Here is a 55,852-nt window from a genome sequence, read left to right as displayed (position 1 = left end):
CGACGCGACACACATCCTGACCGCGCCGGTCGCCGAGGTCGGCCACCAGGCGCTGGTGGAGGCGATGACCGGAGAGACCGCAAGCGGAGAGAGCGCGACCGGGAAGACCGCCACCACGACGGCCGCCCTTGCCCGCGGCGACCGGAGCACCGTGCAAAGGGCGGCCGGCGAGCTGCTGAGGATCGAGGGTCTCACCCTGCCCGGCGCCTGCCGCGATCTGTCACTGTCGGTGCGCGCCGGCGAGGTGGTCGGGCTGGCGGGGGCGACGGCCAGCGGCCATGTGCGGGTCGGGGAGGCCGTGGCCGGACTGCACCGCGCCGAGGAGGGCCGGATCGCGGTCGGCGGCCGTGCCGTCCGCACGGGCAGCGTGCCGTCGGCGCTGGCCGCCGGGGTCGGTCTGGTCCCGGAGGACCGGCACCTCCAGGGCCTGGTCCACCGCCGCAGCGTGGCGGAGAACGCCACGCTCACCGTGACCGGCCAACTCGGCCCGTTCGGCACGGTGCTGCCCGCCCGGACCAGGGTCTTCGCCCAGCGCATGATCCGGGACCTCGACATCAAGACGCCGGGCGCGGCCACCCCGGTGTCCGCGCTGTCCGGCGGCAACCAGCAAAAGGTCGTCGTCGCCCGGGCGCTGGCCACCGATCCCCGGGTGCTGGTCGCCATCCGGCCCACCAACGGGGTGGACGTCAGGTCCAAGGAGTTCCTGCTGCGCCGTATCCGCGAGGTCGCGGACGGCGGGAAGGCCGCGCTGGTCGTCTCCGACGAGCTGGACGACCTCAGGGTGTGCGACCGGGTCGTCGTCATGTTCCACGGGCGCGTGGTCGCCGAGTTCGACCGGGGCTGGCGGGACGAGCAGGTGGTCGCCGCCGTCGAGGGCGTGGCCGGCCGCCGGTCCGAGGGGTCCGCCGCCCGCCCGGAATGTGGGCCCGCCGACGTATCCGACACCGCAGAGCACGGAAGGTAGTCATGTCCGCCACCACAGATGTCACCGATCCCGCGGCGAACGTGGCACGGAAGGACGCCGAGGGCACCCGGCGCGGGCTCGATCTCGGCCGTTTCCGTGAGCTGTCCCTGATCCCGGCCATCCTGGTGCTGGGGCTGATCGGGTTCATCGTCTCGCCGGCCTTCCTGACCGGCGACAATCTGATCGGTGTGGCCCAGCAGTCCACGGAGCTGAGTCTGCTGGTCCTCGCCACCGCGCTGATCCTGATCTGCGGGCGGATGGACCTGTCCCTGGAGTCCACGATCGGTGTGGCGCCCGTCGTCGCCGTGTGGCTGGTCCTGCCCACCGACGGGGCGCGGTTCACCGGCCTCGGGCTGCTGCCGGAGTGGACGGCCGTGCCGCTCTGTCTGCTGGTGGGTGTGGTGATCGGGGCCGTCAACGGGTTCCTGATCCTGAAGCTGCGCCTCAACGGCTTCATCGTGACCCTCGGCATGCTCACCATGCTCCGTGGCCTCCAGGTCGCCCTGTCCGAGGGCCAGTCGATCGTCGAACTTCCCTCCTCCTTCACCTACTTGGGCAAGGCGTCCTGGTGGGGCGTGCCCGCGGCGATCTGGATCTGCGTGGTGCTGTTCGCGCTCGGCAGCGCGGCCCTGGCGTGGCTGCGGCACGGCCGGGCGCTGTACGCGATCGGCGGGAACGCGGAGGCGGCCCGTACCGCGGGCATCCGGGTGGACCGGATCGTGTGGGTGGTGCTGATCCTCGGCAGCCTGCTGGCCGCGTTCGCCGGGATCCTCTACAGCGGCCACTACGGGTCGATCTCCGCGACCCAGGGCAGCGGCTGGATCTTCCAGGTGTTCGCGGCGACCGTCATCGGCGGCGTCAGCCTCAACGGCGGCAAGGGATCCGTCTTCGGCGCGCTGACCGGTGTGCTGACGCTCCAGCTGGTCGTCAACGTGATGACGCTGGCCGGTGTGCCGCCGTTGTGGAACCAGTTCCTGAACGGCGCGATCATCATCGTCGCGCTGATCATCTCCCGGTTCGCCTCGGGCGAGAAGCAGGAGTAGGGGCACGGTCATGGCCGCCCCCTGTCGCGTCCCGCTCGGTCCGGGTGAACCGCCCCTCGGACAGCCGGCCGTCCGCGAGGCCGCGCACCGCCGTCCCGAAACGAGGACGTCCAGGAAGGACGTCCAGGAAGGTCAGCCCGTCGGTGCGGGCGCGGTGGGAGACACCCGAGCCGGCCGCGCCGAACAGTGCAACACCCGTCACAGGCGTCACGCGCGTCCCAGAGGTCACACAGCCTGGTCCCGGCGCAGCGGAACCCGCGCAGACGGGTGGGCAACGGCCGCTTCGCAGGCGACGACGTCGTGGACGGTCGGCTTGCGGATCAGCAGGAGCGCCGCGTCGTCGTGCAGCCGCCCGCCCACATGGGCCAGCAGTTCGTCGTGGAGCGCGTCGAGGGTGCGGGCCGGCTCGTCGCAGACATGGCGGGCCAGTCCCTCGACGAGCGGGTAGAACGCCCGGCCCCGGTCGCGGGCCTCGGTGACGCCGTCCGTGTAGAGCAGCAGCTGGTCCGCGTCGGTGAAGGGCAGCACCTGGAGGCTGGCGGTCTGGTCGTGGAGTGCGCGCAGTCCGAGGGGCGGGGCCGGGTGGGTGGGCTCCACCGCGACGACGTCCCCGTCGGCGCGGACGAGCAGCGGCGGGGCGTGCCCGCAGTTCACCACCTCCAGCTGGCCGGCCCGCGGGTACCCGGCGACCACGGCGGTGACGAAGTCGTCGCCGCCGAGGTTGCGGGCCAGGCTCCGCTCGATCCGGTCGACGACGGCGAGGAGGTCGGGCTCGTCGTAGGCGGCCTCGCGGAAGACACCGAGCACCAGCGCGGCGGTCCCCACGGCGGGCAGCCCCTTGCCGCGGACGTCGCCGACGATCAGGCGCACACCGTACGGGGTGGGGATCAGGGCGTAGAGGTCGCCGCCGATCCGGGCCTCCGCGGCGGCGGCGCTGTAGCGCACCGCTGCCTGGAACGGGCCGACGGTCGCCGGTACGGGCAGGAGCAGCGCGTGCTGGGCGGCCTCGGCGACCGAGCGGACGGCCGCCAGGACCCGCTCCCGGCGTCCGCGCAGCGCGCCGGCCAGGGCACTCGCCAGGGTGACGGCCACCAGGGCGGCGAGGACGGCGGCCAGCTCCCGGCCGGGCACACGGTCGCCGATGCCGAGGGCGGCGCAGAGCCCCGCGGCGAGGAGGCCGACGCAGAGGACGCCGCGCGGGCTGTTGGTGGTGGCGGCCAGTGCGGGACCGGCCGCGAGCAGGGGCAGCCAGATCATGCCGGCTCCGCCGACGAGGTCGAGGAGCACGACCACGAGAACGATCAGCACGGGGAGCAGGGAGCCTGCCACCCTGCACTTGAACAGCCGCATCGGCCAGGGGTCGCCACCATGATCTCGTGCCTGAGTCATGCCTCGTCCGCAGTCCTCGTCTGTGCGTCGGGGGGACACCTCGTCTGCGCACCGGGGCGGCACCTGAAATGTCCGTTTCATTTAGGAAACGGGTTCGACCCGGGGTACCACAAGAAGCCGATTTTCAGATAGTGAGCGACAAGCTCCTGGTCACCCGGTCCGCGGTCGGCAGCAGCCGGGACCTGATCTCCTCGATCCGGGAGAGCCGGTCGGCCGGCAGGGAGACGCCGAGCGAGCCGAGGACGTGCCCGCTGTAGACGGGCACCGCGATGCAGACCGTGCCGAGGGAGTACTCCTCCAGGTCCGTGATGGCCGGGGCCACCGGCGAGGAGTCCAGCCGGCGCAGCAGCTCGGGGGCGCTGGTGATGGTCCGCGGCGTGAGGTCGGCGAGGTGGTGGCGGGAGAGGTAGTCCCTGCGGGCCTCTTCGTCCAGCTCCCGCAGCACGGACTTGCCCAGCGCGGTGGCGTGCCCCGCGTCCTCGAAGCCCACCCAGAGATCGACGCGGGGCGCCCGGGGGCCGTCGACGATCTCGGCGACCCGGATCTCGCCGTCCTCGTAGAAGGTGAGGTAGGCGGCGGTCGCCAGCTCGTCGCGCAGCGCGGCGAGGGTGGGCCGGACCCGGCTGAGCAGCGCCTGGCTGCGGCCCGCGGTGTGCAGGGTCTGCAACCGGTCGCCCAGCACGAACCCGCCGTCGTCCAGTTTCCGCAGGTAGCCGTCGTGCACCAGGGTGCGCAGCAGGTGGTAGGCGGTGGCCAGGGGCAGCTCCGTCTCACGCGCCAGCTGTTTCGCCGGCGCGCCGTTCTCGTGCGCGCTCACCGCCTCGAGCAGACGGAACGCCCGCTGCACGGAGGTGATCAGCGTCGGGCCGTCACCCGTACTCACACGACCAGCGTGCGCCCGGCACCCCCTCAGGGCAAGGTGGACCCGCCCCACGGACGGCGATCGATCGGTGCACGGGTCCCGGCGACTGTCGGATTCCGACCATCACGGGTCACCATTCGATCTCGCCTTCCTCGCCGCCGTGCCCCATGACCTGAGGGTGGAAGGGGGAGCGTGAGCCGAAAAATCCCGGACACCACCTGACCGCCCAGAACGACGCCCGGCGCACCGCGACACCAGAAAGAACCGACCGGAAGTGATGCCAGCCATGACCGAATCGCCCGAACCGACCCTGGTGGTCACCGGCGCCACCGGACACCTCGGTGGACGCGTCGCCCGCCGGCTCGCCGAGCGGGGCGTGCCGCAGCGGCTGCTGGTGCGCAGCCCCGAACGGGCACCGAAGCTGCCCGGCGCCGTGGCGGTCCGCGGTGACTTCGGCGACCGGGACGCGCTCCTGCGCGGCCTGAGCGGCGCGCAGACCGTGCTCATGGTGTCCGCCTCCGAGAGCGCCGACCGGCTCGCACAGCACCGGTCGTTCGTGGACGCCGCCGCCGAGGCCGGCGTACGGCACCTGGTGTACGTGTCCTTCTACGGCGCGGCGCCCGACGCCACGTTCACGCTCGCCCGGGACCACTTCCACACCGAGGAGCACATCCGGGCCCGCGGGCTGACGTACACCTTCCTGCGCGACAACCTCTACGCGGACTTCGTCCCGGAGTTCGTCGGCGAGGACAGTGTCATCCGCGGTCCGGCCGGTGACGGGCGGGCGGCTTTCGTGGCCCAGGACGACATCGCCGACGCCGCCGTCACGGTCCTGACCCGGCCGGGCGAGCACGCCGGTGCCGTCCACGACCTGACCGGGCCCGAGTCCCTGACGCTGGAGGAGGCCGCGGCGGTCCTGTCCGAGGTGCTCGGCCGTGCGGTCGTCTACCGGCCCGAGACGATCGAGGAGGCGTACGCCTCCCGGGCCTCCTACGGGGCCCCGCCGTGGCAGCTCGACGCCTGGGTGTCGACGTACACGGCCGTCGCGGCGGGCGAGCTGGAACGCGTCAGTGACGCCGTGCCCCGTCTCACGGGCCGCCCCGCCACTCCCCTCGCCGACGTCATCCGCGCCACCTTGGGCTGACGCCGCGCCCCGATCGCCCCCAAGAACACGGACCGCACGAACTCGGTCCGCATGAACACGCCGAATTCGGTTCCCCTCGAAACGATCACCGGATAGGCTCCCCGGCGCGCGTCAGGGCGCCAGAGGCACAGCGGGGGACGAAAGAACATGGTCGACGAGGTCGGCGGGCCCGAGAAGGGCATGAGCACGGGGGCCCAGGTGGCCGCGGCGGTGGTGATGGTGGCCGGCGTGGCGGGCCTCATGTGGGCACTGGCGGGAGCGCTCCCGCAGAACTCCGCCGACGACCGACCGGCCACCTGCTCGGCCTCGGGCACCGAGCGCCCGGCGGCGCGGCACCTCTCCGGCGCACAGATGTGCACGGCACTGAACCGTGCGGACCTGCCGTCGCTCCTCGGCACACCGCAGGAGCACGCCGAGACCGCCAACGGCCGCGAGACGTCCTTCGAGCTGCCCGGCGGCACCAAGGTCTCCCTGCCCGAGGCGACCGTCACCCTCGACACGTACTCCGTGCGGATCTCGGCGGACCACGACGCGTCACCGATCAGCGGGAAGGCCGACCTGATGGGCGGCACCGCGCAGCCGAGGACGGTCCTGGGCCACCCGGCGGTCCTCTACTCGGACCGGACCATCGCGCTCACCTTCAGCCTCGGTGGCGGCGAGGCCGAAGCCGGCCCCGGGGGCATCGCCCGCACCCTGCTGGTCACCCGGGACACGAAGGAGGGCCTCAGCTCGTACGAGATCTCCATCTGGCGCCAGGACGACGTGACACCCGACGACGCGGCGCTGCTCCGCGTCGCCGAGAAGGTGCTGCCGACCCTGCCGGGCTGGACCACCGCCTGACGGCCCACCCACGGGGCCGCCGGAGTGTTCCCGGCGGCCCGGTGGGCTGTCAGGCGCGGCCCGGTTCAGCAGATCCGGGGCAGCTGCTCCCCGATCGGCAGGTCGACCACGCGCGTACCTCCCAGCCCGGTCCGGGCGACCACCATGCCGGGATGCGTGTCGACGGTCTCGCCGATGACGACGGAGTCCCTGCCCAGCGGATGGGCGCGCATCGCGTCGAGGACCGCGTCGGCGTGTTCGCGCGGCACGAAGGCCACCAGCTTGCCCTCGTTGGCGACGTACATGGGGTCCAGGCCGAGGATGGCGCAGGCGTTGGCCACGGCCGGCGGAACCGGGACGGCACGCTCCTGGATGACGACACCGGTGCCGGAGGCCTGCGCGATCTCGTTGAGCGCGGCCGCCAGACCGCCCCGGGTGGGATCGCGCAGCACATGCAGGTCCGGGGTGACGGCGAGCATGGCCTCGACCAGGCCGCCGAGCGCCGCGCAGTCGCTCTCGATCTCGACGCCGAACTCCAGGCCCTCCCGCACGCTCATGATCGCCACGCCGTGGACGCCGACGGCGCCGCTGACGATCACGACGTCCCCGGGGACGACCCGCTCGGGGCGCAGGTCCACCCCGGTCGGGACGAGACCGATACCGGCCGTGTTGATGAAGATCCCGTCGCCGTGGCCGGACTCCACCACCTTGGTGTCGCCGGTGGCCACCTCCACCCCAGCGGTGCGCGCGGCCGCGCCCAGCGCGTGGGCCACCCTGGTGACCACGTCCAGCTCGACGCCCTCCTCCAGGATGAACCCGCAGGAGAGGTAGGCGGCGCGGGCGCCGCGCATGGCGAGGTCGTTGACGGTGCCGTTGACCGCGAGGTCGCCGATGCTGCCACCGGGGAAGAACAGCGGCCGCACCACGAAGGAGTCGGTGGAGAACGCCAGCCGGGCACCGCCCAGGGTGACGGCGGCGGCGTCGCCCATCTGCGCGAGCGCCTCGCCGCCGTAGGCCGGGGCGAAGATCTGCTGGACCAGTTCGGCGGAGAGCGCGCCGCCGCCGCCGTGGCCCATGACGACCCGGGGCCGGTCGCGCAGCGGCGCGGGGCAGGTCCACCCCTCGGGGTCGATCGCCGTCACGGGGAGATCGGTGAGGTCAGACAACGGGGCTCGCCTCCCGGCCGGCGGCGGTCGTGGGGGTGGTCATGTCGAGGCGCCGGTACAGGTAGTAGGCGGCGCAGGCGCCCTCGCTGGAGACCATGGTGGCCCCGAGCGGGGTGCGCGGGGTGCACAGGGTGCCGAAGGCCTCGCACTCGTGCGGCTTGAGCAGCCCCTGGAGGACCTCGCCGCTGCGGCACTCGGCCGGTTCCCTGGTCCGGATGCCGTCGACCTGGAAGCGGTGCTCGGCGTCGTGGTCACGGTACTTCGGCGACAGCCGCCAGCCGCTTCCGGGGATCACACCGATGCCGCGCCAGGCCCGGTCGGTGACCTCGAAGACGTCCTCCAGCATGGCCCGGGCGGCCGGGTTGCCCTCCGGGCGGACGGCCCGGGCGTAGGCGTTGTCGACGGTGTGCTCGCCGCGTTCGAGCTGGCGGACGGTCCGGCGGACGCCTTCGAGGATGTCCAGCGGCTCGAAGCCGGTCACGACGATCGGCACCCGGAACCGCTCGGCCAGGTCCGGGTACTCCCCCAGGCCCATGACGCTGCACACGTGCCCGGCCGCGAGGAAGCCCTGCACCCGGCAGTCCGGCGAGGCCATGATCGCCTCGATGGCCGGGGGTACCTTGACGTGGGAGACCAGCATGCTGAAGTTGCGGATGCCGTGCCTGCGGGCCTGATGGACCGTCATGGCGTTGGGGGGCGCGGTGGTCTCGAAACCGATGCCGAAGAACACCACCTCGCGGTCGGGGTTCTGCCGCGCGATGCGCAGCGCGTCGAGCGGCGAGTACACGACGCGTACGTCACCGCCCTCGCCGCGCACCTGGAACAGGTCCCGGCCGGTGCCCGGCACCCGGAGCATGTCGCCGAAGGAGCAGAAGATCACCTCGGGGCGGGAGGCGATCTCCAGGGCCTTGTCGATGACCTCCAGCGGGGTCACGCACACCGGGCAGCCCGGCCCGTGGATCAACTCGATCTGGTCCGGCAGGAGTTGGTCGATGCCGTGCCGGATGATGCTGTGCGTCTGCCCGCCGCAGACCTCCATCAGCGCCCAGGGCCGGGTCACCGTGGCGTGGATGTCGTCGAGGAGCCGGCGCGCCAGCTCCGGGTCCTGGAACTCGTCGATGTACTTCACCGCTCGTGCACCTCTTCCGGGCCGGCCACGCCGGCCTCCGCCGCCGCCATCTCCCAGGCGTCGCCGAACTCCTCCTGGAGCATGCCGAGTTCGGCGAAGAGTTCGAGCGTCTGCTTCGCCGACTCCTCGTCCAGGCGCTGGAGGGCGAATCCGACGTGGACGATGGCGTACTCGCCCACCTGGAGGTCGGGCAGGTACTCCAGGCACACCTCCTTTACCACTCCGCCGAAGTCGACGGTGGCCATCCGGGTGCCGTCACGTTCCTCGATGTCCAGCACTCTGCCGGGTACCGCCAGGCACATGGTCCTCTCCTCGCTGTGGGGTCGGGTGTTGCTCAGTCCGTGGTCCGCGCCCGGGCGGCCACCATCAGCTGGCCCAGCGCCAGGCCGCCGTCGCCCGGCGGCACGAGGTGGTGCCGCAGGACCGTGAAGCCGTCCTCGCACAGGGCAGCGGCACAGGCCGAGGAGAGCAGCGTGTTGGCGAACACCCCGCCCGTGAGGGCGACCGTGTCCAGCCCGTGCCGCTCCCGCGCCCGTACGCAGATCCGGTGCACCAGACCGGTCACGGCCCGGTGGAAGCGGGCCGCGACCCGCTCCGGACCGACGCCCGCCCGCAGGTCGCCGACGATCGCCGCGAGGACGGGCGCGGGATCGGCGCGTACCGTGCCGCGCTCCGGGTGCAGCGCGAAGGCGTACCCGCCGGTGTCCTCGGCGGGCGCCCGCAGCGCGGCGCTCTCCAGCTCGACGGCCGCCTGCGCCTCGTAGTCCGACCGGTGACAGACACCGGCGAGCGAGGACACGGCGTCGAAGAGCCGGCCCATGCTGGAGGTGGGCACGCAGTTCAGGTTCCGCTCCAACTGCCGTTCCAGGACCCTGAGTTCGTCGGCGGGGCAGACGGCCGTACAGGCGAGGTCCGGCGACCGGGCGAGGCCGGCCGAGCGGAGGTGGGAGAGCGCCATGCGGTACGGCCTGCGCACCGCGGCGTCGCCGCCGGGCAGCGGCACATAGGCCAGGTGGCCGAACCGGGTGAAGCCGTCGTAGTCCGCGAGCAGGAACTCCCCGCCCCACACGGCGCCGTCGTCGCCGTGACCGGTGCCGTCGAAGGCGACCCCGATCACCGGCCGGGTGCCGTCCAGCCCGTGCTCGGCCATCGCGGCGGCGACATGGGCGTGATGGTGCTGGACACGTACGACGGGCCGGCCGGCCGCGTTGCGGCCGGCCCACCGGGCGGAGCGGTAGCCGGGGTGCCGGTCGGCCGCCAGGCTCTCCGGCCGTACGCCCGTGAGGGACTCCAGTTGTCCCACCGCGTGCTCGAAGGCACGCTGGGTGCCGAGGTCGTCCATGTCGCCGATGTGCGCCGACAGCCAGGCCCGGCGGTCCGCGCCGAGGCAGAAGGCGTTCTTGAGGTCCCCGCCGACGGCGAGCGCCGGGCGTACGGGCAGGGGCAGGGTGAGCGGCAGGGGCGCGTAGCCGCGGGAGCGGCGGAGCACCAGCGGCTCGCCGTCGCAGACGCGCACCACGGAGTCGTCGCAGGGGACATGGATCGCGCGGTCGTGCATGAGCCAGGCGTCGGCCAGGTGCGCGAGCCGCTCCAGCGCCTCGCCGTCGTCGGTGACGATCGGTTCACCGGAGGCGTTCCCGCTGGTCATGACGAGCAGCCGGGGCCCGTCGGGGTCTCCGGGCAGGCCGAGCAGGAGGTGGTGCAGGGGGGTGTACGGCAGCATCACGCCGAGGTCGGGGCTGCAGGGGGCGACGGCCTCCGGGTACGAGGCGTCGGGCCGCCGCCGGAGCAGCACGATGGGCCTGGCCGCGCTGTCGAGGAGGCTCCGCTCCTCGGGGCCCAGCCGGACGAGGTGGCGGATGTCGTCGGCGCTCCTGGCCATGACGGCGAACGGTTTGTCACCCCGCGCCTTGCGGCGGCGCAGCAGCTCGACGGCCGCGCCGTTCATGGCGTCGCAGGCCAGGTGGTAGCCGCCCAGCCCCTTCACGGCGAGGATCGCGCCGCGCGCGAGCAGGGCGCGGGCCTCGGCGACCGGGTCCTCACTCCCCGCGCCGCCGCCTCCCTGGACGAGCAGCCGCAGCCGGGGCCCGCAGTGCGGGCAGGCGACGGGCTGCGCGTGGAAGCGGCGGTCGGCCGGATCGGCGTACTCGTGGGCGCAGTCGGCGCACATCGGGAACCCGGCCATGGTGGTGTGGGCCCGGTCGTAGGGCACGCCGGTGACGATGGTGAAGCGCGGGCCGCAGTGGGTGCAGTTCACGAAGGGGTGGCGGTGCCGCCGGTCCGCCGGGTCGGCGAGTTCGGCGAGGCAGTCGGCGCAGGTGGCCGTGTCCGGGGAGACCAGGGTGGCGGCCGGGCCGCCGGTGCGGGAGGCGAGGATGGTGAAGGCCTCGCCGCCGGTGGCGGGCACCTCCTGGTGGTGCACGGACTCCACCCGGGCCAGCGGCGGTGCCTGGACGGCGATCCGGTCGCAGAACCGGGCCACCGCCGTGGCGGCGCCCTCGACCTCGGCGACGACGCCCTCCGGCGTGTTGGTCACATGGCCGACCAGGGCGAGTTCGGTGGCGAGGCCGTACAGGTACGGCCGGAAGCCCACGCCCTGCACCACGCCCCGGACGACGATCCGCCGGCGCAGGGTCGGGTCGCCGGTGACGACGGCCGGCGGGAGCGGCGCAGCGCTCACGGGCGGGGGGCCAGCGGGCCGTGGTCGGCCGCGCCCGCGTGGGTGTGCGGGTGGGGGTCCGTGTGCGTGTGGTGGGCCTCGGGCCGGCGGGCCATGACCGGGGTGTGCGGGGGCGCGCCCGCCGCGGCGGCCATCGCCCGGTCGAGCAGCAGGCCGATGCCCTGGCCGTGGCGGGCCGAGGTCAGCACCACCTCGACGCCCGGGTTGACCCGCTCCACGTTCGCGCGGAACGCGGCCTCGTCGAACGCGACGGCCTCGGCGATGTCGGTCTTGGTGACCACGACCAGCTGGGCGAGCCCGAAGGCGGTGGGGTACTTCAGCGGCTTGTCCTCACCCTCCGTCACGGAGGCGAGGACGACCCGGAGCGTCTCCCCCAGGTCGTAGGAGGCCGGGCAGACCAGGTTCCCGACGTTCTCCACGAACAGCACCCGGGTGTCGTCGGGCAGCCAGCCCAGCAGATGCCCGGCGAGCATGCCGGCCTCCAGATGGCACAGCCCGTCGGTGAGCACCTGCTTGACCGGGACGCCCGAACGCGCCAGGCGGGTGGCGTCGTTCTCGGTGGCGAGGTCGGCGGTCAGCGCGGCCGTGGGGACGGACCGCTCGCGGGCCAGCAGCAGTTCGCGTTCCAGCAGCGCGGTCTTGCCGCTGCCGGGGCTGGAGAGCAGGTTGACGACCGTGGTGCCACGCGCCGTGAGCTGGGCGCGCAGGGTCCGGGCGCTCGCGTCGTTCTTGGCGAGCACGGCCTGCTGGAGGTCGACGGCACGGCACATGGTTCAGCACTCCTCGGAGATCGGTTCGCGGGCCGGCGTCCGCGCGGGACCGCCGTCCTCCCACTGCACGCCGGCGATCCGCAGGTCCCGGCCCGCGAGCAGTTCCACGCTCGTCCCGCCGCAGGCGGGGCAGATCAGGCTCGGTGGCATGCCGACGGCCCAGTCGTGTGCGCAGGGCGTGCAGCGGGCCCGCCCCGGGACCGCCTCGGTGACCAGTTCGGCACCTTCCAGCAGGGTTCCGGCGCAGGCCAGTTCGAAGCAGAAGGCGAGCGAGTCGGGTACGACCCCGGCCAGTTCGCCCACCTGGAGCCGTACCGAGCGCACCGCCGTGACATCGCCCGCCTCGGCGGCGGCCGTCTCCACCTGGTCGATCACGGCGAGCGCCACGGACATCTCGTGCATCGGTGGTCTCCAGTCCTCCCGGGGCCGGGCTTCATTAGAGGCGAGGCGGCGGGGCCGCCCGGCCAGGCACGCCGTCGCCGGGCGGACGGGTACGCCGTTCGCCGCACGGGCGCAGGGAACGGCGTACCCGGCGGGGCGCCCGGTTCACATGGACCGGATGCGCAGGTAGCGCCTGATGTCGGGGAACAACTCGACGACCACGGCGGCCACCACGAGGGCGGCGCCGCCGGCGGCGATGACTTTCTTCATTGCGTTCTCCTCAGGTGGGTGTCTCCGCGGTGGAGATCTGCGCCACGGACGGCTCGTCGCCCCGTAGCAGCTCTTCGATCAGCCGGACGGCCCGCGGTACGGCGTCGGAGACCGGCGCGCTGAGCCCGATGCCCTCCTCGACGCAGGCCGGTTCGCAGCCGACGATCAGGACGCGCCGGGGCGGTGTCCCGTCGGTGCCGGCGCAGAGGGTGTCCAGCAGCGCGAGGACGGTGTCGGGGGTCATCCGGTGACCGTCGATCGCCGGGACGCCGACACTCCCGTGGCCGGGGCCGTCGTACTCGATGGTGTACAGCGTGCCGGGGTTCTCGCCGCGGGCCGTGGCGTCGACGAGGACGAGGGTGTCGTAGCCGTCCAGGAGCTGGTAGGCGAGGTGGACGCCGCGCACGCCGATGTCCACCACCTCGACGTGTTCCGGCAGCCGGCGTTCGGCCAGCCGGCGCGCGGTCTCCACGCCGAAGCCGTCGTCGCCGAGGAAGATGTTGCCGATGCCGGCCACCAAGGTCCGCTTCATGACGGGTCCTCCGGGTCCAACGGGTCCGCCGGGTCCGCCGGGTCCGCCAGGGGGACGACCTCGTCCGGCTGGAAGTACAGGTAGCGGCCCTGTTCGCGGCGGATGTCGGCGCCCGGGTCGCCGTCGACGGTCACCGCCAGGTGCACCGCGCCGTCAACGTCGTGCAGCACCGCCTCGACCGTGGCGGTGCGGCCCTGGAGGAACAGGTCCTGGGCGTCGGTGTGCCGGAGGCCGGGGCGCAGTTCGACGCGGCTGCCCCGGCCCACGGACCGGCCGTCCACGACGACCCGGTCCCGCTCCGGGTCGAATCCCTCGTCGCTCGCCGGGTCCCACCAGGGGGTGTCGGGGCGCTGGACCCCGTGCTCGTCGGGGAAGCCGGCGTCGCCGGTGATCTCCCGCAGGCCCCGCACCGCCCCGTGCAGGCGTTCCAGCACCTCGGCCGGCATCGAGTCCGCCAGGTCGATCACGGCGGCCGCGCGGGCGTCGGTGCCCCGGGCCTCGCGTTTCTCCTCGTCGGTGAGGGCGGCGGTGCGCAGCGCCAGGATCTCGTCGATCTCGGTGGCGTCGTACAGCGCTCCCGGGCTCTCCGGGGCGATGGCCGGGTGGTCCTCCAGGATGATCGGGGAGGACAGCACGAGGTCCGCGCGGCCGGGTTCGCCGGCGAGGACGGGCCAGGTGTGCAGGTTGCGGCAGGCGGCGACCGCGCCCTTCGCCCACTCGGGGGGATCGGTCATGGACAGGAAGGCCCCGGCGTCCAGGGCCATGAGGAGGTGGGTGGCCACCAGGGAGTGCGGCAGGGCCGCGTCCCGGTCGGCGGCGCGGCCGGCCGGGGGTGCCCAGGGGGTGGTGTTCTCGACGACGGCGGTGAGTCGCGACACCCGGTAGGGGCCGTCGAGTTCGCTCGCGGACAGCCGCAGCGTCCCGGTGATCTCCGCGCATCGCCGGACCAGCCGGCCCACGGTCCGGCCGGCCTCGTCCAGGACCGGCTCGGTGTCCTCCTGGGCGGGGCGCCGGAAGGGGAAGGTGACGCCGTCGCCGAGCAGCTCGGCCACCGGCGCGACCACCTCGACGCGCTCCTCGCCGCCCTCGTCCCAGGGCACCAGCACCCGGTCGTCGAGGCGGAGTTCGGGTACGGTCTCGAAGCCGCCGTCGGGGCGGGCCCGCTGCACGGTGCGCCGCCGGGCGTGCAGGAAGCGGACCTCGACCGAGAGGGTCGCGCCGTCCTTCGGTTCCATCAGGCACTCGGTGTGCTGGAAGTCGTGCTCCTCGCAGTCGGCGCCCCAGGCGGGCGGCACGAGCACGCCGAACTGCCAGCGCAGACGGTTCTTGGCCGCCGAGGCGCGGTACGGGTAGAGCACATAGCCCTCGAAGAGCACGGCGTCGGCCACCTGCCGGGCGAGGGCGAACCGCTCCTCCGTCCGCGGGGCGAAGGCGGTCACGGTCACGGATCGGTCCTTACGGTCACGGATCGGTCCTTACGGTCGTGGCGGTGAGCGCGCCGAACGGGTCGTTGGCGGGCAGGTCGTCGGCGCTGTCGAGCAGCGCTTCGACGGTCGCCTGCCAGGAGGGCAGCGCGTGGCGGGAGCGGTGGGCGAGGAGGGCGTCCATGGTGGCGCGCGGCAGCCGGATCCAGCCGCAGCCGGGGAAGTGCTGATCCACCATCTCCCGCCAGACGGCGACCGGCATCCGGAAGGCGGCCTCCCGGTCCCACGGGACCGGCTCGACCTGGAAGCCTCCGGCGCCGGTGAACGCCGTACCGGAGAACAGCATCAGCAGCGGGACCTCGCCGTCGGTGAGGGCGTCGAGGTAGCGGGACGCGGCGACGTCCATGTCGTAGGTACAGGGGACGACGAGGTCGGCCTCGGTCTCCCCGGTGAAGCTCGAGACCATCAGCGAGACTTGGGCGAACTGCACCGGCTGGAGGGTGCTGCCCCAGCGGGAGCGCTCGCCGAAGAGGTCCGCGAGTCCGTCGGCCTCGGCGGAGGCGTAGCCACGGCGGGCGGGTTCGATGCGGATCTGGCAGCGCAGCGCGAGGGCGTGCACGGGGGTGTCGCCGGACGCGGTGACGCGCAGCCGGAAGACGAGGGTGGGTCCGGCCGCGTACCGGTCGGCGCGGACACCGGTGCAGGCGAAGGAGAACTCGGTCACGGCCGCACCGCCTCCGCCACCGGCCGGGCGCGGTGCCGGACGTCCGCGAAGAAGGCGTCCAGGGCGGCCCTGGCCTCGGCGCCGCCGTCGAAGCCCTGCCACAGCAGGCGCATCCGGCCGACGAGTTGGTAGCAGAGGTCGATCGGGACGAGATGGCATTCGACCCGGCCGTCGGTGCGGCGCAGCAGCAGTGCCTCCACGTCGGGTTCCAGCAGGTCCGCGAGGCGGGTGCCGCCGAGGACCTCGTTCCAGGTGGCCGGGTCGAGTTCGCTCTCGGTGGCGCCGGCCGGGCTCGGGTAGAGGGCGACCAGCCGGTCGAGGGCCGCGTTACGGAAGAAGAAGGCGACGCCGACCGGGATCTGCAGGGCCTCCCAGGCCCGGTCGTCGAGGCGGTGGCCGGGGTCGGTGAGAAAGCGGGCCGGGACCGCGCGGAAGCGGCCCGCGGCGGCGCCCGGCGCCTCCATCAGCAGCGCGCAGGAGACGCAGGCGCAGGCCAGGCTGCGCCGCTCGGTGTCGACCAGGTGGCGGTGGTCCTCGGGCACCACCGCCGCGCACAGCTCGCACCGTTCGGGCTGCGGCGGACGCTCGGTGAGGAACCTCCGCAGGCCGACGGTGGACGCGCTCACCGGGTCCCCGTCGGCGCCGGGGCGGATCCGATCTGGAGCAGCGCGGGCGCCTTCTCCATCACGACGTCCCTGACCTCCGGCGCGAAGCAGGCGAGGGCCGCCCGCGCGGCCTCCTGGGCGCCCTCGCCGGAGCCGCAGCCGCAGCCGCCGCTCGCCCGGGTGCGCAGGCGCAGGGTGGCGCTCTCCTCGTCGAAGGTCACGACCTCCAGATCGTGCTCCCGCAGGCCCGCGACGGCCCGGACGATCCGGGTGTCGCGGTCCTCGGGGTGCAGGTCGTGCAGGACGAGCAGGCTCGCCACCAGGTCGTCGCCGAGCAGGGCCGCCGCCGGGTCGCCGGGGGCGGCGGACAGCAGCTGGAGGATGCGGGCCAGGCCGGAACCGTAGAAGTCCATGAGGGACCTGACGAGTTCCTCGGCCGCGGCCGCGGCGGCGGGTTCGCTGCTCGCGGCCAGCCGGTCCAGGACCTCCTCGATACGGCGCCCGGCCTGCTCGGCGTTCACCGGTCGCGCCGCCGTGGCGGGCGCGCTCATCCGCCGAGTCCGCTCAGGCCGGTGGGCACGTGCATGGTCTTCACGGTCTTGCCGCCGCCGACGTACATGTGGACGCCGCAGGGCAGACAGGGGTCGAAGCTGCGGACGGCGCGCATGATGTCGATGCCCTTGAAGTTCTCCGGGGTGTTCTCCTCGAAGATCGGCGTGTTCTGCACGGCGTCCTCGTAGGGCCCCGGGGTGCCGTAGGAGTCGCGGACGCTGGCGTTCCAGGGGGTCGGCGGGTACGGGTGGTAGTTGGCGATCTTTCCGTCGCGGATCACCATGTGGTGGGAGAGGACGCCGCGGACCGCCTCGGTGAAGCCGACGCCGATGCTCTCGTCGGGGACCTCGAACTTCTCCCAGGTCTGGGTGCGTCCGGCGCGGACCTCCTCCAGACCCTTCTCCGCGCAGTGCAGGGCGACGGCGGCGGCGTACGCCTGGAAGTAGGTGCGCGCGCGGTTGCGCTCCAGGGCGTTGGACCACTGCGGGATCTTCCACTCGAAGGTGGTCTCCGGCTTGGTCATGGTGCGGGGCAGGTTGATGACCACGCTGTGGCCGGTGGCCTTGACGTAGCCGATGTCGACGAGCCCGGACAGGGCGGTGGACCACAGCCGGGCGATGGGGCCGCCGCCGGTGTCCAGGGCGAGGTGGTCCTTGCCGTCGAACCAGCGGGGCGACATGACCCAGCTGTACTTGTCGTCGAAGTTCCGCTTCTGCGGGGCGGGGATGGTGTGCTGGTTCCACGGGTGGCGCGGGTCCACCGGGTTGCCGAGCGGGTCGTGGGTGACGAACTGCTCCTGGCCCTGCCAGTCCTCGTAGTAGGAGCTGCCCAGCAGGATGCGGATGCCGAGGTTGATCTCGGTGAGGTCGTTGGTGACCAGCTTGCCGTCGACGATGACACCGGGCGTGACGAACATCCGCCGGCCCCAGTCCGTCATGTTGGCGTACGTGAAGTCGCAGTACTCGGGATCGTTGAGCGCGCCCCAGCAGCCGAGCAGGACACGGCGGCGGCCGACCTCCTCGTAGCCGGGCAGGGCCTCGTAGAAGAAGTCGAAGAGGTCGTCGTGCAGGGGCACGACACGCTTCATGAACTCGACGTACCGCATCAGCCGGCTGAGGTAGTCGGTGAAGAGCTGTACGGAGGCGATGGTGCCGACGCCGCCCGGGTAGAGCGTGGAGGGGTGCACGTGGCGGCCCTCCATCAGGCAGAACATCTCGCGTGTGTACCGGCTGACCTGGAGGGCCTCGCGGTAGAACTCGCCCTCCAGGGGGTTCAGCGAGCGCATGATGTCGGCGATCGTGCGGTAGCCGTGCTCGGCGGCGTGCGGGGCCTCGGTGCGCTCGGCGAGTTCGAGGACACCGGGGTTGGTCTCCCTGACCATCTTCTCGCAGTAGTCGACCCCGACCAGGTTCTCCTGGAAGATGTTGTGGTCGAACATGTACTCCGCGGACTCGCCGAGGTTGATGATCCACTCACCCAGGTGCGGGGGCTTCACGCCGTACGCCATGTTCTGCGTGTACACCGAGCAGGTGGCGTGGTTGTCGCCGCAGATCCCGCAGATACGGCTGGTGATGAAGTGGGCGTCGCGGGGGTCCTTGCCGCGCATGAAGACGCTGTAGCCACGGAAGACGGACGACGTGCTGTAGCACTCCGCGACCCGCTTCTGCTTGAAGTCGATCTTCGTGTGGATGCCCAGGGAGCCCACGATCCGGGTGATCGGGTCCCAGGACATCTCCACCAGGCCGCTGCCGTCGCCGGCCGCCTTCGTCCTTGCCATCGTCTTTGCCGTGCCCTTCGTTGCGCGGGGGTGAGGGGTGTGGGGGGTGCACGAAGCAGAAGCGGGTCACTCGCGGTGGGCGGTCACCAGGGGGGCCGGTAGCCGGTGGTGATCTTCTCGCCGGTACGGCGCCACTTGGGCTCCTTGTCCACGGTCTTCGCCGTGATGTTCCGCAGCCTGCGGACGACGGCGCCGTACGCGCCGCTGGCCGTGCTGGAGAGCCGGGCGCCGGGGGGTTCGTCCATGAACGGCATGAACTTGTCCGGGAAGCCGGGCATGGTGCAGGCGATGCAGATGCCGCCGACGTTCGGGCAGCCGCCGATGCCGTTCATCCAGCCGCGCTTGGGCACGTTGCACTTGACGACCGGGCCCCAGCAGCCGACCTTCACCAGGCACTTCGGCGAGTCGTACGTCGCCGCGAACTCGCCCTGCTCGTAGTAGCCGGCGCGGTCGCAGCCCTCGTGGACGGTCGCCCCGAACAGCCAGGTCGGGCGCAGTTTGTCGTCCAGCGGGATCATCGGGGCGGCGCCGGTGGCCTGGTAGAGCAGGTAGGTGAGCGTCTCGGAGAAGTTGTCCGGCTGGATCGGACAGCCCGGGACGCACACGATCGGGATGCCCGCCTGGGACTTCCAGTCCCAGCCGAGGTAGTCCGGCACACCCATCGCCCCGGTCGGGTTCCCCGCCATCGCGTGGATACCGCCGTACGTGGCACAGGTGCCGATGGCGACGACGGCGAGGGCCTTGGGCGCGAGCCGGTCGATCCACTCGCTGGTGGTGATCGGCTGGCCGGTCTCCGGGTTGTCGCCGAAACCGCACCAGTAGCCCTCCGGCTTGATCGCCTCGTTGGGGATGGACCCCTCGACGACCAGCACGAACGGGTCGATCTCGCCCCGCTCGCCCTTGAAGAACCACTCGATGAACGTGTCCGCGCCGCCGACCGGACCGCACTCGAAGTCGATCAGCGGCCAGTGCACGGCGATCTTCGGCAGGCCGGGCAACGCACCGAGGACGATCTCCTCGATGCTCGGCTGCATGGCCGCCGTCAGCGCGACCGAGTCGCCGTCGCAGCTCAGCCCCGCGTTGATCCAGAGAATATGGATCGTGGGTGTCTCGTCGGCGGGCGCGCCTGTGGCGTCCGCAGCGCCCACCGTCTTCGCCGTCGCCTCAGTCATGGGGACCGCCTCCTGGGGAGGTATGGGATGAAGGCCTGCATTTCGACCCTCGACGTTCTTGGTATCAGTCGTTCCGGCGTGACGAGACGCCATGGGGGGCCGTTCCGGTGAATCCGACGGCAGAGGACTCCGACCTGGTTTGCGCCGCGGCGTCGGGGGCAGGGCGGGTCCGCTCCGTGGCGAGCCCGGCCTCGGCGGCGTTCCCGGCGCGCGCGAGATGCGGTGGAGTCTCCCGGGGACGCCTCTTGGTGACGAAGGCGTGACGGAGGGTGTGGTACGGGGCGTCCGGGTCGTCGAAGGTGTGGCGCATGCGGGTCAGTTCCCGGGTGCGGAAGGCGGCCCGTGGGGTCTCGGTCTCGCGGCGCTCCAGGTCCGTCTTCTTCGCGGTGATCCGGGCCGCCGTCGCCGGCAGCGCCGCCAGGCGGGCCGCCAGGGCGGCGGCCTCCTTCGCGAACGCGCCGGGAGCGCGGTCCAGGACCCGGTCGACGAGTCCGAGGCGCAGGGCGCTCGCCGCGCTCACCGGCAGCGCCTCCGCCATGAGCCGCTCGGCCACCGCGGGGCCCACCCGGCGGGGCAGGGTGTGGGTCCAGTACTCGGAGCCGTACAGCCCCATCAGCCGGTAGTGGGGGTTCAGCACGGCTCCCGAGCGGCACCACACCTCGTCGGCGGCCAGGGCGAGCATCACCCCGCCCGCGGCGGCGTTGCCCGCGACCGCGGCGACCACCAGCCGGTCCGTCGTGGTCAGCACCGCCTCGACCAGGTCGTCGATGGCATTGATGTTCGCCCAGGACTCGGCGGCGGGGTCGGCGGCCGCCTCGATGACGTTGAGGTGGATGCCGTTGGAGAAGAAGTCCCGCTCGCCGCCCAGCACCAGTACCGACGTGGGACGCGCACAGGCCTCCCGGTAGGCGGCCAGCAGACGCCGGCACTGGTCCGTGCTCATGGCGCCCCCTGGGAAGGACCAGGCGAGGAAGCCCACCGCCCCGTCCTCCCGGTAGCGGATGTCCGTCCAGGTGGGGCCGCCCGCGTCGGGCAGCACGGGCGGGGCGTGCTCGGGCAGCGGCGGCAGCCGGTCGCCGAGGGCGAGCACGGCGGGCAGCTTGAAGGTGGGCGGGCCCCCCGGCAGCCGGCGGGCCCGCAGCTCGGGGATCCACACCGCGCCGTCCCCGGTGGCCCGGCAGACCGCCCCGGCCCGGGTGGCCAGCAGCTCGCCCGGGCGGCCGCGCAGCACGCCCTCGGGGTGGCCGCCGTGCAGGTACCACTCCCCGCCGAGCAGCTCGTCGAGCACCCCGGGCTGCGAGTCCGCCGCCCGCAGCTTGCGCAGGACGGCCGGCGTGGGGTCCGCTGCCCAGTCGATCCGCCGGACGCCCTGGTCGAGGTACGGCCGTACGCGCACCCCCGTGTCCTGTCGCCGCGGCACATAGGTCCCGCCGGCGAAGCGTTCCACGGCGAGCAGGACGGCCGCGAGCGCGGCGTCGGCGATCTCGCCCCGGTACAGGTCGCTCTTGGCCACCGGGGGAACCCGGCACGGCAGGGTGGCCCACACGTCACCGGCGTCCATCTCGGCGTCGGCCTGAAGGACGGTGACGCCCCATTCCTCGGCACCCTCGTGGATCGCCCAGTCCAGGGAGGACGGCCCCCGGTCGCCCTCGGGCCCGGGGTGGACGATCAGACAGGGGTACGCCGACCACACCTCCTCGGGGATCGCCGTCCTCAGCATCGGCGCGACGACCAGCCGCGGGGCGTGCCGTCGTACGGCCCGCGCCAACGAGCCGTCCGGCAGGGCGAGTTCCACCGTCACCGCGTGGCCGCGGTCGCGCAGCTCGGCGTGCACACGCTGGGTGAGGCTGTTGAACGCGCTGGCGACGAGCAGGATGCGCAACGGTGCCTCCGGGCGGACGAAGGGCGCGCCGGGACTCCCCGGCCGCTGTGATCCTCGGCCGTGCCGCCCCGCCGTCCCCGGAGACAGACGGTGGGGTCATCCGAAAGCGGGCGTCGCTCCGCCGTCCGGCCTCACCGCCGGCGTCGGCGGCGGTCCGTGCTCACCGCGGCGACCGCAGCCCGCTGATCACCCGCTCCCAGCGGGAACGCGTGGCACCGAAATGGGTCTCGTGGGTCCAGATGTGGGTGCAGGACGGGCACTGGAGGTGGAGCAGGCTGCCGGTGTTGGAGAGCAGGTAGCGCCAGTGCGCGGAGCAGCTGCGCCCCTCGGCGCACGGGTCGCAGCCCTGCCGGTCGTCACACTTCGGGCAGGCCACCCAGGCGCGGCGGCCGACGTCGGCCTGCGGGTCAAGGGGCAGCATGGCTGTCCCCTCGCCCAGGGAGCACACCGGCCGCGACCAGCTCGTCGTACACGCGCTGCTGGTCCGCGTCGAGGCCGGAGTAGAGCAGCGCGTACGCCTCTTCCTCGCCGCGGAGGGCCTCGCCGGGGTCCCAGTCGGGGCCGAGGGCGTCCAGGACGTGGGCCCGCCGGAGCATTTCGTGCGCGCTCAGGTCCACGTCGAAGGCGACCGGGGCGGGTGCGCCGGGCCGGTCCGGTTCGCCGGGAAAGGTGGGGCCATGGGAGGACATGCGGTCGAACGTAGGTAAGCCTTCCTCGCCCGGGCAAGAGCAGGTGGGGGAAGTCACAGCGGCCCGGACGGCCGCCCTACCGCACCGGCGCCACCCCCGCCATCGGCCCGGGTTCCCAACCGGCTTACGTCTTACGGGAGATGCCGTCAGACCCAGGGATGATCTCCGGCCCCCACAGGGAACGCACAGCGCACGTACCTCCTCTTGCACGGCGAAACACCCCCCACCTGAAAGGGACACGCCGTGCGCACACGTACGCGGATACGTACGAGCCCCGCGGGACAGATGATCCTCGCCCTCACCGCGGCGGGTTCCGTGCTCGCCGCCCCGCTCTCCCCCGCCCACGCGGCGGAGTCGGCCGCGGTCGCCGACCTCCGCGCCGACGTCGACCGTGACGGACGCGTCGATGTCACCGGCGACAGCGACTCCGCCGGCGAGGACACCTGGTCCGTCGCCCGTGGAGCGGTCCACCTGCCCAACATCGACGACGACGCGAAGCGCTGCCGGGTCACCGGCACCGGCGGCCGGCAGCCGACCGACGCCCAGCTGGCCGCCTGCAACGACGCCTCCGACAAGAACGTCAACGGGACGGCGGACGCCGCCGACCTCGCCCGGGTCCGCTCCGTGCCGATGCCCGACGTGGCGTCCGGTGCGCAGGGCGGCGTGCGGGTGACCTCGGGGGCCGCCTACACCCGGGTCTTCCTCAAGCGCTCCGGCGCCTGGGTCCTCGTCACCTCCGGCACCCGGCTGACCGCGGCCGAGCTGCGCTCCGGCGCGGAGTTCGGGGTCGAGGCCACCGACATCGTCCGGGACAGCTCCCGGTGGGACGGCCGTGCGGTGATCCGGCTGACCGTGACCTCGGACGGCACGAGCACGTCCGACTCGGTCACCCTGCGCGTCGCGCCCCTCCTCACCCAGCACCAGGTGCAGAACACCCAGCAGGTCATGGTCACCAAGCTGCCGGGCAACCTCCCCGAGGACCGGCCGTACCGGCAGTTCGTCAAGAACCTGGAGCGCCACACGCGCGCCGCCGGAATCACCAAGCCGCTGGTGACCTTCGACAAGTACGGCGACATCTGGGCGCAGGACTTCGTCGAGCCGGCCTATGTCGGCATGGCCGGTCCGAACGGGCGGCAGCAGGTGATGCGCGTGATGCTGCGCTCGGCCCAGCCCGACCGGGAGGCGGGCCGGGAGCTGTTCGAGAAGATGCGCGGCCGGGACGTCGGCGTGGTGCAGGTCTCCGGTGTCCACGACGGGGAGGAGTGGACGCTCAACTCCATGGGGAACCTGGAGACCATCCCGCCGTACGCGCACGGCGGGCGTTCCTTCCCGGCCGGCCGGATCATCATGGGGTACCGCAAGGACACGGGTTCCCGGCCGGCGCGGGCGATGCGGGCGATGCTGAAGGCGCAGGGCCTTCAGGACCCGCTGCTGCTGGACACCTCCTGGCTGGGCGTCGGGCACGTCGACGAGTTCGTGCAGTTCCTGCCCGCCGACACCCCGCGCGGCTGGCGGATCGGCGTCGCCGACCCCGAGGCCGGGCTCCAGCTGCTGCGGGACGCGCAGCGCGACGGCCACGGCCGTACCAAGATGTTCTCGGTGCCGCGGAAGCACGGCGCGCCGGTGCCCAAGGAGACCATCGACCAGGCCCTCGCCTCCCGGCACCTGGTGGCCGACAACACCATGGCGGCCCGCCGGATCGCGGCCAACCTCGACATCCTCAAGCGCGAGACCGGCGTCACCGACGACGAGATCGTGCGCGTGCCCGCCCTCTACACCCGGGAGTCGTCGATGGCGACGGCCGACGGCCGGGATCTCCCGGTGCCGCGGCTGACGCGGATGGGCGCCGGCGGTCCGCTCGCGGACACGCTCGGGAAGTACGGACAGCAGAAGTGGCTCGCCGGGGACGGCGCCACCGCCGCCGCCCCGGCCACTCCGACCAGCGCCTATGTCCCCGGCGCGGTCAACGGCATCCTGCTGGGCCGCGACCGCTACCTCGCGCCGCGCCAGTGGGGTCCGGTCATCGGCGGCAAGGACGTCTTCACACAGGCGGTCACCGCGGTGTACACGCGGGCCGGGCTGAAGGTGTCGTACATCGACGACTGGTACACGTACCACCTCGGCATGGGTGAGGTGCACTGCGGTACCAACACGCTGCGGGACGTCTCCGGCGCGTGGTGGAAGGAGCCGACCCGGTAGGGAGTGTCCTGGTGCGGACGTCCCCGCGCGGGGCGTCCGCACCGGTGTCCGCGGGCGGTGGTTCAGGCTGCGGAGTAGCCGAGCTGGCGTCTCATGTACGGGGTCATGAGGGTCTTCGCCTTGGCCAGGACGGAGGTGCGGCCGCCGAGGACGGCGGTGTCGCCGCCCGGCACGGGCAGCACGGTCAGTCCGTCGGCCGGGCCGAAGGGCACGATGATCGGGGTGCGCTCGATCGGCCGGTAGAGGCGTGGCTCCCTGCGGTGCCTGCCCGGACTCCGCAGATGGGCGCGGATGTTGTGGGCGGCGAGGTCGGCCTGGGCGAGCGCGGCGGGGGTGATCTTGAGTTCGGTGGCGTCGTTGACGTCGCCGACCGCGTACACGTCCGGCCGGCCGTCGACCCTGAGCGTGCGGTCGACCTTGACCTGTCCGGCCGCGTTCAGCCAGCCGCCGTGGCCGGCCAGCCGCAACCAGAGCGTGTTGGGGGTGGTGCCCGTCGCCCAGAAGGAGAGGTCCGCGTGGACGAGGCCGCCGTGTGCGTCGCGATAGGTGCCGAAGTCGTTGCCGGGGGACATGAAGGCGTCGAGGCGGACCTCCACGTCATGGGACTCCAGCCAGGTCCGCGCCCGGCGCCCGGCCCGCTCGCTGCCCGTGGAGTCGAGCAGCGCCGGCCCGGCGTGGGCGAGGGTGACCCGGGCGTCCGGCCGGGCCAGGCGTATCTCGGCGCTGAGTTCGACGCCGGAGGGCCCGCCGCCGACGACGAGGACGTGCTCGGCGGCGGCGACCTTGCGCTGGTGGGAGGCGAGCGACTTCATCGCCTCCTCGGTGGTGGTACCGGTGAAGCGGGCCGGTTCGGGGTAGTCGGCGCCGGTGGCGATGACCACGACGTCGTACGGCAGCCGCTCCCCCGACGCCAGCACCACCTCGCGCCGCTCGGTGTCGATCCGGACCGCCTTGCCCACGACGACACGGCCGCTGCGCAGCAGCCGGTCGTACGGGATGAAGGGGGTCGCCGACCACTCGGGACGCACACCGGCGCGCAGGGAGGCGATGCGGTGGAAGAAGACGTCCTTGCGGTCCACCAGCGTGACCCGTGCCGTCGCGTCCAGCCGCCTGGCCAGCCGGACGCCCCCGTAACCGCCGCCGATCACCACTACGTCGCCGTCGTGCACGAGCGTCTCCTGTGCCTGGTGGGGGGAAGGCGAGCGGCACGGCGCGTGGGCGTCCTCGGCCACTCGGATGGCGACGAGCGTAGCGGTTGAAACTTAAAGCGCGCAGGGGGTCATGTGCGGGTTCTGTGAAGTGCCGCCGACGGCGGCCGGGCGCCGGAGGTCCGGACGGGGAGACACGGACCTCGTCTTCGCGCCCGCCTGCAACTGGCACCTGCCGCCCGGGACCCGGGCCCGGTTCGCGGACGACCCGGAGCCGCCCACCCGCACGGCGGTCGTTCTGCGCGGCAAGGATCTGCCCCGGCAGACCTGGGAGCGGCTGATCACCGATCCGGCCACGGACGTACGGGAGTTCGTCGCACAGAGCGCCCACCTCCCGTCGGAACTGCGGGCGCGGCTCGTCCGTGATTCCGGCGGCGTCGGTCCGTGCCGAGCCGGCCCGGCGGTGGACGGACGCGCCCGAGGAGATCCGGCGCGCCCTGCTGACGGACCCGCAGGCCACGGTGCGGGCGGCCGCCTGCTCGACGTACTTCGGCCGGCTGCCACACCCGGTGCCGCTCGCCGATCTGCACGCCGCGCTGCTCGCCGACCCGGTGACGCGGGCGGGCATGGTGGCCCATCTGCGGCTGGACGACGACACCGCCCGCGCGCTCGCCGCGGATCCGGAGCCGGACGTACGCGGGGCCCTGGCGGCCCACCCCGAACTGGCCCCGGAACTGCGGGACCTGCTCGCCCGGGACCCCGAACCGCGGGTACGGGTCGAGGTGTTCGCCCGTCGGGACACCCCCGAGGAGACCCGGGCGGCGATCCACGCACAGGTGTGCGCCGGGTCGGAGCCGGCCCGCGCCGACCTCGCCGCCTCGCGCGCGGACGACATGGCGCTCGCCTACTGCTTCGCCTACCTGGACCTCTCGCAGCGGATCGTCCCCTGGGTCACCGACGCCCCGCTCGGCCAGCTCGACTCGCCCTGCACGGCCTTCCGCCGGTCGGCGGCGCTCGACGCCCTGCCGCCGGAGGCGGTCGCCCGGCTGCTGGACGACGAGGACGCGGAGGTCCGCGCGATCACGGCCCTGCGGACGCCCGGTCCGGACCCGGTGACGGCCGAACGCGTCGAGCGCCGCCATGTCGAGAACCGCAAGCGCCCGGGCCGCCCGTCCGACCATGTCGTGTACCCCCGCGAGACCCTCCGCCGTTCGGCGAGGTCGCGGACCCCCGGATCCGCGACCGCGCCGCACGGGATCCGGAACTCCCCGCCGCGCCGGCCGCCCGGCCGGCGGCCGACGAGAGCCCCCGGGTGCGCCGGGCGGTGGCCGGCCACCCGAACCTCCCGGGTCCCGCCCTGCGCACGCTCCTCGCCCATCCCGACGAGCGGGTGGCCCACACCGCCGCGACCTCCCCGGCGCTCCCGCCAGCGACGATGGAACAGCTCCTGGGCCTCGCGGGCCTGTGAACCGCCGGTCGGCCGACAGCTCCACCGTGCCGCCGCCCGGCTAGGCCGCCGTATCGGCGGTGACCGGTGCCGCGTCGCGCTCGGCCCCGCCATGCTGGGCATCGTCGCGCCTCGTCTCGTCGCGCCTGGCTTCGAGCAGTTCCCGGCGCTTGGCGCCTCCCGATACCCGGTGCAGGCGGTAGGAACCGGGCTTGCGTGCCTCGCCGGCCAGGTGCTTGACGATGCCCTGGCACACGAACTCCTTGAGCCTGGCGCCGGCGCGGCCGTCGATGTGGAACCACACCGCGACGTCGTACCTGTGAGCGAACTGGAAGATGCCGGCGCCTCGGCCCAGGCTGATGCACTGCCCGGCGAACGTCTGGTTGAGGGTCGAGGGCCGCTCACCCTCGATCCGGCTGAGCACCGTGTCGGCGGCCCGCGCGCCCAGCGGCATCGCGGCCTGGCAGCTCATCCGCAGCGGCAGGTCCGACGGTGCCGCCGAGTCACCGGCCGCGACGACGCGCATGTCGTCCACGCTGGTCAGCGTCTCGTCCGTCCGGAGGCGGCCCAGGGCGTCGGTGCTCAGCCCGCTGCGTGCGGCCAGGTCCGGCACGCCGAATCCGGCGGTCCAGATGGTCACCCGGCTCGGCAGCAGCCGGCCGTCGCTGAGCCGCACGGCGTCGCGCGTGACGGCCGTGACCGTCGTGCCGGGGCCTTCGACCACGGTCACCCCCAGCGCGGCCAGCCGCGCGGCGACCGAGCGTCGTCCCCGGGGATGCAGGTACGGGCCGAGCACCCCGCCGCAGACCAGGGTCACGGTACGGCCCGCCTCCGCCAGCTCGGCGGCGGTCTCGATGCCGGCCGGACCCGCGCCGACCACCGTCACCGCGGCCGACGCGGGCGCGGCGTCGAGGATCGGCCGCAGCCGCTGAGCCTCCTCGAAGGTGGCGATCGGGTAGGCGAACTCGGCCGCTCCGGGCACGCTCGGGTCGGGGCTGCCGCTGCCCACCGCGTAGATCAGGTAGTCGTAGGCGACCGTGTCGCCCGAGGCCAGGGTGACCCGGCGGCCGGGCGCGTCGATCCGTGTCACGGTGTCGACCACCAGCCGCACCCGCTCGCCCAGGACGTCCCGGTAGTCGGTGACCGCGTCGTCGGTCCCGCCCACCAGCTGGTGCAGGCGGATCCGCTCGACGAAGGTCGGGCGCGGGTTGATCAGCGTCACGGTCACGTCGCCCCGCCGCGTCAGGCGGTTGGCCGCCATGACGCCGGCGTATCCGCCACCGATCACGATCACCTCGGTGTTCTCGGTGTTCTCGGTGTGCCCGGTGTGCCCGGTCATGTCGGTGTGCTCGGTCATGATGTCTCCTCGGTTTCAGGGGGTCGGTCATGAGACATCGCGCGACCGGTCGTTGTGACATGGCGTGATGCAGATCACTTCACCGTGGGAAGCGCCTGTTCGGCCCAGATGGTCTTGCCGGTGCGGGTGTGGCGGCTGCCCCAGCGCTGGGTGAGCTGGGCCACGAGCAGGAGGCCCCGGCCGCCCTCGTCGAAGGTGCGGGCGCGCCGCATGTGGGGGGCGGTGCTGCTGCTGTCCGAGACCTCGCAGATGAGCGTGGCGTCACGGATCAGCCGCAGCTGGATGGGGGATCCGCCGTAGCGGATGGCGTTGGTGACCAGTTCGCTCACGACGAGTTCGGTGACGAAGGAGACGTCCTCCAGCCGCCAGGCGGCCAGCTGCTCCCGGGCCAGGGTGCGGGCGCGCGAGACGCACGTGGGATCGGCGGGGACGTCCCAGGTGACGACCTGTCCGGCGTCCAGCGCGTGGGTGCGGGCCAGCAGCAGGGCGACGTCGTCGACGGGGCGCTCCGGCAGCAGGCTGTTCAGGACCTTCTCGCAGGTCTCCTCCAGCGGACGGCCGGCGCCGAGAAGGGCCTGGCGGAGCAGGTCGAGTCCGTCGTCGAGGTCGCGGTCGGGGGCCTGCACCAGGCCGTCGGTGTAGAGAGCGAGCACACTGCCCTCGGGCAGGTCGAACTCCGTGGTCTCGAAGGGCAGTCCGCCGACGCCCAGCGGCGGCCCGGTGGGCACGTCGAGGAACTCGGGCGCCCCGTCCGGGGTGACGAGCGCCGGCGGCGGATGGCCGGCCCGGGCGGCTCCGAAGCGGCGCGAGACGGGGTCGTACACCGCGTACAGGCAGGTGGCGCCGATCTCGCCGGGGCTCTCCGCGCCCTGCGCGTCGTCGGACTCCGTGTCCAGACGCAGCACGATGTCGTCGAGCCGGGTGAGCAGCTCGTCCGGGGCGAGGTCCACGTCGGCGAGCGTCCGGACGGCCGTGCGCAGCCGGCCCATGGTGGCGGACGCCCGCACCCCGTGGCCGACGACGTCGCCGACCACCAGCGCCACCCGGGCTCCGGACAGCGGGATGACGTCGAACCAGTCGCCGCCGATCCCGGCGCGGGAACTCGCCGGCCGGTAGCGGGAGGCGACCTCGACGGCCGCCTGCCGGGGGGTGTGGTCGCGCAGGAGGCTGCGCTGGAGTCCGAGCGCGATGGCGCGTTCGCGGGTGTAGCGGCGGGCGTTGTCGACGCACAGCGCGGCGCGGGCCGCCAGTTCTTCGGCCAGCAGCAGGTCGTCGGCGTCGAAGGGTTCCGGGGTGCGGTGGCGGGCGAGGATGGACAGGCCGAGGGTGACACCCCGGGCGCGCAGCGGGACCGCCATCATGGAGTGCATGCCGTGGGACTCGATGCGCCGGGCGCGGACCGCCGAGCCCGCGGCCCACCGCTGCCGGACGATGTCCTCGCCCGCGTGCAGCAGTGCCCGCCCGGTGGACAGCGCGCGGCCCGGCGGCGAGTCCTCGTCGTAGGTGTGCCGGGTGCCGACCGGGATCACGGCTTCGGGGCAGCCGTCCAGCACGGACCGCTGGGCGGCGCGGCGGAAGACCGGCAGCCCGGATCCGGCGGGGACAGGCGGCTCCTCGTCGGTCAGGACCGACTCCAGCAGGTCCACGATGACGAAGTCGGCGAAGTAGTCCGTGCACACCTCGGCCAGTTCCTCGGCGGTGCGGGCCACGTCCAGGGTGGAGCCGATCCGGAAACCGGACTCGTTGATCATGCTCAGCCGGCGACGGGCGAGGAACTGCTCGGTGCTGTCCATCGCGGCCAGGCACATGCCCCGTACCGCGCCGGTGTCGTCGCGCAGCGGGCTGAGGGAGATCAGCCAGGCGTGCTCCCGGGGCTCGCCGGGCGCGTGCAGCCAGGCCTCGTACGGCACGGTGTCGCCCGTGCGCAGGACGCGGTCCACCGCGTCGCCGAGCCCCTCGAAGCCCTTGAGGCGGCGCGAGCCGTCGGCGGACTCCCCCACGCGGCGACCGACGAGGTCCCGCTCCAGCCGGCCCATGACGCCTTCCATGGCGGCGTTCGTGGAGACCGCGAGCCCGTCCTGGTCGAAGAGCGCCACCGGGACGGGGAACTGCTCCAGGGCCCAGCGCCGCAGCTGCGCGGCGAGTTCCGGCACCGTCGCGGTGAGGAACCACTCGACCTGCCCGGCCGCGTCCCGCAGAGGATGCGCGTCCAGTTGCAGCTCGACCCGGTGACCGTCGCGGTGGCGCACGCGCACCCGGCCGCGCCAGTGGCCCGGCTCGGCCAGGCGGGGGCGGGCGGACGCGGGGAGGGGGTCGGCCAGCAGGTTGGCGGCCGGGCGACCGAGCACTTCACCGGCCTCGTGTCCGAGCAGACGGTGCGCGTCGGCACTCCAGGCGAGGATCCAGCCCCGGGCGTCCACCGCTGCCGAGGCGACACCGTGCTCGCCCATCGTGCCTTCTCTCCGTACGGCCGGGGTCGCCGTCAGGGGGCGGACCGGTCGTCTGCGCGGCACTGCTTCCAGATTTCATTGTGCGCCACCACCCGGACACCCGGCCGCCGCGCGGAGGTCACCCCTCGACGTCGTCCGGCGCCGCGAGCGTGCTCTCGAACCAGGTGGGTTCGTCGGACAGGGCCTGCTTGATACGGAACAGCTGCCGTTCCCGCATCGGCGGCAGGGCGTCCACGGCGAACCAGCCGACCTCGACGGACTCGTCGTCGTTGACCCGCGCCTCGCCGCCGACGGCCCGGCAGCGCAGCGTGACGTCCATGAACTGGCACTGGTCGCCGTTGGGGTACTCGATGCGCCTCCCGGAGCGGATCATGGCGATGCGCTCGGGGACGCAGCGCACGCCCGTCTCCTCGTAGACCTCGCGCACGGCGCAGTCCGCGGGCTGCTCGCCCGGGTCGGGGATGCCCGAGATCACGCACCACTCGTGGTTGTCCGCGCGCTTGCCCAGCAGCACCCGTCCCGCGTCGTCGACGACGACGGCGCTCACGCCGGGGAGCCAGAGCAGCTGATGGCCTGCGGAGGCCCGGATCTCGGTGATGAACTCAGGAGTAGGCATGGTCCGACCCTAACCGGGCCGCTCCTCCTCCCCCGAAGGCGCGCAAGGGGGCGTACGACGTCGCGCGGTGGCGTACGACGGACCGGAACCGGAGCCCCGGCTGCCCCCTTCCCCGCTGTCCTTCCCCGCTGTCCCTTGGCCGCTGCCCCTCAGCCGGTCTCGCCCCGCCGGGCGCGGACCCCGGCGCCGATCGCCCAGCCCAGGCCGCCCGCGGCGACGAGCACCAGGGCGATCTCCGGGAGGATGCCGAGCCGGGTCGCGGGGGTCTCCGAGGAGCGCAGGGGCACCTTCTGCACCAGGGAGTCCGCGACGAACATGCCCGTCTTCTGGGTGATCCGCCCGTCCGGCATGATGATCGCGCTGACGCCGCTGGTCACGGGCACGGTGACGGTACGGCTGTGCTCGACGGCGCGGACCCGGGACATGGCGAGCTGCTGGTAGGTCATCTCGCTGCGGTCGAAGGTGGCATTGTTGCTGGGCACGGAGATCAGCTGGGCGCCGTCGGTGACCTCGGAGCGCACGGCCCAGTCGAAGGCGGCCTCGTAGCAGGTGACCAGGCCGACCTTGGCGCCGTCCATGGTGAACACGCCGGGCTTCGTACCGCGGCTGAAGTCCTGGCGGACCATCGACGTCCACTCGCTGTTGATCGCCCCGATCAGCGAGCGCAGCGGCAGGTACTCGCCGAACGGCTGGATCTGCCGCTTGTCGTACGTCTGGGTGGGGCCCTTCGCCGGGTCCCACAGGATCTGCTCGTTGTAGAGCTTGCCGTCCCGCTCGACGACCCCGCCGACCGAGATGGGGACGCCGATCGCCTTGGCCGCCTTGTCGATGACGTCGGCCGCGTCGGCGTAGGCGAAGGGGTCGATGTCGGAGGAGTTCTCCGGCCACAGCACGAAGTCGGGCTGCTCCACCTTCCCCGCCTTGACCTCGGCGGCCAGCCGCTCGGTCTCGCGCGCGTGGTAGTCGAGGACGGCCCGGCGCTGGGAGTTGAAGTCCAGGCCGAGGCGGGGGACGTTGCCCTGGATGACGGCGACCGTCGCGGTGCCGTCCTCCGCCTTGTCGCTGACCAGCGTGCGCGAGGCGAGGGCGGCCGTGAACGGGACGGCCAGGCTCAGCAGCGCCAGGTTGGCGGCCAGCCACCGCACCTCGCCGGTGCGCCGCCGCTCCCGGCCGAGGCGGATCAGTTCACCGAGGCCGAAGCCGCTGAGGACGACCGCGAAGCCCAGGACCGGGGTACCGCCCAGCGCGGCGAGCGGCAGGAAGACGCCGTCCGCCTGGCCGAACGCGATCTTGCCCCAGGGGAAGCCGCTGAACGGGGCACGCGCGCGTGCCGCCTCGCCCGCGATCCAGACCGCGGCCGCCCACACCGGCCAGCCCGGCAGCTTCGACACCGCGGCGACGCCCACGCCGACCAGGGCGACGAAGACCGCCTCGATCGCCACCAGGGCGAGCCAGGGTCCGGGGCCGACCTCCACGCCCGTCCACACCAGCAGCGGCAGCAGGAAACCGAGCCCGAAGAGATAGCCGAGGCCGAGGGCCGCCTTCCAGCCGCGGCCGCGCAGCACCCAGCCGAAGCCCGCGAAGGCCGGTAGGGCCAGCCACCACAGGGTGCGGGGCGGGAAACTGACGTAGAGCAGCACTCCGGAGAGCGCCGCTGCGGCGGACGGGAGGAGGCGGCGCAGGAGCCGGGCGCCGCGCGACACCGGCGCGGCCTCGGGCTCCAGCCGGTCCGGCCGGCCCACGGAAGTTGCGGTGACGGTCACTCCGGGAGTGTACGGCCGGTCACCTTTTGGCCGACAGCACGGTCCGTACGGTGGCCGGTCCCCACGGGACGCCCGCTTCCCGGGCAACCCGGCGCAACTCATCCACAAACCGCCCATCAGCCGTTACGGTGTGCCTGAACCTCTCTCGCACACGTGTCCGGGGTTCGCAGTTCAGGTCGGGGGACGACCGGTTCGGGGGGACGGTGGGTTCCACGGGTTCCACAGGGATGGCGTCGGCGGTCGACGCGGACGCCGACGGGGAGAGACGAAACGTTTCCGACGCGGCGGGCGTCCTGGTGCTCGGCGCCTGTGCCGGCTGGTCGCTGGTCACCGCGACCGCGCACGGCGGACGCCCCGAGGGCATGCTGCTCGCGGTGCTGGCCGTGGCCGCCGGGTACGCCACGGGACGGATCCTCGGGGTCTTGGTGCCCGTGGCCGCGCCGGCCGCCGCCGCGCTGACCGGGGTGGCCCTGACCGTGGCCGTGCCCCGGCTCGCCCCGGGGCCCGAGGTCGCCGCGCCGCTCGGGCAGGCGGGCGCTACGGCGGCGGTGCTGACGCTGTCGGCGGGTGCCGCGTGCTGCGCCGCCTGGGCCACACCCGTCCCCGCGCTGCGGGTCGCGCTGAGGCTGCTGGCCGTGGCGGTCGTGGTCACCGCGGCCGTCCGGGGCGCGACCGCGGCGGTCGTCCTGTGCTCCGCCGTCCTGCTGTGCTCGCTGGCCGCCGGACACACCCGGCGCCGGGGGCCGGTCCTCGCGGGGCTGGCCCTGGCGGCGGGTTCGGCGGTGGGCCTGACCTGGGCGGCCGCCGGGAACGCGTTGCCCGCCGCGCTCACCGGGGCCATGGAGGACGAGCTGACGCAGCGCCGGATCGGCCTGTGGCGCGACGCGCTGGACCTGGCGTACCGGGACGCCGGTGTCGGCGTGGGCCCCGGCCGCTTCGGGGAGCTGAGCGCGACGGCGGCGCAGTCCACGCTGTCCGACGGCAAGCCGCACTCGGCACCGCTCCAGCTGGCGGCGGAGCAGGGGGTCGTCGGGGTGCTGCTGCTCGCGGCGGCCTTCTGCTGGGTGCTGTTCGCGCTGTGGCGGGCGCCGCGTCCCACCCCCGTCGTCCTCACCGCCGGGGCCACGCTCACGGCGCTCGCGGCGCTCGCCTCGGTCGGCAACGCGCTGAGCTTCACCACGGTGTCGGTCGGCGCGGGCCTCCTGGCGGGCCTGGCGACGGCCCGCCCGCTCACCGTCGAGACGACGACACCACCCGAGCTGTCACCGGTCCGCGCACACGGCACACCCCACGGCGACCGGCCGGCGACCTAGATCCGGCGGACAGGCCTCGGATCAGCGCGCGGCCCCGGGTGTCCCGGTCCGCAGTCGGGCCTTGATCGCGCTGACGGCCGCCTCGGCGTCGTCCACGGTGATCGTGAACGTATGGCCGTCCCAGAGGCGCAGGACCACGCCCTCGCCACGGCGTACGACGACGGCGGTGCCCTGCTCCGGGCGCCAGCGGTAGCCCCAGCCGCCCCAGTGGCGCGGGTTGACGTGCGGCTCGAACTCGGCCCCGGCGACATGGGACAGGGGGATGCGGCGGCGCGGCAGGCCGATGTGGCCGCAGCGCACCTCGACGCACTCCTTGTCGAGCCTCAGGTCGACGTGGACGAAGGCGAGGGTGCCGAAGAGGACCAGGAGTCCGGCGGCGATACAGCCGACGACGGACATCACGAGCGGAGCGGTGCCGGACGTCCAGGCGGAGTCGACGGCCAGCTCGATACCGAGTGCCATACAGGCGGCGCCGACCAGCGCGAGCGCCCACTGGAACCGGTTGGTGGCGCGTCCGGTCCAGACATCGGGGTGCGGGGTGTCCGGGTCGTCGCCGTGGGGGTCGTCCCTCATGCTTATGAGACTACTCAGGTTTCGCTGCGCGGGTACCGCGTTGCGCAGGGTTACTGCGCCGGGTGGGGGGCGGACGGAGCGAACCCGTCAGCCGGGCGGCGCACGGGCCCTCGGCGGGAGCCCGAGGTGTCGGTGAGGTGACCCTCGGTCACTGGACGGGGCTGACCGCCTGGAGCAGCCGGCCCTCCGCGTACGCCAGCGCGGGCGCCGGGAGACCGGACTCGCGGCCGTTGAGCAGAACCGTCACTCCACCGACGGCGGGCGCCTCGGGCTCGGGGTGGGAACCGATGCGGCGCAGCGCCTGCGCGGCCACAGCACCGGCCGAGCCGTGCAGGACCAGCGGCGGCCGGCCGGGGTGGCGGAGGGCGGCGCGGATGCGGTCGGCGACGAGTTCGTAATGGGTGCAGCCCAGGACGACGGTCGTCACCTCGTCCGGGGTGAGGGCGGCGGCCGCGGCGACGGCGGTCGCGATCGCCTGCTCGTCCGCGTGCTCCACGGCCTCGGCCAGTCCCCAGCAGGGCACCTCGGTGACGTCGACGCCGCCGGCGAAGTCGTCGATGAGGCCGCGCTGGTAGGGGCTGCCGGTGGTGGCGGGGGTGGCCCAGATGGCGAAGGGGCCGCCGCCGGCCGCGGCCGGCTTGATCGCGGGGACGGTGCCGATCACCGGAACGTCCGGCTCGAGGCGGGCGCGCAGCGCGGGCAGCGCGTGCACGGTCGCCGTGTTGCAGCCGACGATGAGGGCGTCGGGGCCGTGCGCGGCGGCGGCCTCGGCGACGGCCAGCGCGCGCCCGGTGAGGTCCTCGGGGGTGCGCGGACCCCAGGGCATGCCCTCGGGGTCCAGGGAGAGCACGAGATCGGCGTCGGGTCGCAGCCGCCGTACCGCGACGGTGGCCGCCAGCAGCCCGATTCCTGAGTCCATGAGCGCGATCTTCACCCGGCCACCATAGACGATGTGCCCTTGCCGCCCTGCCGGGTGGGGCAGACTGCGCGGGTGAGCGCCCTCGCGTGGATCGCCGCCGTGTCCCTCGCCGCCTGGCTGTGGCTGTTGCTCTGTCAGGGCTTCTTCTGGCGAACCGACGTCAGACTGCCGCCCCGCCGGGAGCCCGAGGAGTGGCCGTCGGTCTGTGTCGTCGTCCCCGCGCGCGACGAGGCCGAGGTGCTGCCCGCGAGCCTGCCGTCGCTGCTCGCGCAGGACTATCCGGGGCGGGCGGAGGTCTTCCTCGTCGACGACGGCAGCTCGGACGGCACCGGGGAGCTGGCCCGCGCTCTCGCGCGGCGCAGCGGCGGGCTGCCGCTGACCGTGGACTCGCCGGGCGAGCCGCCCGCGGGCTGGACCGGGAAACTGTGGGCGGTGCGCCACGGCATCGCGCTGGCACGCGCGCGTGAGCCCGAGTTCCTGCTGCTGACCGACGCCGACATCGCGCACGCGCCGGACAGTCTGCGCACGCTCGTGGCGGCGGCGCGCACCGGGGGCTTCGACGTCGTCTCCCAGATGGCGCGGCTGCGGGTCGAGAGCCGGTGGGAGCGGCTGGTCGTACCGGCCTTCGTCTACTTCTTCGCGCAGCTGTACCCGTTCCGCCGGATCGGGCGGCGCGGGGCGCGTACGGCGGCCGCGGCGGGCGGCTGCGTCCTGCTGCGCGCCGAGGCCGCGCGGCGGGCGCGGATCCCGGACGCGATCCGGTACGCCGTCATCGACGACGTGGCGCTCGCCCGCGCGGTGAAGGGGACCGGCGGGCACATCTGGCTGGGGCTGGCCGACCGGGTGGACAGTGTGCGCCCCTATCCCCGGCTGCACGACCTGTGGCGGATGGTCTCGCGCAGCGCCTACGCGCAGCTGCGGCACAACCCGCTGCTGCTGGCCGGCACGGTGCTCGGCCTCGGCCTGGTGTACCTGGTCCCGCCGCTCGCCCTCCTGGCCGGACTCGCCTCGGGCGCTACGGCACCGGCGCTGCTCGGCGGTCTGGCGTGGCTGGTGATGACCGGGACGTACGCACCGATGCTCCGTTACTACCGGCAGCCGCTGTGGCTCGCCCCGCTGCTGCCGTTCACCGCGTTCCTCTATCTCCTGATGACGGTCGACTCCGCGGTGCAGCACTACCGGGGGCGGGGTGCGGCCTGGAAGGGCCGCACCTACGCACGTCCGGACGCCCTCACCGACGAGAGCTGACCCGGGCTACTTGCGGCCGGGCGTCCAGTTCATCCCCCAGCCGTAGGCGTAGTCCACGGTCCGCTGGGGACTGACCCCGCGTTCGGGCACCAGGTAGCGGGCCTCGCGCTGGACGATCAGATCGCCGCCGGTGTGGGTGATCAGCGCCAGCGCGCACACCGTGGAGGGCACCGTGCACTCGTCGAGGGAGAAGTCGATCGGGGCGCCGAACTGGGGCTGGAGCGTGACCGTGGCGTGCAGGTCGGCGAAGGAGCGGGCGCCTTCGTAGACGGTGACGAAGACGAGGATGCGCCGGAAGTCGTTCTTGTGGTCGAGGTTGATGGTGAGGTTCTCGCCGCTCGACAGGGCTCCGGTGCGGTCGTCGCCGTCGAGGTGGATGTAGGGCGGCTGGTGCAGGGCGCCGAAGGCGTTGCCGAGGGACTGGACGACGCCCTTGCGGCCGTCGGCCAGCTCGAACAGGGCGCACAGGTCGAGGTCGAGGTCGTTGTGCTGCGCGACCGCGCGGCCGAGCTTGCTGCCCCATCCCGAGAACTGCTTGCGCACCTCCCAGTTGAGGTTCACGCGCATCGCGCCCGAGGTGCCGCCCTGTTTGGTGAGGGACACCGAGGGGGCCGACTTGGTCAGCGTCACCTTGGTCAGGCGGACCGGCGCGGCGGGCGGCGCCGGGGGCGGCGGGGCGTGGTGGACGGGCGGGGGCACGGTCGCGGGCAGGGTGGGCGGCCGGGACGGAGGCGGAGGGGTGGGAGCGGCGGTCTGCGGCGGTGCCGTGTGCTGCGGTTCGTCCACCGTGATGCCGAAGTCCGTGGCGAGGCCCGCCAGACCGCTGCCGTACCCCTGGCCGACCGCCCGGAACTTCCAGGCGCCCTGGCGGCGGTAGAACTCCCCCAGCACGAAAGCGGTCTCCACGGTGGCTCCGGTGCTGTCGAACCGGGCAACGACGCCGTCCTGGGCCGCGTCCCGCACCTCGATGTAGAGATCCGGCACCTGCGCGAAGGTGCCGCCGTCGGCGGAGGCGGCCACCACGACCGTCTCGATCGCGGGTTCCACGCGCGCGAGGTCGACGAGCAGGGTGTCGGTCACCCGGCCCGTCCCGGCGTCCCGGCTGCCCTCGTGGCGGACCGCGCCGGAGGAGTGCGCCGGCTGGTTGTAGAAGACGAAGTCGGCGTCCGAACGCACTTTTCCGGCAACCAGCAGCAGCGCCGAGGCGTCCACGTCGGGCACCCCCTGGCCGGCGCGCCGACCCAGCTCCACGCGCAGCGCCGTCGTCGGCACCGGAACGTTGGCCCCTTTCGGCATTGACATGTCCGCCCCCTCGCGTGTCGGTGCACCAGGCCACGGGTCCCGGTACCTGTCGGGTTGTCTACCCGTTCAACCTATTCCGCGGGAGAGCGGACGCCCATCCGGAGCACAGGATCACGCCCACCGACCGTGGGTAACCCGCCCGGAACTCGGCTTTTACACGATCAGAGCGGCGATCGCCGCCCCTTTTTCCCAAGTTCGCTCGCATTGGGGATCCGAGGTCACTGCGGACACGGAAAACAACCCTCTTATCGGTCTCCCCAACCAGCACATCGTGGGCTTACCTTATGTGCCATGACCTCCCCCCGCTCCACCTATGGCGGCTACTACTCCGCCTTCCCGGACACTCCGATCTACGACTCGCTCGTGGCCGAGCGGGGCACCCCGCAGATCGCCCCGATCCGGGTCCCCGCCGCGTACGACACGGGCATGGGCATGGGAATGGGCAACAACCTGCCCGCGCTCCCGTCGGCGCTGCCCGCCCTCCCCGCGGCCCCGTCCCAGCCGACCTACGGCTACCCGCAGGCGCAGCAGCCCTCGCCGCTCCAGCAGGCCCCCGCGGCGTACATCCCGCAGCAGGCCGCCGCGCCGCGCGGCTACCCGGGTCCGCAGCAGGCTCAGCAGCCGCGCCCGGCGGCTCCCATGGGCTACGAGGCGATGCGCCCCGCGGCTCCCCGGCCCGCCCAGCCCCAGTACCAGGACCCGTACAACAACCAGCAGTACCGGGGCTACTGAGCCGCCCGGGTCGCTCCTGCCGCCTGGCAGGATGACGCCATGGGGAACGCGGAACTGCTGAGTATTCACATCCATCCGGTCAAGGCGTTCCGGGGCCAGTCGCCCCGGGAGGCCGTCGTGGAGCCCTGGGGGCTGGCCGGAGACCGACGCTGGGCGCTGGTCGACGACGGGGGAAAGGTCGTCACGCAACGCCAGCAGCCGCGCCTCGCGCAGGCCGCCGCCGAGCTTCTGCCCGGCGGCGGCCTGCGGCTGTCCGCGCCCGGCCTGGAGCCGCTGACCGTGCCCGTGCCCGAAGCGGTGGCCACGGTCTCGATGGAGATGTTCCGGGACAAGGTGGAGGGGGTCCCGGCCGGCGACGCGGCGCACGCCTGGTGCAGTTCCTACCTGGGCGCCGAGGTGCGGCTGCTGCACATGGACGATCCCGCGACGCGCCGTCCGGTCGACCCGGAGTACGCGCTGCCCGGGGAGACCGTCTCCTTCGCCGACGGCTATCCGCTGCTCGTCACCACCGCCGCGTCGCTGGACGCGCTCAACTCCCTGATCGCGGACGGCGACCACGCCGGTGAGGGTCCGCTGCCGATGAACCGGTTCCGGCCGAACGTGGTCGTGGCGGGCACCGACCCCTGGGCCGAGGACGGCTGGTCGCGCGTCGAGATCGGCGAGGTCGCCTTCCGGGTCGCCAAGATGTGCGGGCGGTGTGTCGTGACCACCACCGACCAGGCCACCGCGGGGCGCGGCAAGGAGCCCCTGCACTCCCTGGGCCGGCACCGCCGGATCGGCGGCAAGCTGGTCTTCGGCCAGAACCTGGTGCCCCTGTCCCGGGGCACGATCCGGGTCGGCGACCCGGTCCGCGTCACCGCCTAGGACAGGTCCTAGGCGTATCGCCCCGGCCGGTTCCGGCGCCGGCGGCCGCGCCACCGTGTGGATCCGGCCGGTGTCCGGCGTGCGGGCCGGCGCGGGAACCGCCGCCGGGTCTCGGAGCGTTGGGCTTTCGTGAGAAGTTCATGAGACGTCCCGGGTACAGGTGATTTCGCTCTCTCTTTGACCGGGCGCGCGCGTGAACGGCTCCACGGGGGGTTATCACGGAGCGGGAAGGGGGTGCGGGACGGTGCGAGCGATCGGCGGCCTCTGGCGCTGGCGGCACAACCCGCTGCGCCGTACGACGGATCTGGTGGAGGCATGGGTGGCGCTGTCCGCGCTGCTCCTGATCCTCCTCGTCGCCCCCGTGGTGGGCTCCGTCGTCGGCGCGCTCGCGCAGGACGCCCTCCAGCAGTCGGTCCGCGAGCAGCACCGCTCGCGTCATCTGGTCACGGCCACCGTGGTGAAGAAGGTGGACGGTTCACCGCTGGAGGCGGACCCGGAGGCGGCCTCCGGCCGGGACGCCCGCAGCCGGGTCGTCGCCGACTGGTCCGCCCCGGACGGCACCGCACGGCACGGCAATGTCCTGGCGAACCTCAAAACCCCGCACCGGGGCGACCACTTCGAGATATGGACGGACGCCCACGGCAGCCTGGTGGCCCGCCCGCTGGACTCCGCCACGGCGACGACACACGCGGTGCTCGCCGGTTTCGGCGCGGTTCTCCTCACCGCCGGCGCGGTCGAGAGCGGCCGCCGGCTGATCGTCTGGCGCATGGTCCGCCGCCGGTACGCCCGTTGGGACCAGGCCTGGGACCGGGCCGGCCCGGACTGGGGCCGTACCGGTACAGGCAGCTGACCGCCTCGCGTCTCTGGTCAACCCAGCGCCCATCCGCACGCTACGGTGGTCCGGCCGCATGATTGGGCATCAACCCGCGTACGACGAGGTGGGGGCACAGCAACGCCATGGCACAGGGCACGGTCCAGGTGACGCACACCGGTACATCGAGGTGGCGGCGCCGTACGGGTGAGTACGCGTCGCTCGCCGCCGCCCTGGAGGCCGCGGCCGAGGGTGACGTCCTCACCATCTCTCCCGGCACCTACCGGGAGAACCTCGTCGTGCAGCGGTCGGTGACCCTGCGCGGACCCGAGGGCTCCCCCGGTTCGGTGCGGATCGCGCCCGTGGACGGCGTGCCGCTGACCGTGCGCGCCTCGGCGGTGGTGCAGGACCTGCACGTGGAGGGCCAGGACGCGGCGGCGCCCGCGGTGCTGGTCGAGGAGGGCACGCCGGAGCTGCTCGACCTACGGATCGTCACCCGCTCGGCGGCCGGCATCGAGGTGCGTGGCAGCGCGCGGCCGACGGTCCGGCGGTGCACCGTGGACAACCCGGCGGGCATCGGCATCGCCGTGGCCGACGGGGCCGGCGGGGTCTTCGAGGAGTGCGAGGTCGTCGCGGCCGGGCAGGCGGGCGTGTCGGTGAGTGGGGGCGCGCGCCCCCGGCTCGAGCGTTGCCGGGTGCACCACACCTCCGGCCCCGGTCTGAGCGCCACCGGTGACCACTCCGCGCTGGAGGCCGTGGGGTGCGAGATCTACGAGGTGCGGGGCAGCGGGGTGCAGATCACCGCCCGGGCCAACGCGCACCTCACGGACTGCGAGGTGCACCGCACCACGGCCGACGGAGTCACGCTCGACACGGACGCCGTGCTCACGCTGGCCGACTGTCGGATCCACGACATCCCGGAGAACGCGGTCGATCTGCGCTCCCGCTCCGTCCTGACGCTGACCCGCACGACGGTGCGTCAGTTCGGGCGCAACGGCCTGTCGGTGTGGGACCCGGGCACACGGGTGGACGCCAACCAGTGCGAGATCTTCGACAGCACCGGCGACTACCCGGCCGTCTGGGTCAGTGACGGCGCGACCGCCGTCCTCGACTCCTGCCGGGTGCACGACGTGCCCGACGCGCTGTTCGTCCTCGACCGGGGCTCGCGCGCGGACGTGGTCGACAGCGATCTGTCCCAGGTGCGCAACACGGCCGTGTCGGTGAGCGACGGCGCGACCGCCCAGCTCGACGACTGCCGGATCCGGGACGCCGCGACGGGCGCGTGGTTCCGTGACCACGGCAGCGGCGGAACGCTCAACAACTGCACGGTGGACGGCACGCAGACCGGTGTGATCGTCACCAAGGGCGCCGACCCCACCGTCGAGCGCTGCACGGTCGACTCCCCCGCCGAGGCCGGCTTCTACGTGTCGGCGGGCGGCCGGGGCTCCTTCCTGAACTGCCGGGTGACCAACAGCGGCGGCTACGGCTTCCACGTGATAGACGGCTGCCGGACGACCCTGCGCAGATGCCGTACGGAGCGCTGCTCGCGTGGGGGTTACGAGTTCGCGGAGGGCGCGGACGCGACGCCCGGTGCGGGGCCCGTGGTCGAGGACTGCACGAGCGACGAGAGCATCGGGGTGCGGTCGGCGCGGGAGACGGCCGTGCAGAGCAGCCTGCCGTCGGCAGGGCTGCTGGGCGCGCTGCCCGAGCAGCGGCCGACCGGGCCGGAGCTGGCCACCGGCGGCGCCGGCGATCCGGAGGGGTCGGTGCGCAGTTCGAAGGACGTGCTCGGTGAACTCGACGCGCTGGTGGGCCTGGAGAGCGTCAAGCGCGAGGTGCGGGCGCTGACCGACATGATCGAGGTCGGCCGGCGCCGGCAGCAGGCGGGCCTGAAGGCTGCCTCGGTCAAGCGGCATCTGGTCTTCACCGGCTCCCCGGGCACCGGCAAGACGACGGTCGCCCGTCTCTACGGCGAGATCCTCGCCTCGCTGGGCGTGCTGGAGAAGGGGCATCTCGTCGAGGTGTCCCGGGTCGACCTGGTCGGCGAGCACATCGGCTCCACGGCGATCCGCACCCAGGAGGCGTTCCAGCGGGCGCACGGCGGTGTGCTGTTCATCGACGAGGCGTACGCGCTCTCGCCGGAGGACGCGGGGCGGGACTTCGGCAAGGAGGCCATCGACACGCTCGTGAAGCTGATGGAGGACCAGCGGGACGCGGTGGTCGTGATCGTCGCGGGCTACACGGCCGAGATGGAGCGCTTCCTCTCGGTCAACCCCGGTGTGGCCTCCCGTTTCTCCCGGACCATCACCTTCGGAGACTACGGCCCCGAGGAGCTGCTGCGGATCGTGGAGCAGCAGGCCGAGGAGCACGAGTACCGGCTGGCGCCGGGCACCACCGAGGCCCTGCTGAAGTACTTCACCGAGTTCCCCAAGGGCCCCGCGTTCGGCAACGGCCGTACCGCGCGTCAGACCTTCGAGGCGATGGTGGAACGCCACGCTGGCCGCGTCGCCCAGGTCGCGGACCCCAGCACGGACGATCTGACCCTGCTGTACCCGGAGGATCTGCCCGAGCTGCCCTAGTGTCCTGAGTCGATGTCGGACCCGCCCCGGCCCTCCCGGACCGTGCGCGGTGCCGGGAGTTCCGGGTGCAGGCGGGCCAGCAGGCGTTCCCGTTCCCGCGCGAAGGCCGGATCCGCCTGGTAGTCGGAGTGGCCCAGGACGGGCCCGGGCAGGGGGTGGATCTCCGTGCGGCCGTAGGCCAGAGGGTCGGCGAGCGGCGGATGGTCGACCTCGGGGCCGCCGTCGTCGCCGGTGACCCGTACCGGGCCGCCGATGGGGTCGGTGAGCCGGTACAGGTTGCGCCAGCAGTCGACGTCCCGGTGCAGGGCGACGAGCGCGGCGGGTCCGAAGTGGGCGGGGAACCAACGGCCGTAGAGGCGCTCGATCGGGGAGCCGTAGGTGAGCAGGGCGACGCGTCCGCGGTCGGACGGTTTCAGCTGCCAGGAGGCGGCGGCCGCGAGGACGCTGCCCTGCGAGTGGCCGGAGATCACCAGACGTCCGCCGGTGGCGCGGGTCCAGGTGGCCATGCGCCAGGTGAGGTCGGGGACCGCGCGCTCGGCGTAGCAGGGCGGGGCGAAGGGGTGGGCGGCGCGCGGCCAGAACGTGCCGACGTCCCAGAGGATCCCGATGGTGCGCCGGGCGCCGGCGTCCTTATAGGCGCGCCGGCCCCAGGTGACGAACAGTATGAATCCGAGGCCGATCAGCCAGGAGCCGAGCGCCTGTCCGGTCTGGGCGGCGCCCGCGACGAATGCCGGAGCCTCCTGTGCGGCCCGGACCGGAGTCTTCCCCGTGCCGAAGGCGCCGACGAGCGCGCCCGCGCCGAGCAGCAGGGTCGCGGCGGAGGTGATGCCGACGACGAGGGGGCCGCGGTCGGTGAGCGTGGCCATGGCGCGGGCCCGGGCGATACGGCGGGTGCGGGCCGGGTCGCCGGGGTCGGCGTCGTACTCCGCGGTCACGGCCGCGCGCTCGGCCCGGGTCAGCCGGACGGTGCGCCGGCCGAGCAGACCGCACAGGACCAGCAGGACGACGAGCAGCACGGGGATCACCGACGCCTGCCAGGTCAGCAGCACCGGCGGCCCGTCGAGGAAGGTCCCGGTCCCGTCCAGCCAGTCCGAAACCCGCTGGGACACACCGCCGGACATCACACCTCCGAGGGCGCACGCCAGCATCGCGACCGCGGGCCCGCCGAGCCCTCGCAGAGCGGAACGCCCGGCACGGTCCCGTGTTCCGCCGTCTCCCCGCGCACCCCGGTGCAGCACGTGCGCGACGGCCGCGAGGACGAGCACCACCACCCCCTGGGCGAGGGCGATCGTGCCGAAGGTCGTGTCTCCCGGAAGGCGTCCCCGCGACTGCCAGCCCGGACGGGCCCATCCGGCGTACACCAGGGTGAGGACGAGGAGGACGAGGGCGGTCAGGGGGAGCCGGCGTACCAGGTGGGCGTCCGGACGGCGGTCCAGGCGCCGCTCGCTGCGGCCACGGCGGCAGACCACCCAGATCACCGCGAGTGCGCCGCAGGCCAGGGCCACCTCCAGGGACCGGCCGAGCACGTCGAGCAGGGCGGGGCCGCCCGGCCGGCGGTCCTCGCGCGCCGCGGCCGTCCCGACCGCCGCGGCCACCGTCAGCAGGCCCGCCGCGGTGTGCGCCGCCCGCAGCCGGGCGACCAGTCGGCGGCCGTACCAGAAGCCGGGCCGGCTCAGCGCGGTGCGGCCGGGGCCGTTCTCGGGTTCGGGCGCCCGGTCGAGGGGCTCCTGGGACTCGTACGCCCGCCAGGTGCGGTGGGACAGGTACCACAGGAGGCCGGTCAGCGCGGTCGGAACCAGGGCGGCGAGGGCGAGGCGGCGGCCGGGCGGGCTCCACCAGCCGTTCTCCGACACCGCCGGTGACAGGAAGCCCAGCCAGGAGTGCCGCTCGGCGCACGCGCGCGTGCCCGCGCACTGCCAGGCCGTGAGGTCGAGGGCCACCTCGCAGGCCGCGGCGACCAGCAGCACCGTCAGGCTCAGCCCGGCCAGCCGCACGAGCAGCCCGTAGAGGCGGACCGCGCGGGTGCCCTCCCGGGCCGCCGGGCGCATCCAGTGGGCCAGGTTGACCACCATGAACGGCAGCAGCAACAGCCACAGCGCCCGGGTGCCGTTCCCCGAGGTGAGGTTGGACCAGACGTAGGCCTCGGGGACGGGGCGGTCACCGTGACCGGCCGCGCCGACCGCGCCGTCCGCGTCGGCGTCGTCGACGCGCCGGTAGACGGCCGCCGTGTCGTCGCCGGTGATCCGCACCGTACGCGGATCGTTCAGCATCTTCTCGGGCGTGGCCCCGCCCACGCCGTGGACCAGCAGTTCCAGGGCCGCTCCGCCCCGAGAGGAACGTTCCACTGTTCGCACTTCCCCCGTGACACGCCGTCGACATGTGTCCGTGCGGGCACAAGGATCTCCGCTGCGGGGGCGGCTTACACCTCTCGTCACCGAATCTCCCCCTGACCGTGTGACAGGAGGTGACCGAACCGTGGGACGGGAGCCGATCACGCCGTGGAATGGCATGCACGCGTCGGGGTGGTGGCGCTGCTCGGGCGCCCGCATGCGAGGATGGGACGCCCGCGCACTGTGGCCAGGGAGAATATCCTCGGCGCAGCAGGTGGGCGAGCCTGTCGGACGTGTGAGGAAAGGACCGGAGCGTACGTGAGCGAGAATCAGAACCTCCTCGCGGAGCAGCGCCGCGCCCTGATCCTGGACGAGGTTCGGCGCCGTGGCGGCGTCCGTGTCAACGAGCTGACCCGCAAGCTCGGCGTGTCGGACATGACGGTGCGCCGCGACCTCGACGCGCTGGCCCGTCAGGGCGTTCTGGAGAAGGTGCACGGGGGCGCGGTGCCGGTCGTGGAGGCCAGCACCCACGAGCCCGGCTTCGAGGCGAAGTCCGGCCTGGAGCTGACCGCCAAGGAGGACATCGCGCGGGCCGCCGCCGCGCTGGTCGCGCCGGGCAGCGCGATCGCCCTGTCGGGCGGTACGACGACGTACGCGCTGGCGCACCAGCTGGTGGACGTGCCGGATCTGACCGTGGTGACCAACTCGGTGCGGGTGGCGGACGTCTTCCATGTCGCGCAGCGCACCTCGGGCCCGCGTCAGGGCGCGGCCACGGTGGTGCTGACCGGTGGTGTGCGCACCCCGTCCGACTCGCTGGTCGGGCCGGTCGCCGACCAGGCGATCAAGGCGCTCCACTTCGACCTGCTGTTCCTCGGCGTGCACGGGATATCCGCCGAGGCGGGCCTGTCTACGCCGAACCTCGCGGAGGCCGAGACCAACCGCCGGCTCGTGCAGTCGGCGCGCCGGGTCGTGGTGGTCGCGGACCACACCAAGTGGGGTGTGGTGGGCCTCAGTTCGTTCGCCGAGCTGGAGCAGGTTGACACGCTGGTGACGGACGCGGGGCTGCCGGCCGCGGCACGCGCGGAGATCGCCGAGCATCTGCGTCAGCTGGTCGTGGCGGGCGAGCCCGATGAGGGTGCAGACATCTGACGGACCGGCGGTTAGGGTGGCGCACCCGTTTTCCTCGCCACGAGGAGGTTGCGCGCATGGCTCGTCGACTGCGCCCCGAAGGGCTCGACTTCGTCGGAACCGCTCCCGTACGGCTGGTCTTCGCCCGTGAGGTCGCCGCCTCCCCGGAGCGGGTGTTCCGGGCGCTCGCGCAGGACGTGCCCGGCTGGGCCGAGTGGTTCCCGGCGGTGACCTCGGCCCAGCCGCTGGACGGCGGGGCGGCACGGGACGTACGGCTGTGGGGCGGCACGCGCTTCCGTGAGACGGTGCTCGCGGCCGAGGAGCCCGAGGTGTACGCCTATCGCGTGGACGTCACGAACGCTCCGGCGATCCGGGCCCTGGTGGAGGAGTGGCGGCTCGCCCCGGCCGGGGCCGGGACCCGGGTGCAGTGGACGTTCGCGGCGGACGGCCCCGCCGCGTTCCGGACCGGGCTGCGGCTGGCCAGACCCGGCCTGGGCCGCTCCTTCCGGGGCGCGGTGACAGCCCTGGACCGGCGGCTCACGACGGGGGCGTAGCGCTGCTGGGCCTGGACCGGCGGCTCACCGCGGCGCCGTGGCGCCCGGGGCCAGGATCTGCGGCACACCACAACGGCATCACGCTGAGGCCGGACCGGCGGATCACCACGACGCCGAAGCGCTGAGGCCCGATCGGCGGCACACCACAGCATCGTCACACTGAGGCCGGACCGACGGCACACCACGACGCCATGGCGCCGAGGCTGGACCGACGAACCACCGCAACCCCGCAGCACAGAGACCGGAACCGGCGCCACACCACAGCGTCGTCACGCTGGCGCCGGACCAGCGGCGCACCGCGGCGCCGAAGGCTGAGGCCGGGCCGACGGATCACGACGGCGCCGTAGCGATGAGGCCTGACCGGCGGATCACACCGGCGCCGTAGCGCGGACGCCGCTCCGGCGGCTGATCACGGCCGCGCCCGGAGCGGCGTAGCCCTCACTCCGGCCACACGCCCGTGTCCAGCAGGGACTCGATCTCCGCCGTGTACGGGGCGATGTCCAGGCCCTGTTGGGCCAGCCAAGCGTCGGAGTAGTACTTGTCGAGGTAGCGGTCCCCGGGGTCGCACAGCAGGGTGACCACGCTGCCGTGGCGCCCGTCCGCGACCATCTCGGCGACGATCTTGAGCGCGCTCCACAGCCCGGTGCCGGTCGAGCCGCCCGCCTTGCGGCCGATGGCCCGTTCCAGCGCGCGTACGGCGGCGACCGAGGCCGCGTCGGGGACCTTCATCATCCGGTCGACGGCGCCGGGCACGAAGCTGGGCTCCATGCGGGGCCGGCCGATGCCCTCGATCCGGGAGGCGCAGTCGCAGGTGACGTCCGGATCGCCGGTGGTCCAGCCCTCGAAGAAGCAGGAGTTCTCGGGGTCGGCGACGCAGATGCGGGTGTCGCGCTGCGTGTAGTGGACATAGCGGGCGAGGGTCGCCGAGGTGCCGCCGGTGCCGGCCGTGGCGACGATCCACGCGGGCTCCGGAAACCGCTCCAACTCCAGCTGGCGGAAGATGGACTCGGCGATGTTGTTGTTGCCGCGCCAGTCCGTCGCCCGTTCGGCGTAGGTGAACTGGTCCATGTAGTGGCCGCCGGTCTCCGCCGCGAGGCGGGCGGACTCCTCGTACATCGTGCGGGAGTCGTCGACGAAGTGGCAGCGTCCGCCGTGGAACTCGATGAGGCGGATCTTCTCGGCGCTCGTCGTGCGCGGCATGACGGCGATGAAGGGCACCCCGATCAGCTTGGCGAAGTACGCCTCGGAGACGGCCGTGGAACCGCTGGACGCCTCTATCACCGGGCGACCCGGCCGGATCCAGCCGTTGCAGAGGCCGTAGAGGAAGAGAGAACGGGCCAGGCGGTGCTTGAGGCTGCCGGTCGGGTGGGTCGACTCGTCCTTGAGGTACAGGTCGATGCCCCACCGGTCCGGGAGCGGGAAGCGCAGCAGATGGGTGTCGGCCGAGCGGTTGGCGTCGGCCTGGACCTTGCGGACGGCTTCCTTCAGCCAGTCGCGGTAGGCGCCGTCGCTATGGTCGACGTCGAGGGTGGCGCCGGTCCGGGTCTGCTGAGGGGTGGTCACAGCGGGGCTCCTTCGCACTTCGCGCAAACGGCGTGTCGCGCGGCCGACACACCGATCATATGCACCTCCCGCACCACTTCTCACCTGCATAAACACACCTTTGAGGGCCTCAAAGGCGACGCTGGGGAGCGAGTGCGGGCGGCCAGGGGGGCGCATTCGCGCGAATGCTCCCCCGGCCCCAGGTCGGCGCGCCATGCGTACTGGTGCTCGACGCCCGGCGCGGGCAGACTGCACCGCGCGGGGCCGAAACTCCCGGACCGGGCGAAAGACCCCGGGCGGGACGCGGAGCCCGGACGGGGGCGCACACTGGATCACGGACACGGTTCCGATCGGCTCGGACCGATCGGCTCGGTACGACCGCAAGGGGGCGGGGAGGCATGGCGGAGCCGGAGTTCACGGCGACGGGCGTGCGGATCGGGAAGCGGCTGCGCTCGCTCACCCGGGCCGGGCAGGTGCGGATCAACGACGGCAGGCTGGAGCTGCTCACCAGTTACGGCAGCGAGATCGACAGCGCGCCGGTGCAGGCGGTCCGCGCCTCCAGGCCCTGGTTCGCGCCGGAGGACCGGGCACTGGCCGACCTGAACGGCAACCGGTACCTGCTGACCCTCGGCGACCACGACCCGGCCCCCGGTGAGCCCGGGCCGCCCGCGGCACGCCGGTTCATCGAGGCCGTACGCAAGGCCGCCGGCCGTCGTCACTGACTGTCGCGCGAGGATGCCGCGCGAGTTGCGCCGTGGCACCCCCTGAGTCACGCTGTTCTCACGTCACTCTGGGTTTACCGGCGATAACGCTGCGAACCAGCCCGCCGGCCACGACAGCAGGCGGCCGCCTTGCGCAGCAGCTCTGCTCGATCGATCCGAACTCCGTGTTCTTCCGGACCTCAGTCGGGGAGTCGCAGCCGTGATCAGCAACCCAAGCAGGCACTGCACGGTGGAGCTCCAAGCCCTGCCGTCGCGGATCGGCCAGGTCCGCAGAATCGTATCGGCGCAGTTGCGCTACTGGCATCTGGATCCGTTGATAGACCGGGCCGCGCTCGGTGTGACGGAGCTGTTGACGAACGTCCACCGGCACGCCGAGCCCGACAAGATGTGCGTCGTGGAGATGGAGCTGCTGCTCGACCGGCTCACCGTCTCCGTCCGGGACCACGATCCGCGGCTTCCGGTGGTGGGGGCCGTCGACGAGGAGACGCTGGCCACCTGCGGGCGTGGGCTCGCCATGGTGGCCGCGGTGAGCGAGAGCTGGGGCGCGCGGCCGGACGGCGAGTCCGGCAAGGTCGTCTGGTTCACGCTGCCGGCGGCGGTCTCCCCGCCGGAGCGGGTGGCGCGTCCGCCTCGCCGTACGCCCAGGGAACAGGCCGCGCCGCGGTTCGCGGAGGTCGTCTCCGTGGACGCGCACCGGCCCGCGCATGCTCCCGCCCGGTCGGCCGTCGTCGGCTGACCGGGCGGTGACCCGCCCTCCGGATGTCCTCCGGATGCGCGCCGGATGTGCTCCGGATGTGCGCCGGATGTGCACCGGCTGCCCTTCCGGGTGACTTCCGGGTGCGGGTCACTCCGTGGCGATGGCCCGCAGGACGTCCAGTCGGGCGGCCCGGCGGGCCGGGCGCAGGCCCGCGAGGGCGCCGGCGGCGAGGCCCACCAGGGCCACCACGGCGAGCTGGACGGGCGGCACCGCGAAGGCGAAGGAGCTGTCGCTCGCCCCGTCGGAGGCGCGGACCAGGACCCAGCCGAGGAAGGCGCCGAGGGCCAGGCCGCCCGCCGTGCCGAACGCGGCGACCAGGACCGACTCCCAGCGGACCATGGCCCGCAGCTGGGACCGGGTCTGGCCGACGGCCCGCAGCAGGCCCAGTTCGCGGGTGCGCTCGTGGATCGCCAGCGTCAGGGTGTTGGCGATGCCCAGCAGCGCGATGAGGACCGCGAGGGCGAGCAGGGCGTAGACGAGGGTGAGCATCATGTCGATGCCGCCCGCCGAGGAGCGCGCGTACTCGTCGCGGGTCTGGACCTCGGGGTTGCCGTACCGCTCGGCCACCTGCTCGACCGCCGCCCGGCCGGCGCTCGTGGTCACTCCGTCCGCGAAGGAGACGGCGACGAGGGTGTCGGCGTCCTGGGTGCGGTGCGGGGCCCAGGCGGCGCGGGTGACGACGTAGTCGCCGACGAGTTCGGAGCGGTCGTAGACCGCGCGGACGGTGAAGGTCCGCCGCTCGCCGTCGGTGAAGGTGAGCCGGGCCGGGTCGCCGAGCCGCAGTCCCTGCCGGTCGGCCTCCTGCCGGGTGAGGGCGAGACCGTCGGTGCCGAGGTCGCGGAGGGAACCCCGCACGCGGCCGAGATCGAAGGTGTGTTCCAGCGCCACCGGGTCGGTGACGGTCAGCGCCCGGCCCTCGCCGTCCACCTCGGCGACGCCGCGGCCGAGTCCGACGGCGGTGTCGACCTCGGGCAGGGCGGCGATCGCGGGGGCCAGCTTCGGGCTGAGGCCGCTGCCGCCCGCGCCGAAGGACGGGGTGCTGACGGCCACGTCGCCCGCGAAGGACCGGGACACGGTCTGGTCCATGGTGGCCTTGAGCGAGGCCCCGAACACGGTGAACAGGGCGACCACGGCGACGCCGATCATCAGCGCGCTCGCGGTGGCGGCGGTCCGCCTGGGGCTGCGCAGGGCGTTGCGCCGGGCGAGCCCGCCGGTGACGCCCCGCAGCCGGTCGAGGGGACCGCCGAGGACGCGGACGGCCGTGCTGGAGGCGACCGGGCCGAGGACGACGAAGGCGACCAGGGCCAGGACGGCGCCGAGGCCGGCCAGCCAGACGGACGGGGAGACCAGGACGCCGGTGAGGGTCACCGCGACGGCGAGGGCGGCCAGGCCGGCTCCGGTGACCGCGCGCGGGCGGGAGGCGCCGGAGGTGTCGACGGCGGTCTCGCGCAGCGCGGCCAGCGGGGCGGTGCGTCCGGCGCGTACGGCGGGCAGGAGCGCGGAGCCGAGGCAGACCAGGACACCGACCGCGAGCGGCAGGGCGAGTGAGAGCGCGCTGATCACCAGGTCCCCCTCGGGGAAGGGGAATCCGATGGCCGGGAACAGGGCCTGGAGGCAGGCCGCGATACCGATGCCGCCCGCGAGTCCGGCCGCGGAGGCGGTCACGGCGACCGCGCTCGCCTCGACGAGGGTCGAGGCGGTCACCTGGCGGCGGGCGGCGCCGAGGGCGCGCAACAGGGCGTTCTCGCGGGCGCGCTGGGCGACGACGATCGCGAAAGTGTTGTGGATGGAGAAGGTCGCGACCAGCAGGGCGACTCCGGAGAACACCAGCAGGAAGGTGGTGAAGATCGTCAGGAACTGAGAGGCGATCATGTCGGTGTTCTCCCGCGCCGCCTCCTGTCCGGTGATGGCCTCGACGCCCGCGGGCAGCACGGGAGTGAGCCGTTCCACCAGCTGCGACTGGCTCACGCCGGGGTCGGCGCGCACCACGATGCTCGCGGCCCGGCCGGGCCGGGCGGTGAGGTGGTTCTCGGCGTCGGCGCGGGTCATGCCGGTGAAGGTCACCTGGGCCATGCCGTCCTCGCCGCCGAAGGTCGCGAGGCCGACGATCGTCACGCGCACCGGGTCGGGCGTCCGCAGGGTGGTGGTGTCGCCGATGGCGAGGCCGCCCTTGTCGGCGGCGCCGCGGTTGACGACGACCTCGCCGGACCGGGCGGGGGCGCGGCCCTCGGCGAGGCGGTACGGGTTGAGCTTCGGGTCGGTGATCCAGTTGCCGGCCAGGGTGGGCGGGCCCTGGCCGCCGATCGGCTTCCCGTCGCGGCCGACGAGCCGGCCGGCGCCCTGGATGTCGGGGGCGGCGGCCGCCACACCGGGGACCGCCTCGACGTCCGCGACCAGGGAGGTGCGCACGGGCGCGCGTACGCCCTGGCTCTCGCCGGGGGTGGTGATGGCGTCGGCGCCGCGCACGACCGCGTCCGTGCCGGCGGTCGCACTGCCGAACATCGAGTCGAAGCTCGTGCGCAGGGTGTCGCCCATGACGAGCGTGCCGGCCAGGAAGGCCACGCCGAGGAAGACGGCGAGGAAGGTCCCGGCGAAGCGGCGCCGGTGGGCGCGCAGCGAGGCCAGGCTGAGGCGGACGGCGGCACTCATGACGGCACCTCGGAGGCTTTCGAGGGAACCGCGGAGGCTTTCGACGGCACCTCGAAGGCTTTCATGCGGTCCAGGACGCGGTCGGCGGTCGGCGACTCCATCCGGTCGACGAGCCGTCCGTCGGCGAGGAAGACGACCTCGTCGGCGTGGGCGGCGGCCACCGGGTCGTGGGTGACCATGACGACCGTGCGGCCGGTCTCGCGCACGGTCCGGGCGAGGAGTCCGAGCACCTCTCGCCCGGAGCGGGAGTCGAGGTTGCCGGTGGGCTCGTCGGCGAAGACCACGTCGGGGCGGCCGGCGAACGCGCGGGCCACGGCGACGCGCTGCTGCTGGCCGCCGGAGAGTTCCGCGGGCCGGTGGCGCAGCCGGTCGCGCAGTCCGACGACGTCGACCAGGGCGTCGATCCACTCGGCCTCGCCCCGGTCGCCGGCGAGGTCCAGCGGCAGCCGGATGTTCTCCTCGACGGTGAGCGTCGGCACCAGGTTGTACGCCTGGAAGACGAAGCCGACCCGGTCGCGGCGCAGCAGTGTCAGACGGCGGTCGTCGAGGGCGCCCAGCTCGGTGTCGCCGATGTGGGCGGTGCCCGAGGTGAGCGCGTCCAGCCCGGCCGCGCAGTGCATCAGGGTGGACTTGCCGGAGCCCGACGGGCCCATGATCGCGGTGAGGCGTCCGGCCGGGAAGGCCACGCTCACCCCGTCCAGGGCCCGTACGGCGGTGTCGCCGACGCCGTACACCTTCACGGCGTCGACGACCCGGGCGGCCGTCCGGGTGGCGGTCGCGCTGGTCATGCCGCACCGCCCTTGCCCTCGAACCGGTCGTACCGGCCGAACTGCTCGTCCAGGACGGACAGCCGGCGCCAGTACTCGTCCTCGTCGATCTCGCCGGAGGCGAAGCGCCGGCCGAGGACGGCGAGGGGCGAGTCGCCGGTGGGGCGCGGGTCCGCCGCGTTCCACGGGCCGCGGCGGCCGCGCCACACCGTGCGGCGCAGGAGCGTGACGGCGCCGACGACGACGGCCGCCCAGATCAGCGGGAGGAACAGGATCCACGGGCCGGGTCCGCCGTCCCAGTTCGCCAGGGTGTTCATCTCGGGTCATCTCCTCGGTGAGGCGGTGAGGTGTTCCGTTGTGCCTCGACCGTCCCGCGCGGAGGGGGTCCGGGTCGTCCTACGGCCAGCGGCAGTGCGGGTACCTCCCGGGGAGTAGACGGGCCCGCTCGGCCTGCTCCCGGCCACCCCTCGACCTCTGTAACTACTAGTATGTACAGTGAGATCATGACGACGTCCGAGCGACTGATCGAGTCCACCCGGGAGCTGCTCTGGGAGCGCGGGTACGTGGGCACCAGCCCCAGGGCGATCCTGGAACGCGCCGGTGCCGGGCAGGGCAGCATGTACCACCACTTCAAGGGCAAGCCCGATCTCGCGCTGGCCGCGATCCGGCGGACCGCCGAGGAGATGCGCGCCGCCGCCGAGGGAGTACTGCACGGCCCGGGCACGCCGTACGAGCGCATCGAGGCGTATCTGACACGTGAACGCGATGTGCTGCGCGGCTGCCCGATCGGGCGGCTGACGATGGATCCGGACGTCGTCGCGAGCGCGGAGCTGCGCGAGCCGGTCGACGAGACCATCGACTGGATCCGGGAGCAGCTCGCCGGGATCGTCGAAGAGGGCAAGGAGCAGGGGCAGTTCCGGCCCGAGCTGGACGGCGAGGCGATCGCCGCGACCGTCGTCGCGACCGTGCAGGGCGGCTATGTCCTGGCCCGCGCCTCCGGCTCACCGGCCGACTTCGACGCGGGCGTCCGCGGGCTGCTGGCCCTGCTCGCTCCCCGTTCCGCCGCGTACCTGTCCTAGGAGGCCTCGGATGCACGCCATGCAGTACGAGCTGACGCTGCCCGCCGACTACGACATGGGCGTCGTCCACGCGCGTGTGGCCCGCGTCGGGCATCTGCTCGACGGCTGGGAGGGGCTCGGGATCAAGGCGTACCTGGTGCGCGAGCGCGGGATGCACGGCTCGCCGGTGAACCAGTACGCGCCGTTCTACCTCTGGAACACCGTGGAGGGCATGAACGCGTTCCTGTGGGGAGGCCCCTTGCAGGGGCTGAGCGACGACTTCGGGCGCCCGGTGGCCCGGCAGTGGACCGGGCTGGCGTACGAGGAGGGCGTGGCCGCGACGTCGCCCGCGCCGTTCGCCGTACGGCGGCGCGTGCCGGTGCCGGACGGGGCGGTGCTCGCGGACGTCGCGCGGGACGCCGTGGCGGAGGCCGGGCGGCTGGCGCGGGAGGACGGGGCGGTGCTCGCGGCGGCGGCCGTGGACACGAGCCGCTGGGAGACCGTGCACTTCTCGCTGTGGGAACACGGCACACCGAAGGCCGACGGCGACCTGTTCCGGGTGCTGCACCTGTCGGCACCGGGGCGGGGCACCCTGCCCGGGGGCCGGCAGTGGTGACGGCCGTGCGAACCGGGCTCGGGTGACGGCTGTGCGGGGCTGAGATCCGGCCCGGGCGTGGCCCGATCATGTCGGGTTCTGTCCCGGCCCGGCACTGCCGTGCGCGCGAGGCGCGCCGAGGATGGGAGTCGTCAGGTCACCCCGCGAACGAGGAGCTGGACGAGATGGCCCTGGAGATGCGCGACCGCTGCGAGCGTTGTACGACGGCCGCCCTGCCGCCCGAGGCACCGGCCCTGATCTGCTCCTACGAGTGCACCTTCTGCGTGCCCTGCGGTGCGCAGCTGCGGGACGTCTGCCCCAACTGCGGGGGTGAGCTGGTGGCCAGGCCGCGGGGGGGGGGGGGGGGGGGGGGGGGGGGGGGGGGGGGGGGGGGGGGGGGGGGGGGGGGGGGGGGGGGGGGGGGCGTCATGCATGGGGGGGTGGGGTTGGTGGGT

The 55,852-nt window shown here is 73.5% G+C and carries 50 protein-coding genes and 1 pseudogene (1 of these 51 only partly in view); 19 read left to right on the top strand and 32 right to left on the bottom strand.

Annotated features, from left to right (window positions below; translation table 11 throughout):
• Positions 1-964 carry the 3' portion of a sugar ABC transporter ATP-binding protein gene (locus ACZ6D7_RS20735; protein ID WP_469492380.1) on the top strand. Its footprint begins 686 nt before the window's first position, so 964 of the gene's 1,650 nt are visible here — the last part of the coding sequence; the start codon falls outside the window, past its left edge; its stop codon occupies positions 962-964.
• 2 nt (positions 965-966) lie between these two features.
• Positions 967-2,007, top strand: a complete 1,041-nt coding sequence (locus ACZ6D7_RS20730; protein WP_469492377.1) for an ABC transporter permease — start codon at positions 967-969, stop codon at positions 2,005-2,007.
• Positions 2,008-2,232: 225 nt separating this feature from the next.
• On the opposite strand, the gene ACZ6D7_RS20725 is transcribed toward ACZ6D7_RS20730, so the two are convergent.
• Together ACZ6D7_RS20725 and ACZ6D7_RS20720 are read right to left on the bottom strand one after the other, a co-directional pair.
• Entirely contained in the window at positions 2,233-3,357 is a 1,125-nt protein-coding gene (locus tag ACZ6D7_RS20725) for a PP2C family protein-serine/threonine phosphatase (protein ID WP_469493038.1), read from the bottom strand.
• 163 nt (positions 3,358-3,520) lie between these two features.
• Positions 3,521-4,279 (bottom strand): IclR family transcriptional regulator, encoded by a 759-nt coding sequence (locus ACZ6D7_RS20720; RefSeq protein ID WP_469492374.1) that lies wholly within the window; start codon positions 4,277-4,279, stop codon positions 3,521-3,523.
• 265 nt (positions 4,280-4,544) lie between these two features.
• Here ACZ6D7_RS20720 and ACZ6D7_RS20715 point away from each other — a divergent pair, with 265 nt between their 5' ends.
• Positions 4,545-5,402: an SDR family oxidoreductase gene (locus ACZ6D7_RS20715; RefSeq protein ID WP_469492371.1), complete on the top strand. Its 858-nt coding sequence runs from the start codon at positions 4,545-4,547 to the stop codon at positions 5,400-5,402.
• A 147-nt stretch (positions 5,403-5,549) separates the two neighbouring features.
• Complete coding sequence (locus ACZ6D7_RS20710; protein WP_469492368.1) at positions 5,550-6,242, top strand: DUF6215 domain-containing protein; 693 nt, start codon at positions 5,550-5,552, stop codon at positions 6,240-6,242.
• 65 nt (positions 6,243-6,307) lie between these two features.
• Here the strand turns inward: ACZ6D7_RS20710 and hypE are convergent, their stop codons facing one another.
• From hypE to ACZ6D7_RS20625, 17 genes are all read right to left on the bottom strand, one after another.
• Entirely contained in the window at positions 6,308-7,387 is a 1,080-nt protein-coding gene (hypE, locus tag ACZ6D7_RS20705; RefSeq protein WP_469492365.1) for a hydrogenase expression/formation protein HypE, read from the bottom strand.
• Complete coding sequence (gene hypD / locus ACZ6D7_RS20700) at positions 7,380-8,516, bottom strand: hydrogenase formation protein HypD (RefSeq protein ID WP_469492362.1); 1,137 nt, start codon at positions 8,514-8,516, stop codon at positions 7,380-7,382. Before hypD ends, hypE begins: the two co-directional genes overlap by 8 nt.
• Positions 8,513-8,818, bottom strand: a complete 306-nt coding sequence (locus ACZ6D7_RS20695) for a HypC/HybG/HupF family hydrogenase formation chaperone (protein ID WP_469492359.1) — start codon at positions 8,816-8,818, stop codon at positions 8,513-8,515. The genes hypD and ACZ6D7_RS20695 overlap by 4 nt, the downstream gene beginning before the upstream one ends.
• Positions 8,819-8,850: 32 nt before the next feature.
• Positions 8,851-11,196 carry a carbamoyltransferase HypF gene (hypF, locus tag ACZ6D7_RS20690; protein WP_469492355.1) on the bottom strand — a complete coding sequence of 782 codons (2,346 nt, stop codon included), beginning with the start codon at positions 11,194-11,196 and terminating at the stop codon, positions 8,851-8,853.
• On the bottom strand, positions 11,193-11,966 hold the full coding sequence (gene hypB, locus ACZ6D7_RS20685) for a hydrogenase nickel incorporation protein HypB (RefSeq protein ID WP_469492353.1): 774 nt from the start codon (positions 11,964-11,966) through the stop codon (positions 11,193-11,195). Before hypB ends, hypF begins: the two co-directional genes overlap by 4 nt.
• A gap of 3 nt (positions 11,967-11,969) precedes the next feature.
• Positions 11,970-12,368, bottom strand: a complete 399-nt coding sequence (locus ACZ6D7_RS20680) for a hydrogenase maturation nickel metallochaperone HypA/HybF (protein WP_469492350.1) — start codon at positions 12,366-12,368, stop codon at positions 11,970-11,972.
• 144 nt (positions 12,369-12,512) lie between these two features.
• On the bottom strand, positions 12,513-12,617 hold the full coding sequence (locus ACZ6D7_RS20675; RefSeq protein ID WP_469492345.1) for a DUF6893 family small protein: 105 nt from the start codon (positions 12,615-12,617) through the stop codon (positions 12,513-12,515).
• A 10-nt stretch (positions 12,618-12,627) separates the two neighbouring features.
• Complete coding sequence (locus tag ACZ6D7_RS20670) at positions 12,628-13,149, bottom strand: hydrogenase maturation protease (RefSeq protein ID WP_469492343.1); 522 nt, start codon at positions 13,147-13,149, stop codon at positions 12,628-12,630.
• On the bottom strand, positions 13,146-14,594 hold the full coding sequence (locus ACZ6D7_RS20665; RefSeq protein ID WP_469492340.1) for a hypothetical protein: 1,449 nt from the start codon (positions 14,592-14,594) through the stop codon (positions 13,146-13,148). The genes ACZ6D7_RS20670 and ACZ6D7_RS20665 overlap by 4 nt, the downstream gene beginning before the upstream one ends.
• Positions 14,595-14,610: 16 nt before the next feature.
• Complete coding sequence (locus ACZ6D7_RS20660) at positions 14,611-15,297, bottom strand: DUF6084 family protein (protein WP_469492336.1); 687 nt, start codon at positions 15,295-15,297, stop codon at positions 14,611-14,613.
• Positions 15,294-15,923: a DUF5947 family protein gene (locus ACZ6D7_RS20655; protein WP_469492332.1), complete on the bottom strand. Its 630-nt coding sequence runs from the start codon at positions 15,921-15,923 to the stop codon at positions 15,294-15,296. The genes ACZ6D7_RS20660 and ACZ6D7_RS20655 overlap by 4 nt, the downstream gene beginning before the upstream one ends.
• A complete protein-coding gene (locus tag ACZ6D7_RS20650) occupies positions 15,920-16,453 on the bottom strand; it encodes a hypothetical protein (RefSeq protein ID WP_469492329.1) in 534 nt (177 codons plus the stop codon). The genes ACZ6D7_RS20655 and ACZ6D7_RS20650 overlap by 4 nt, the downstream gene beginning before the upstream one ends.
• Entirely contained in the window at positions 16,450-18,231 is a 1,782-nt protein-coding gene (locus ACZ6D7_RS20645; RefSeq protein WP_469492324.1) for a nickel-dependent hydrogenase large subunit, read from the bottom strand. The genes ACZ6D7_RS20650 and ACZ6D7_RS20645 overlap by 4 nt, the downstream gene beginning before the upstream one ends.
• An 83-nt stretch (positions 18,232-18,314) precedes the next feature.
• The gene (locus ACZ6D7_RS20640) at positions 18,315-19,403 is read right to left on the bottom strand and encodes an NADH-quinone oxidoreductase subunit B family protein (protein WP_469492321.1); all 1,089 of its coding nucleotides are present in this window, start codon (positions 19,401-19,403) and stop codon (positions 18,315-18,317) included.
• 64 nt (positions 19,404-19,467) lie between these two features.
• Entirely contained in the window at positions 19,468-21,285 is a 1,818-nt protein-coding gene (locus tag ACZ6D7_RS20635) for a hydrogenase maturation protein (RefSeq protein ID WP_469492318.1), read from the bottom strand.
• A gap of 160 nt (positions 21,286-21,445) precedes the next feature.
• Positions 21,446-21,706: a hypothetical protein gene (locus ACZ6D7_RS20630; RefSeq protein WP_469492312.1), complete on the bottom strand. Its 261-nt coding sequence runs from the start codon at positions 21,704-21,706 to the stop codon at positions 21,446-21,448.
• The gene (locus ACZ6D7_RS20625) at positions 21,693-21,974 is read right to left on the bottom strand and encodes a DUF6400 family protein (protein WP_469492308.1); all 282 of its coding nucleotides are present in this window, start codon (positions 21,972-21,974) and stop codon (positions 21,693-21,695) included. The genes ACZ6D7_RS20630 and ACZ6D7_RS20625 overlap by 14 nt, the downstream gene beginning before the upstream one ends.
• Positions 21,975-22,259: 285 nt before the next feature.
• Here ACZ6D7_RS20625 and ACZ6D7_RS20620 point away from each other — a divergent pair, with 285 nt between their 5' ends.
• Positions 22,260-24,173 (top strand): protein-arginine deiminase domain-containing protein, encoded by a 1,914-nt coding sequence (locus tag ACZ6D7_RS20620; protein ID WP_469493033.1) that lies wholly within the window; start codon positions 22,260-22,262, stop codon positions 24,171-24,173.
• Positions 24,174-24,235: 62 nt separating this feature from the next.
• Here the strand turns inward: ACZ6D7_RS20620 and ACZ6D7_RS20615 are convergent, their stop codons facing one another.
• Positions 24,236-25,342, bottom strand: a complete 1,107-nt coding sequence (locus tag ACZ6D7_RS20615) for an NAD(P)/FAD-dependent oxidoreductase (RefSeq protein ID WP_469492306.1) — start codon at positions 25,340-25,342, stop codon at positions 24,236-24,238.
• A gap of 112 nt (positions 25,343-25,454) precedes the next feature.
• Here ACZ6D7_RS20615 and ACZ6D7_RS20610 point away from each other — a divergent pair, with 112 nt between their 5' ends.
• Positions 25,455-26,789 carry a hypothetical protein gene (locus ACZ6D7_RS20610; RefSeq protein ID WP_469492304.1) on the top strand — a complete coding sequence of 445 codons (1,335 nt, stop codon included), beginning with the start codon at positions 25,455-25,457 and terminating at the stop codon, positions 26,787-26,789.
• A gap of 40 nt (positions 26,790-26,829) precedes the next feature.
• On the opposite strand, the gene ACZ6D7_RS20605 is transcribed toward ACZ6D7_RS20610, so the two are convergent.
• From ACZ6D7_RS20605 to lnt, 4 genes are all read right to left on the bottom strand, one after another.
• Complete coding sequence (locus ACZ6D7_RS20605) at positions 26,830-28,125, bottom strand: NAD(P)/FAD-dependent oxidoreductase (RefSeq protein ID WP_469492301.1); 1,296 nt, start codon at positions 28,123-28,125, stop codon at positions 26,830-26,832.
• A 74-nt stretch (positions 28,126-28,199) separates the two neighbouring features.
• Positions 28,200-30,575, bottom strand: a complete 2,376-nt coding sequence (locus ACZ6D7_RS20600) for a SpoIIE family protein phosphatase (RefSeq protein ID WP_469492298.1) — start codon at positions 30,573-30,575, stop codon at positions 28,200-28,202.
• A gap of 118 nt (positions 30,576-30,693) precedes the next feature.
• Positions 30,694-31,191, bottom strand: a complete 498-nt coding sequence (locus tag ACZ6D7_RS20595) for an NUDIX hydrolase (RefSeq protein ID WP_469492294.1) — start codon at positions 31,189-31,191, stop codon at positions 30,694-30,696.
• 149 nt (positions 31,192-31,340) lie between these two features.
• Positions 31,341-32,954, bottom strand: a complete 1,614-nt coding sequence (gene lnt / locus ACZ6D7_RS20590; protein WP_469492292.1) for an apolipoprotein N-acyltransferase — start codon at positions 32,952-32,954, stop codon at positions 31,341-31,343.
• A gap of 227 nt (positions 32,955-33,181) precedes the next feature.
• Here lnt and ACZ6D7_RS20585 point away from each other — a divergent pair, with 227 nt between their 5' ends.
• Positions 33,182-34,267: an O-antigen ligase family protein gene (locus ACZ6D7_RS20585; RefSeq protein ID WP_469492291.1), complete on the top strand. Its 1,086-nt coding sequence runs from the start codon at positions 33,182-33,184 to the stop codon at positions 34,265-34,267.
• 21 nt (positions 34,268-34,288) lie between these two features.
• Here ACZ6D7_RS20585 and ACZ6D7_RS20580 read toward each other — a convergent pair whose 3' ends face one another.
• Both ACZ6D7_RS20580 and ACZ6D7_RS20575 read right to left on the bottom strand, forming a co-directional pair.
• Positions 34,289-34,840 carry a hypothetical protein gene (locus ACZ6D7_RS20580; protein WP_469492289.1) on the bottom strand — a complete coding sequence of 184 codons (552 nt, stop codon included), beginning with the start codon at positions 34,838-34,840 and terminating at the stop codon, positions 34,289-34,291.
• A 148-nt stretch (positions 34,841-34,988) separates the two neighbouring features.
• Positions 34,989-35,774, bottom strand: a complete 786-nt coding sequence (locus ACZ6D7_RS20575; protein WP_469492287.1) for a glutamate racemase — start codon at positions 35,772-35,774, stop codon at positions 34,989-34,991.
• A gap of 39 nt (positions 35,775-35,813) precedes the next feature.
• Between ACZ6D7_RS20575 and ACZ6D7_RS20570 the strand changes: the two genes are divergently transcribed.
• Entirely contained in the window at positions 35,814-37,007 is a 1,194-nt protein-coding gene (locus ACZ6D7_RS20570) for a glycosyltransferase (RefSeq protein WP_469493027.1), read from the top strand.
• A gap of 6 nt (positions 37,008-37,013) precedes the next feature.
• Here the strand turns inward: ACZ6D7_RS20570 and ACZ6D7_RS20565 are convergent, their stop codons facing one another.
• Positions 37,014-38,309 carry a TerD family protein gene (locus ACZ6D7_RS20565; RefSeq protein ID WP_469492285.1) on the bottom strand — a complete coding sequence of 432 codons (1,296 nt, stop codon included), beginning with the start codon at positions 38,307-38,309 and terminating at the stop codon, positions 37,014-37,016.
• Between the two features lie 291 nt (positions 38,310-38,600).
• Here ACZ6D7_RS20565 and ACZ6D7_RS20560 point away from each other — a divergent pair, with 291 nt between their 5' ends.
• From ACZ6D7_RS20560 to ACZ6D7_RS20545, 4 genes are all read left to right on the top strand, one after another.
• Positions 38,601-39,041 carry a DUF6643 family protein gene (locus ACZ6D7_RS20560; protein WP_469492283.1) on the top strand — a complete coding sequence of 147 codons (441 nt, stop codon included), beginning with the start codon at positions 38,601-38,603 and terminating at the stop codon, positions 39,039-39,041.
• 39 nt (positions 39,042-39,080) lie between these two features.
• Complete coding sequence (locus ACZ6D7_RS20555; protein WP_469492281.1) at positions 39,081-39,905, top strand: MOSC domain-containing protein; 825 nt, start codon at positions 39,081-39,083, stop codon at positions 39,903-39,905.
• Between the two features lie 244 nt (positions 39,906-40,149).
• Positions 40,150-40,755 carry an Rv1733c family protein gene (locus ACZ6D7_RS20550; protein ID WP_469492279.1) on the top strand — a complete coding sequence of 202 codons (606 nt, stop codon included), beginning with the start codon at positions 40,150-40,152 and terminating at the stop codon, positions 40,753-40,755.
• Between the two features lie 107 nt (positions 40,756-40,862).
• Positions 40,863-43,295 carry a right-handed parallel beta-helix repeat-containing protein gene (locus ACZ6D7_RS20545; protein ID WP_469492277.1) on the top strand — a complete coding sequence of 811 codons (2,433 nt, stop codon included), beginning with the start codon at positions 40,863-40,865 and terminating at the stop codon, positions 43,293-43,295.
• Here the strand turns inward: ACZ6D7_RS20545 and ACZ6D7_RS20540 are convergent.
• A complete protein-coding gene (locus tag ACZ6D7_RS20540) occupies positions 43,292-45,805 on the bottom strand; it encodes a hypothetical protein (RefSeq protein ID WP_469493023.1) in 2,514 nt (837 codons plus the stop codon). The two genes, ACZ6D7_RS20545 and ACZ6D7_RS20540, sit on opposite strands and share 4 nt — an antisense overlap.
• A gap of 138 nt (positions 45,806-45,943) precedes the next feature.
• On the opposite strand from ACZ6D7_RS20540, the gene ACZ6D7_RS20535 reads away from it, so the two are divergent.
• Positions 45,944-46,774 carry a DeoR/GlpR family DNA-binding transcription regulator gene (locus tag ACZ6D7_RS20535; RefSeq protein ID WP_469492275.1) on the top strand — a complete coding sequence of 277 codons (831 nt, stop codon included), beginning with the start codon at positions 45,944-45,946 and terminating at the stop codon, positions 46,772-46,774.
• 56 nt (positions 46,775-46,830) lie between these two features.
• Positions 46,831-47,307 (top strand): SRPBCC family protein, encoded by a 477-nt coding sequence (locus tag ACZ6D7_RS20530; RefSeq protein ID WP_469492273.1) that lies wholly within the window; start codon positions 46,831-46,833, stop codon positions 47,305-47,307.
• A 438-nt stretch (positions 47,308-47,745) separates the two neighbouring features.
• Here ACZ6D7_RS20530 and cds1 read toward each other — a convergent pair whose 3' ends face one another.
• Positions 47,746-48,870 (bottom strand): L-cysteine desulfhydrase Cds1, encoded by a 1,125-nt coding sequence (cds1, locus tag ACZ6D7_RS20525; RefSeq protein WP_469492271.1) that lies wholly within the window; start codon positions 48,868-48,870, stop codon positions 47,746-47,748.
• 377 nt (positions 48,871-49,247) lie between these two features.
• Between cds1 and ACZ6D7_RS20520 the strand changes: the two genes are divergently transcribed.
• Positions 49,248-49,571, top strand: coding sequence for a hypothetical protein (locus ACZ6D7_RS20520; RefSeq protein WP_469492269.1), 324 nt, complete (start codon positions 49,248-49,250; stop codon positions 49,569-49,571).
• A gap of 199 nt (positions 49,572-49,770) precedes the next feature.
• The gene (locus ACZ6D7_RS20515) at positions 49,771-50,307 is read left to right on the top strand and encodes an ATP-binding protein (protein WP_469492267.1); all 537 of its coding nucleotides are present in this window, start codon (positions 49,771-49,773) and stop codon (positions 50,305-50,307) included.
• A gap of 108 nt (positions 50,308-50,415) precedes the next feature.
• Here the strand turns inward: ACZ6D7_RS20515 and ACZ6D7_RS20510 are convergent, their stop codons facing one another.
• From ACZ6D7_RS20510 to ACZ6D7_RS20500, 3 genes are read right to left on the bottom strand one after another with little or no spacing between them, the layout of a single operon-like run.
• Positions 50,416-52,977: an ABC transporter permease gene (locus ACZ6D7_RS20510; RefSeq protein ID WP_469492265.1), complete on the bottom strand. Its 2,562-nt coding sequence runs from the start codon at positions 52,975-52,977 to the stop codon at positions 50,416-50,418.
• A complete protein-coding gene (locus ACZ6D7_RS20505; protein WP_469492263.1) occupies positions 52,974-53,765 on the bottom strand; it encodes an ABC transporter ATP-binding protein in 792 nt (263 codons plus the stop codon). Before ACZ6D7_RS20505 ends, ACZ6D7_RS20510 begins: the two co-directional genes overlap by 4 nt.
• Positions 53,762-54,061: an SHOCT domain-containing protein gene (locus ACZ6D7_RS20500; RefSeq protein WP_469492261.1), complete on the bottom strand. Its 300-nt coding sequence runs from the start codon at positions 54,059-54,061 to the stop codon at positions 53,762-53,764. Before ACZ6D7_RS20500 ends, ACZ6D7_RS20505 begins: the two co-directional genes overlap by 4 nt.
• Before the next feature lie 186 nt (positions 54,062-54,247).
• On the opposite strand from ACZ6D7_RS20500, the gene ACZ6D7_RS20495 reads away from it, so the two are divergent.
• From ACZ6D7_RS20495 to ACZ6D7_RS20485, 3 genes and pseudogenes are all read left to right on the top strand, one after another.
• A complete protein-coding gene (locus ACZ6D7_RS20495; RefSeq protein WP_469492259.1) occupies positions 54,248-54,823 on the top strand; it encodes a TetR/AcrR family transcriptional regulator in 576 nt (191 codons plus the stop codon).
• Positions 54,824-54,833: 10 nt separating this feature from the next.
• A complete protein-coding gene (locus tag ACZ6D7_RS20490) occupies positions 54,834-55,418 on the top strand; it encodes a DUF4865 family protein (RefSeq protein WP_469492256.1) in 585 nt (194 codons plus the stop codon).
• A gap of 164 nt (positions 55,419-55,582) precedes the next feature.
• A pseudogene (locus tag ACZ6D7_RS20485) lies at positions 55,583-55,750 on the top strand (DUF1272 domain-containing protein); the annotation flags it as partial.
• Positions 55,751-55,852 lie beyond the last annotated feature (102 nt).

The sequence above is a fragment of the Streptomyces sp. NPDC041784 genome, assembly GCF_055591025.1.
The sequence above is the reverse complement of the archived record's forward strand: the minus strand, read 5'-3'. Positions and strand labels throughout refer to the sequence as shown.

What these genes read in the sequence shown, in the direction of transcription:
- ACZ6D7_RS20565 (WP_469492285.1), bottom strand. Translation starts at nt 38,309, where the DNA reads ATGTCAATGCCGAAAGGGGCCAACGTTCCGGTGCCGACGACGGCGCTG.
- ACZ6D7_RS20640 (WP_469492321.1), bottom strand. Translation starts at nt 19,403, where the DNA reads ATGACTGAGGCGACGGCGAAGACGGTGGGCGCTGCGGACGCCACAGGC.
- ACZ6D7_RS20555 (WP_469492281.1), top strand. Translation starts at nt 39,081, where the DNA reads ATGGGGAACGCGGAACTGCTGAGTATTCACATCCATCCGGTCAAGGCG.
- ACZ6D7_RS20650 (WP_469492329.1), bottom strand. Translation starts at nt 16,453, where the DNA reads ATGAGCGCGCCCGCCACGGCGGCGCGACCGGTGAACGCCGAGCAGGCC.
- ACZ6D7_RS20695 (WP_469492359.1), bottom strand. Translation starts at nt 8,818, where the DNA reads ATGTGCCTGGCGGTACCCGGCAGAGTGCTGGACATCGAGGAACGTGAC.
- ACZ6D7_RS20730 (WP_469492377.1), top strand. Translation starts at nt 967, where the DNA reads ATGTCCGCCACCACAGATGTCACCGATCCCGCGGCGAACGTGGCACGG.
- ACZ6D7_RS20725 (WP_469493038.1), bottom strand. Translation starts at nt 3,357, where the DNA reads ATGCGGCTGTTCAAGTGCAGGGTGGCAGGCTCCCTGCTCCCCGTGCTG.
- ACZ6D7_RS20630 (WP_469492312.1), bottom strand. Translation starts at nt 21,706, where the DNA reads ATGCTGCCCCTTGACCCGCAGGCCGACGTCGGCCGCCGCGCCTGGGTG.
- ACZ6D7_RS20560 (WP_469492283.1), top strand. Translation starts at nt 38,601, where the DNA reads ATGACCTCCCCCCGCTCCACCTATGGCGGCTACTACTCCGCCTTCCCG.
- ACZ6D7_RS20500 (WP_469492261.1), bottom strand. Translation starts at nt 54,061, where the DNA reads ATGAACACCCTGGCGAACTGGGACGGCGGACCCGGCCCGTGGATCCTG.
- ACZ6D7_RS20710 (WP_469492368.1), top strand. Translation starts at nt 5,550, where the DNA reads ATGGTCGACGAGGTCGGCGGGCCCGAGAAGGGCATGAGCACGGGGGCC.
- ACZ6D7_RS20520 (WP_469492269.1), top strand. Translation starts at nt 49,248, where the DNA reads ATGGCGGAGCCGGAGTTCACGGCGACGGGCGTGCGGATCGGGAAGCGG.
- ACZ6D7_RS20595 (WP_469492294.1), bottom strand. Translation starts at nt 31,191, where the DNA reads ATGCCTACTCCTGAGTTCATCACCGAGATCCGGGCCTCCGCAGGCCAT.
- ACZ6D7_RS20530 (WP_469492273.1), top strand. Translation starts at nt 46,831, where the DNA reads ATGGCTCGTCGACTGCGCCCCGAAGGGCTCGACTTCGTCGGAACCGCT.
- ACZ6D7_RS20715 (WP_469492371.1), top strand. Translation starts at nt 4,545, where the DNA reads ATGACCGAATCGCCCGAACCGACCCTGGTGGTCACCGGCGCCACCGGA.
- ACZ6D7_RS20625 (WP_469492308.1), bottom strand. Translation starts at nt 21,974, where the DNA reads ATGTCCTCCCATGGCCCCACCTTTCCCGGCGAACCGGACCGGCCCGGC.
- ACZ6D7_RS20680 (WP_469492350.1), bottom strand. Translation starts at nt 12,368, where the DNA reads ATGCACGAGATGTCCGTGGCGCTCGCCGTGATCGACCAGGTGGAGACG.
- ACZ6D7_RS20495 (WP_469492259.1), top strand. Translation starts at nt 54,248, where the DNA reads ATGACGACGTCCGAGCGACTGATCGAGTCCACCCGGGAGCTGCTCTGG.
- ACZ6D7_RS20605 (WP_469492301.1), bottom strand. Translation starts at nt 28,125, where the DNA reads ATGACCGAGCACACCGACATGACCGGGCACACCGGGCACACCGAGAAC.
- ACZ6D7_RS20620 (WP_469493033.1), top strand. Translation starts at nt 22,260, where the DNA reads ATGATCCTCGCCCTCACCGCGGCGGGTTCCGTGCTCGCCGCCCCGCTC.
- ACZ6D7_RS20610 (WP_469492304.1), top strand. Translation starts at nt 25,455, where the DNA reads ATGTGCGGGTTCTGTGAAGTGCCGCCGACGGCGGCCGGGCGCCGGAGG.
- hypB (WP_469492353.1), bottom strand. Translation starts at nt 11,966, where the DNA reads ATGTGCCGTGCCGTCGACCTCCAGCAGGCCGTGCTCGCCAAGAACGAC.
- ACZ6D7_RS20510 (WP_469492265.1), bottom strand. Translation starts at nt 52,977, where the DNA reads ATGAGTGCCGCCGTCCGCCTCAGCCTGGCCTCGCTGCGCGCCCACCGG.
- ACZ6D7_RS20670 (WP_469492343.1), bottom strand. Translation starts at nt 13,149, where the DNA reads ATGAAGCGGACCTTGGTGGCCGGCATCGGCAACATCTTCCTCGGCGAC.
- ACZ6D7_RS20545 (WP_469492277.1), top strand. Translation starts at nt 40,863, where the DNA reads ATGGCACAGGGCACGGTCCAGGTGACGCACACCGGTACATCGAGGTGG.
- ACZ6D7_RS20490 (WP_469492256.1), top strand. Translation starts at nt 54,834, where the DNA reads ATGCACGCCATGCAGTACGAGCTGACGCTGCCCGCCGACTACGACATG.
- ACZ6D7_RS20580 (WP_469492289.1), bottom strand. Translation starts at nt 34,840, where the DNA reads ATGAGGGACGACCCCCACGGCGACGACCCGGACACCCCGCACCCCGAT.
- ACZ6D7_RS20585 (WP_469492291.1), top strand. Translation starts at nt 33,182, where the DNA reads ATGGCGTCGGCGGTCGACGCGGACGCCGACGGGGAGAGACGAAACGTT.
- ACZ6D7_RS20600 (WP_469492298.1), bottom strand. Translation starts at nt 30,575, where the DNA reads ATGGGCGAGCACGGTGTCGCCTCGGCAGCGGTGGACGCCCGGGGCTGG.
- ACZ6D7_RS20505 (WP_469492263.1), bottom strand. Translation starts at nt 53,765, where the DNA reads ATGACCAGCGCGACCGCCACCCGGACGGCCGCCCGGGTCGTCGACGCC.
- ACZ6D7_RS20675 (WP_469492345.1), bottom strand. Translation starts at nt 12,617, where the DNA reads ATGAAGAAAGTCATCGCCGCCGGCGGCGCCGCCCTCGTGGTGGCCGCC.
- ACZ6D7_RS20540 (WP_469493023.1), bottom strand. Translation starts at nt 45,805, where the DNA reads ATGCCATTCCACGGCGTGATCGGCTCCCGTCCCACGGTTCGGTCACCT.
- ACZ6D7_RS20645 (WP_469492324.1), bottom strand. Translation starts at nt 18,231, where the DNA reads ATGGCAAGGACGAAGGCGGCCGGCGACGGCAGCGGCCTGGTGGAGATG.